This window comes from Pusillimonas sp. MFBS29 (assembly GCF_020687695.1).
In the GTDB taxonomy this organism is placed as follows: domain Bacteria; phylum Pseudomonadota; class Gammaproteobacteria; order Burkholderiales; family Burkholderiaceae_B; genus Pusillimonas_C.
The window spans coordinates 56,304-113,974 of the sequence record NZ_JAJEWL010000001.1; the positions used below are offsets into that span (position 1 = coordinate 56,304).

Annotated in this window: 47 protein-coding genes, 1 tRNA gene, 1 pseudogene and 2 riboswitches (2 of these 51 cut by a window edge); of the genes and pseudogenes, 36 read left to right on the forward strand and 13 right to left on the reverse strand. The window is 58.8% G+C overall.

What is annotated here, in order from left to right; all coding sequences use genetic code 11:
* The 8 genes from LKR43_RS00290 to gcvP all read left to right on the forward strand — a co-directional run.
* Window positions 1–1,386, forward strand: partial view of an autotransporter assembly complex family protein gene (locus LKR43_RS00290; RefSeq protein ID WP_227681797.1) — the 3' portion only. Its footprint begins 387 nt before the window's first position; only the last 1,386 of its 1,773 coding nucleotides appear in the window; its start codon lies off the left edge, out of view; its stop codon occupies window positions 1,384–1,386.
* A complete protein-coding gene (locus LKR43_RS00295; protein WP_227681799.1) occupies window positions 1,383–4,982 on the forward strand; it encodes a translocation/assembly module TamB domain-containing protein in 3,600 nt (1,199 codons plus the stop codon). Before LKR43_RS00290 ends, LKR43_RS00295 begins: the two co-directional genes overlap by 4 nt.
* A gap of 74 nt (window positions 4,983–5,056) precedes the next feature.
* Window positions 5,057–5,620: a dCTP deaminase gene (gene dcd, locus LKR43_RS00300; protein ID WP_227681801.1), complete on the forward strand. Its 564-nt coding sequence runs from the start codon at window positions 5,057–5,059 to the stop codon at window positions 5,618–5,620.
* 25 nt (window positions 5,621–5,645) lie between these two features.
* Window positions 5,646–7,907: an arginine/lysine/ornithine decarboxylase gene (locus LKR43_RS00305; RefSeq protein WP_227681803.1), complete on the forward strand. Its 2,262-nt coding sequence runs from the start codon at window positions 5,646–5,648 to the stop codon at window positions 7,905–7,907.
* Between the two features lie 16 nt (window positions 7,908–7,923).
* Entirely contained in the window at window positions 7,924–9,195 is a 1,272-nt protein-coding gene (locus LKR43_RS00310; protein WP_227681805.1) for an NAD(P)/FAD-dependent oxidoreductase, read from the forward strand.
* Window positions 9,196–9,288: 93 nt separating this feature from the next.
* Window positions 9,289–9,376: riboswitch (glycine riboswitch) on the forward strand.
* A 23-nt stretch (window positions 9,377–9,399) separates the two neighbouring features.
* A riboswitch (glycine riboswitch) is annotated at window positions 9,400–9,510 on the forward strand.
* 56 nt (window positions 9,511–9,566) lie between these two features.
* A complete protein-coding gene (gene gcvT, locus LKR43_RS00315) occupies window positions 9,567–10,661 on the forward strand; it encodes a glycine cleavage system aminomethyltransferase GcvT (RefSeq protein ID WP_227681807.1) in 1,095 nt (364 codons plus the stop codon).
* Window positions 10,662–10,723: 62 nt separating this feature from the next.
* Window positions 10,724–11,104, forward strand: coding sequence for a glycine cleavage system protein GcvH (gene gcvH, locus LKR43_RS00320; RefSeq protein WP_227681809.1), 381 nt, complete (start codon window positions 10,724–10,726; stop codon window positions 11,102–11,104).
* A 3-nt stretch (window positions 11,105–11,107) separates the two neighbouring features.
* Window positions 11,108–14,008, forward strand: a complete 2,901-nt coding sequence (gene gcvP / locus LKR43_RS00325) for an aminomethyl-transferring glycine dehydrogenase (protein ID WP_227681811.1) — start codon at window positions 11,108–11,110, stop codon at window positions 14,006–14,008.
* Window positions 14,009–14,108: 100 nt separating this feature from the next.
* On the opposite strand, the gene LKR43_RS00330 is transcribed toward gcvP, so the two are convergent.
* Window positions 14,109–15,434, reverse strand: a complete 1,326-nt coding sequence (locus LKR43_RS00330; protein WP_227681812.1) for an aspartate aminotransferase family protein — start codon at window positions 15,432–15,434, stop codon at window positions 14,109–14,111.
* A 150-nt stretch (window positions 15,435–15,584) separates the two neighbouring features.
* On the opposite strand from LKR43_RS00330, the gene LKR43_RS00335 reads away from it, so the two are divergent.
* Entirely contained in the window at window positions 15,585–17,015 is a 1,431-nt protein-coding gene (locus LKR43_RS00335) for a PLP-dependent aminotransferase family protein (RefSeq protein ID WP_227681814.1), read from the forward strand.
* 28 nt (window positions 17,016–17,043) lie between these two features.
* Here the strand turns inward: LKR43_RS00335 and LKR43_RS00340 are convergent, their stop codons facing one another.
* From LKR43_RS00340 to LKR43_RS00350, 3 genes are read right to left on the reverse strand one after another with little or no spacing between them, the layout of a single operon-like run.
* Window positions 17,044–17,538: a dihydrofolate reductase gene (locus tag LKR43_RS00340; protein WP_370632041.1), complete on the reverse strand. Its 495-nt coding sequence runs from the start codon at window positions 17,536–17,538 to the stop codon at window positions 17,044–17,046.
* A gap of 18 nt (window positions 17,539–17,556) precedes the next feature.
* On the reverse strand, window positions 17,557–18,351 hold the full coding sequence (locus LKR43_RS00345; protein ID WP_227681816.1) for a thymidylate synthase: 795 nt from the start codon (window positions 18,349–18,351) through the stop codon (window positions 17,557–17,559).
* 11 nt (window positions 18,352–18,362) lie between these two features.
* On the reverse strand, window positions 18,363–18,785 hold the full coding sequence (locus LKR43_RS00350) for an OsmC family protein (RefSeq protein WP_227681818.1): 423 nt from the start codon (window positions 18,783–18,785) through the stop codon (window positions 18,363–18,365).
* 186 nt (window positions 18,786–18,971) lie between these two features.
* Here LKR43_RS00350 and LKR43_RS00355 point away from each other — a divergent pair, with 186 nt between their 5' ends.
* The 15 genes and pseudogenes from LKR43_RS00355 to LKR43_RS16255 all read left to right on the forward strand — a co-directional run bounded on the left by LKR43_RS00355 (window position 18,972) and on the right by LKR43_RS16255 (window position 35,744).
* Window positions 18,972–20,642 carry a cbb3-type cytochrome c oxidase subunit I gene (locus LKR43_RS00355; protein ID WP_227681820.1) on the forward strand — a complete coding sequence of 557 codons (1,671 nt, stop codon included), beginning with the start codon at window positions 18,972–18,974 and terminating at the stop codon, window positions 20,640–20,642.
* Window positions 20,643–20,644: 2 nt separating this feature from the next.
* Window positions 20,645–21,238, forward strand: coding sequence for a cbb3-type cytochrome c oxidase subunit II (locus tag LKR43_RS00360; protein WP_227681822.1), 594 nt, complete (start codon window positions 20,645–20,647; stop codon window positions 21,236–21,238).
* A 62-nt stretch (window positions 21,239–21,300) separates the two neighbouring features.
* Window positions 21,301–21,897: a cytochrome c gene (locus LKR43_RS00365; RefSeq protein WP_227681824.1), complete on the forward strand. Its 597-nt coding sequence runs from the start codon at window positions 21,301–21,303 to the stop codon at window positions 21,895–21,897.
* 20 nt (window positions 21,898–21,917) lie between these two features.
* Entirely contained in the window at window positions 21,918–22,529 is a 612-nt protein-coding gene (locus tag LKR43_RS00370; RefSeq protein WP_227681826.1) for an SCO family protein, read from the forward strand.
* Window positions 22,526–23,137 (forward strand): hypothetical protein, encoded by a 612-nt coding sequence (locus tag LKR43_RS00375; RefSeq protein ID WP_227681828.1) that lies wholly within the window; start codon window positions 22,526–22,528, stop codon window positions 23,135–23,137. Before LKR43_RS00370 ends, LKR43_RS00375 begins: the two co-directional genes overlap by 4 nt.
* Before the next feature lie 31 nt (window positions 23,138–23,168).
* The gene (coq7, locus tag LKR43_RS00380; RefSeq protein ID WP_227681830.1) at window positions 23,169–23,858 is read left to right on the forward strand and encodes a 2-polyprenyl-3-methyl-6-methoxy-1,4-benzoquinone monooxygenase; all 690 of its coding nucleotides are present in this window, start codon (window positions 23,169–23,171) and stop codon (window positions 23,856–23,858) included.
* A gap of 542 nt (window positions 23,859–24,400) precedes the next feature.
* Complete coding sequence (locus tag LKR43_RS00385) at window positions 24,401–25,480, forward strand: glycosyltransferase (protein ID WP_227682284.1); 1,080 nt, start codon at window positions 24,401–24,403, stop codon at window positions 25,478–25,480.
* Window positions 25,481–25,525: 45 nt separating this feature from the next.
* On the forward strand, window positions 25,526–26,800 hold the full coding sequence (gene tviB, locus LKR43_RS00390) for a Vi polysaccharide biosynthesis UDP-N-acetylglucosamine C-6 dehydrogenase TviB (RefSeq protein WP_227681832.1): 1,275 nt from the start codon (window positions 25,526–25,528) through the stop codon (window positions 26,798–26,800).
* A gap of 40 nt (window positions 26,801–26,840) precedes the next feature.
* The gene (locus LKR43_RS00395; protein ID WP_227681833.1) at window positions 26,841–27,866 is read left to right on the forward strand and encodes an SDR family oxidoreductase; all 1,026 of its coding nucleotides are present in this window, start codon (window positions 26,841–26,843) and stop codon (window positions 27,864–27,866) included.
* 1 nt (window position 27,867) lies between these two features.
* Window positions 27,868–29,217: a murein biosynthesis integral membrane protein MurJ gene (gene murJ, locus LKR43_RS00400; protein WP_227681834.1), complete on the forward strand. Its 1,350-nt coding sequence runs from the start codon at window positions 27,868–27,870 to the stop codon at window positions 29,215–29,217.
* Between the two features lie 10 nt (window positions 29,218–29,227).
* The gene (locus LKR43_RS00405) at window positions 29,228–30,352 is read left to right on the forward strand and encodes a glycosyltransferase family 4 protein (RefSeq protein WP_227681835.1); all 1,125 of its coding nucleotides are present in this window, start codon (window positions 29,228–29,230) and stop codon (window positions 30,350–30,352) included.
* 36 nt (window positions 30,353–30,388) lie between these two features.
* Window positions 30,389–32,308, forward strand: a complete 1,920-nt coding sequence (gene asnB, locus LKR43_RS00410; protein WP_227681836.1) for an asparagine synthase (glutamine-hydrolyzing) — start codon at window positions 30,389–30,391, stop codon at window positions 32,306–32,308.
* Window positions 32,305–33,435, forward strand: coding sequence for a glycosyltransferase family 4 protein (locus tag LKR43_RS00415; protein WP_227681837.1), 1,131 nt, complete (start codon window positions 32,305–32,307; stop codon window positions 33,433–33,435). The genes asnB and LKR43_RS00415 overlap by 4 nt, the downstream gene beginning before the upstream one ends.
* A pseudogene (locus tag LKR43_RS16250) lies at window positions 33,432–34,406 on the forward strand (glycosyltransferase); the annotation flags it as partial. The gene LKR43_RS00415 and the pseudogene LKR43_RS16250, both read left to right, overlap by 4 nt.
* A gap of 177 nt (window positions 34,407–34,583) precedes the next feature.
* Entirely contained in the window at window positions 34,584–35,744 is a 1,161-nt protein-coding gene (locus LKR43_RS16255; protein WP_370632053.1) for a glycosyltransferase family 4 protein, read from the forward strand.
* Window positions 35,745–35,772: 28 nt separating this feature from the next.
* On the opposite strand, the gene LKR43_RS00425 is transcribed toward LKR43_RS16255, so the two are convergent.
* Window positions 35,773–37,164: a phosphomannomutase/phosphoglucomutase gene (locus tag LKR43_RS00425; RefSeq protein WP_227681839.1), complete on the reverse strand. Its 1,392-nt coding sequence runs from the start codon at window positions 37,162–37,164 to the stop codon at window positions 35,773–35,775.
* Window positions 37,165–37,406: 242 nt separating this feature from the next.
* On the opposite strand from LKR43_RS00425, the gene LKR43_RS00430 reads away from it, so the two are divergent.
* Window positions 37,407–38,837, forward strand: a complete 1,431-nt coding sequence (locus LKR43_RS00430) for an FAD-binding oxidoreductase (RefSeq protein ID WP_227681840.1) — start codon at window positions 37,407–37,409, stop codon at window positions 38,835–38,837.
* Here the strand turns inward: LKR43_RS00430 and fahA are convergent.
* The 6 genes from fahA to mutM form a co-directional block, all read right to left on the reverse strand.
* A complete protein-coding gene (gene fahA, locus LKR43_RS00435) occupies window positions 38,820–40,136 on the reverse strand; it encodes a fumarylacetoacetase (protein ID WP_227681841.1) in 1,317 nt (438 codons plus the stop codon). The genes LKR43_RS00430 and fahA overlap by 18 nt on opposite strands.
* A gap of 20 nt (window positions 40,137–40,156) precedes the next feature.
* On the reverse strand, window positions 40,157–41,458 hold the full coding sequence (gene hmgA, locus LKR43_RS00440; protein ID WP_227681843.1) for a homogentisate 1,2-dioxygenase: 1,302 nt from the start codon (window positions 41,456–41,458) through the stop codon (window positions 40,157–40,159).
* Between the two features lie 21 nt (window positions 41,459–41,479).
* On the reverse strand, window positions 41,480–41,680 hold the full coding sequence (locus LKR43_RS00445) for a DUF2783 domain-containing protein (protein ID WP_227681845.1): 201 nt from the start codon (window positions 41,678–41,680) through the stop codon (window positions 41,480–41,482).
* Window positions 41,677–43,347, reverse strand: a complete 1,671-nt coding sequence (locus LKR43_RS00450; protein WP_227681847.1) for an FAD-dependent oxidoreductase — start codon at window positions 43,345–43,347, stop codon at window positions 41,677–41,679. The genes LKR43_RS00445 and LKR43_RS00450 overlap by 4 nt, the downstream gene beginning before the upstream one ends.
* Window positions 43,348–43,373: 26 nt before the next feature.
* Window positions 43,374–44,327, reverse strand: a complete 954-nt coding sequence (locus LKR43_RS00455; protein WP_227681848.1) for an MBL fold metallo-hydrolase — start codon at window positions 44,325–44,327, stop codon at window positions 43,374–43,376.
* A gap of 92 nt (window positions 44,328–44,419) precedes the next feature.
* On the reverse strand, window positions 44,420–45,247 hold the full coding sequence (gene mutM, locus LKR43_RS00460) for a bifunctional DNA-formamidopyrimidine glycosylase/DNA-(apurinic or apyrimidinic site) lyase (RefSeq protein ID WP_227681851.1): 828 nt from the start codon (window positions 45,245–45,247) through the stop codon (window positions 44,420–44,422).
* A gap of 84 nt (window positions 45,248–45,331) precedes the next feature.
* Here mutM and LKR43_RS00465 point away from each other — a divergent pair, with 84 nt between their 5' ends.
* The 9 genes from LKR43_RS00465 to ychF all read left to right on the forward strand — a co-directional run bounded on the left by LKR43_RS00465 (window position 45,332) and on the right by ychF (window position 53,136).
* Window positions 45,332–47,110, forward strand: coding sequence for a tetratricopeptide repeat protein (locus LKR43_RS00465; RefSeq protein ID WP_227681853.1), 1,779 nt, complete (start codon window positions 45,332–45,334; stop codon window positions 47,108–47,110).
* Entirely contained in the window at window positions 47,107–47,688 is a 582-nt protein-coding gene (gene lolB, locus LKR43_RS00470) for a lipoprotein insertase outer membrane protein LolB (RefSeq protein WP_227681855.1), read from the forward strand. The genes LKR43_RS00465 and lolB overlap by 4 nt, the downstream gene beginning before the upstream one ends.
* Before the next feature lie 29 nt (window positions 47,689–47,717).
* The gene (ispE, locus tag LKR43_RS00475) at window positions 47,718–48,641 is read left to right on the forward strand and encodes a 4-(cytidine 5'-diphospho)-2-C-methyl-D-erythritol kinase (RefSeq protein WP_227681857.1); all 924 of its coding nucleotides are present in this window, start codon (window positions 47,718–47,720) and stop codon (window positions 48,639–48,641) included.
* 2 nt (window positions 48,642–48,643) lie between these two features.
* Window positions 48,644–48,720: transfer RNA gene (locus LKR43_RS00480), tRNA-Gln, on the forward strand.
* Between the two features lie 113 nt (window positions 48,721–48,833).
* Window positions 48,834–49,784 (forward strand): ribose-phosphate pyrophosphokinase, encoded by a 951-nt coding sequence (locus tag LKR43_RS00485; RefSeq protein WP_227681859.1) that lies wholly within the window; start codon window positions 48,834–48,836, stop codon window positions 49,782–49,784.
* 126 nt (window positions 49,785–49,910) lie between these two features.
* The gene (locus tag LKR43_RS00490) at window positions 49,911–50,534 is read left to right on the forward strand and encodes a 50S ribosomal protein L25/general stress protein Ctc (RefSeq protein ID WP_227681861.1); all 624 of its coding nucleotides are present in this window, start codon (window positions 49,911–49,913) and stop codon (window positions 50,532–50,534) included.
* A 75-nt stretch (window positions 50,535–50,609) separates the two neighbouring features.
* On the forward strand, window positions 50,610–51,206 hold the full coding sequence (gene pth, locus LKR43_RS00495) for an aminoacyl-tRNA hydrolase (protein WP_227681863.1): 597 nt from the start codon (window positions 50,610–50,612) through the stop codon (window positions 51,204–51,206).
* A gap of 16 nt (window positions 51,207–51,222) precedes the next feature.
* Window positions 51,223–51,975 (forward strand): type II CAAX prenyl endopeptidase Rce1 family protein, encoded by a 753-nt coding sequence (locus LKR43_RS00500; protein WP_227682285.1) that lies wholly within the window; start codon window positions 51,223–51,225, stop codon window positions 51,973–51,975.
* 69 nt (window positions 51,976–52,044) lie between these two features.
* Window positions 52,045–53,136: a redox-regulated ATPase YchF gene (gene ychF, locus LKR43_RS00505; protein ID WP_227681864.1), complete on the forward strand. Its 1,092-nt coding sequence runs from the start codon at window positions 52,045–52,047 to the stop codon at window positions 53,134–53,136.
* 24 nt (window positions 53,137–53,160) lie between these two features.
* Here the strand turns inward: ychF and LKR43_RS00510 are convergent, their stop codons facing one another.
* Both LKR43_RS00510 and LKR43_RS00515 read right to left on the reverse strand, forming a co-directional pair.
* The gene (locus LKR43_RS00510; RefSeq protein ID WP_370632042.1) at window positions 53,161–54,441 is read right to left on the reverse strand and encodes an MFS transporter; all 1,281 of its coding nucleotides are present in this window, start codon (window positions 54,439–54,441) and stop codon (window positions 53,161–53,163) included.
* Window positions 54,442–54,483: 42 nt separating this feature from the next.
* A complete protein-coding gene (locus tag LKR43_RS00515) occupies window positions 54,484–55,365 on the reverse strand; it encodes a LysR family transcriptional regulator (protein ID WP_227681867.1) in 882 nt (293 codons plus the stop codon).
* Between the two features lie 100 nt (window positions 55,366–55,465).
* Between LKR43_RS00515 and LKR43_RS00520 the strand changes: the two genes are divergently transcribed.
* Both LKR43_RS00520 and serA read left to right on the forward strand, forming a co-directional pair.
* The gene (locus tag LKR43_RS00520; protein WP_227681869.1) at window positions 55,466–57,094 is read left to right on the forward strand and encodes a gamma-glutamyltransferase family protein; all 1,629 of its coding nucleotides are present in this window, start codon (window positions 55,466–55,468) and stop codon (window positions 57,092–57,094) included.
* A 93-nt stretch (window positions 57,095–57,187) separates the two neighbouring features.
* Window positions 57,188–57,671 carry the 5' portion of a phosphoglycerate dehydrogenase gene (gene serA / locus LKR43_RS00525; RefSeq protein WP_227681871.1) on the forward strand. Its footprint extends 716 nt past the window's final position, so 484 of the gene's 1,200 nt are visible here — the first part of the coding sequence; its start codon is at window positions 57,188–57,190; the stop codon falls past the right edge of the window.

The following is a 57,671-nucleotide window of genomic DNA, read 5'->3' on the forward strand; positions in this document are numbered from 1 at the left end:
CAAACGCTGAAGGATCAATGGCCTTTGAAAGAGGGCATGATTTTCATCAACGAGTCATGGCACGACGCCAAAGTCAGCCTGCTGGATGAAGTCAGTCGCAAGGATTTTTATTTCGCCAGATTGATCAATACCCAGGCCACTATTGATGCGGAAAAGGCCAGCGCGTCTTTGTTTGCCGAGGTGGCCAGCGGTCCCAGGGTGCGCTTGGGGCCCATGTCGGTCAGTGGCCTGAAGCGGGTGCCGTCCAGCCTGATTGAACGCTACGTGCAATATTCGCCGGGTGATCCCTATGATCAGGACCTGCTGGACGAGTGGCAGCAGGCCTTGCAGTCCACCTCTTTCTTTCGCGGCGCGTTCGTGACGCTGGACCAGGATGAGTCCACCCATCGTGTGCTGGCCGACGACGAGCTTGAGTTGCCCGTACACGTGCGAGTCTCCGAGGCGCCGGCCCGGCGGGTAACGACTTCTATAGGTGCCGACAGCGATCACGGGATCCGGGTGGAAGGCCTGTATCGGCAGAATGTTGTCTTTGGCAAGCCGGTCTGGATAGAAACCGGTGCAGGCGTAGACAAAGACAATCAGCGTGCTTTCTTCGATGTGCATCTGCCCCCCACGTCCAACGGCTACAAGGACAGTGTGGGCGTGTTGTTTGAGCACTCTGATGTGGAAGGCGTGGACAACCGCCGGGTGGCTGCAGCCTGGAAGCGTCGCCAGGAGCGCAAGGCCGCAGGTGACAGCCGCGTCGAGTACGAAACGCAGTGGGCGCTGGGCGTTGCCCACGACACGACCAAGATCGATGGCTATGACGATTACGAAGTGCCCTCGGCAGTGGCCACCTGGCAGTGGCTGCGTCGTGATGTTGACAAGAAATATGACCCGCGGGAAGGCAATCTGATTGATTTTGGCGTTGGTGCCGGCATGACGCTGGACCGGGGCGAGCCCTTTTATCGGTCCAGTCTGAGGCTGCAGAAATGGTGGCCGATAGGGCGTCGTGATGTGCTGACTGTGCGCGGCGAGATCGGCAAGGTCTGGGCCGACACCGAGCGTTTGCCGCAAGATTTCAGCTATCGCACAGGTGGCGCCAGAACCATACGGGGATATCGCTATCAAACCATAGGGCTGGATCGTGGCGATGCAGTGGTCGGTGCGCCGGCCTTGGCGGTGGCCAGTGTTCAGTACACCCATTATTTCACCGAGATGCTGGGGATGAACTACTTTATCGATATAGGTGATGCCGCCGAATCGTTCGGCGATATGGATCCGGCGCTGGGCATAGGCGTAGGCCTGGCCGTTCGTACGCCGGCAGGACCCTTTTTTGTCGATGTGGCCTACGGAGAGCGTGACAAGCGCCTGAGGTTGCACTTTTCGCTGGGTATTGCATTTTGAGTCGGCTGTTGAAATGGCTGCGCAGCATTTTCATCTGGACCGGCCCGCTGGCTGTCCTGCTGCTTGCGGTGGCCAGCGGATTTGGCTATTGGGTTCTGGGTACCCCGGCCGGAACGCGTTGGGCCCTGATTACCGTGGCAGAGCAGTTCGAGGGCCAGGCCAGTGGTATTTCGGGCTCGGTGCTGGACGGTTTCCGCGTAGGCCACTATTCATTGGTCTTGCCGGGCACGAACGTCAGGCTCGAGGATTTTCACCTGCAGGCGCTCTGGCACGAGTTGGTGGATGGCAGTCTGCATATCGCCGACCTGTCTGCGGGTTCACTGCAACTGGATTTGCAGAGCTCGGGGGAAGAAACTCCTGGCGAACCATTCAGCATGCCGCCGCTGCCCGTTCGCCTGGCGATTGACAGCCTGGCTGTCGATGAGCTCGAGGTAACGCTCGATGGCGAGCCTCTGCCGGTTCAGGTCGGCAAACTGTCGACTTCGCTTGCGCTGAATCAGTCGGGAGCACAACTGGTGATTCGAAGTCTGGATGTCGGGCACGAACAGTTGAAGGCCGCCCTTTCGGGCGAGGTCAAGTTGCTGGACCTCAGTGACCCCTGGCCCTTGCAGGCGCAGCTTACCGCCAATATAGAGGGGCAGGGCAATGATTCGCCCTTGTGTGCCCATCGCTATCTGCCTGCACTGGGCGAGGGTGACGAGCCGCAGTCCGTGGCCTGCACGCTGGACATCGACACGACACTGGATGGCAGCCTGGAAGCCATGCATGTGGTGCTGAACGGTAACGGGCAGGGTATGAAGGTGGACGTCGATGCGAACCTGACGCCACGCGGCGTGTTTCCCCTGAAAGACGCGGTCGCTGCACTGAAGCTGGCTGACGGCTCGGGCCTGCAGGCGAAGGTGAACTGGGCCACAAGTACCGAAGACGCAGGTATTCGCGACCGATTGACGGGCACAGTCAGTACCGACAAGTTGAATGTGGGGCAACTGGTGGGGGACGTCATTCCAGATTTGTTGCTGACTATGGCGGCCGATTTTGATGTCGAACTGCTGGATCACACCGATTTCCAGCAGGGGCGCGTGGATCTGGATATTCGGGAAGGGTCACGCTGGAACAAGCAAGCCCTGGCGGGACACCTGAAGTCGCAGATCGTGAACAGCGGGCAGTCGGCTCGTACTCCTGTGGCAGAGGTCGAGGATCCCGCCGCGCAGGCCAAAGCGGGGATTGAGCCCGTTCCTGACGTGGCCCAGGATCCGCTCTGGAAGGGGCTGCGACTGGCCGAAGTCGACATGGATCTGCGACTGGGCAAGAACCGGCTTAAGGCCGATGGCGCGCTGGGCATGACGGACAGCCGCATCAATCTGGATTTGTCGGCGCCCGATCTGGATGCCTTCTGGCCTGATTTGCCTGGTGGTGCCGAGCTCAAGGGTGTGGTGGCCGGAGAGCTGGCCAGGCACGAAGCCAATCTGAGGGGGCAGTACACGCCGGAGCAGAGCCGGGAGGGCGGGCTGGGCAAGGCGCCTATGCGCGCCCATATTGCGCTTGAGGGAAGCTGGGGTCGTGCCGACAATTCGCCCGACAGTCCTGAAGGATGGCGCGGCACGCTCACAACACTGGAGGCCGAGCACGCCAGTCTTGGACTCAAGGCAGGTGAGCAGGTACCCATCAGTTTCTTTCCGGGCGTGTTGGCGCCAGCCTGGCAATGGCAGGTCGGAAGTACCCGTCTGGAGCTCCTGATGTCTTCGCGCAATGTGCTGACGCTTCAGCACCAGGCTTCGCGCGGTGGGGAGGGGCGCTGGGAGACACAGGGCGCCATTGATCGCTTGCAGGTGTCGCAGCGCCTGATCGACGATATCCAGAAGTTGCTTGAAATACCGGACCAGGAAAAGCTGGACAGGGGCGGTGTCAAACTCAGAAATGCCAAGGCCAATGCGGGGACGGAAATTGTGCTGGCAGCAGACTGGAACTTGCGGTTTGCAGGTGCCTTGGCCGGACAGGCAAATATCAAGCGCGTTTCAGGCGATGTGATGGTCCCTGCCGAGCCGCCATTCCCGCTGGGCCTGGAAACCATGGAGCTTGCCATCAACGCGCAGCCCACTCAGGGCGCGACCAGTCGCATCACTGCCGATTTGTTGTTGCGCACGAAAAAGATGGGCCGCATCAAGGCCAACGCGACAACGCTCCTGCATTCGCCCGACGGACAGTTCAGTATTAATCCCAAAGACACCAAGGTTGTGAATGTTGATGCCGACATCGGGGATCTGGGCTGGACCAGTCTGTTTCTGGATGACAGCATGGAACTGGGCGGGGCCGTGCAGGCCAGGCTGCAGCTGCAAAGCCAGGCAGACGGCAGCTGGCGCAGCAGTGGCACCATTAACGGTCAGAAGATCAGGGTGGTGCGTATTGATGATGGCATCCGGTTGCTTGATGGCACCTTGTCGGCGCGCCTTGAGGAGGATCGCCTGATCCTGGAAGAGTTGAGCTTTCCGGCGCTGCTGCGCGTGGAGCCCAAGGAGTGGCGCACCGCAGAATGGGTAAGCACCAACCCCGAGGCCAAAGACGGCAAGCTGGTGCTGACAGGTGAATGGTATCTGTTCGAATCAAGAGGCGTGGTCGACATCAACCTGCATCGCTATCCGATTCTGCAGCGCTCCGACCGCTATGCAATGATCAGTGGGAAGTTGCGCCTGTCGGCACAGCTGCCATCCATCGCCATCAGCGGATCGATCACGGCGGATGCGGGGTGGTTTGGCCTGGACATGCTGGGCGGCATACCTACCCTGGACGGCGATGTCGTCGTGCTGCGCCCGGGGCAGGAGCAGGTGCAGCCCAGTGTGCCGATGGACATCTCCATGGATCTGGAAGTGGACCTGGGCAAACGCTTCTATCTGACTGGCTATGGCGTGAACTCGGGCCTGGTCGGGAATCTGCGGATTTCCATGATAGGTGACAAGCTGACGGGCGTGGGCGCCCTGCGAACCCGTGGTGGCGCGATCGAAGCCTACGGGCAGCGCCTGCAGCTACGCCGGGGAACCATCACTTTCCAGGGAGATATCACGAGTCCCACGCTGGATATCGAGGCCTTGCGTACCGGACTGGCGGTCGAGGCGGGCGTACGGGTGGCAGGCACCGCAAGGCGGCCGCGCATAGATCTGGTGTCTTACCCTGCGGTCAGCGAAATCGAAAAGTTGTCCTGGCTGTTGCTGGGGCACGGGCCGGATGACTCAGGAGGCGATGTGGCGCTGCTGTTTTCCGTGGGTACATCGTTTTTGGGTGACGGCGAACCTTTCTATCGAAAGTTTGGTATTGACGAGCTCAGCATGCGTTCGGGCGAGCTGGGCGCTGCGGGCAGCATTCTGCCGGCTGAAAGCGTGGTCAGTGGTCTGGATAGCGGCACCAGCGACATTGAGCGCAAGTTCATACAAGTCAGCAAGGCGGTGGGCGGTGGTGTTACCTTGAGCATAAGGCAGGCTTTGTCCGACACCGGTACGGTCGGCCGGGCCAGCTATCGATTGGCCAGGGGGCTTACGGCTGAAATCAGTGCGGGAACAGTGAATGGGCTGGCACTGATCTACCGCTGGTTTTCCAGGGATTAAGCGGCGTTGAGGCTTGTCATACGCCTTTGGTACGGAAGCGATAAAATACGCGCCATTGTTATAAGGTTAGGGCTATGAGCATAAAAAATGATCGCTGGATACGCAGCGCGGCAGGCAATGGAATGATAGAGCCGTTCGAGCCTGGTCAGGTGCGCACCGTCAATGGCCGGCGTATTGTCAGCTATGGCACCAGCAGCTATGGTTACGATGTGCGGTGTGCCGACGAGTTCAAGATATTCACCAATATCAACTCGACCATCGTCGATCCCAAGGCTTTCGACGAAAAGTCATTTGTTGATTTCAAGGGCGACGTCTGCATTATTCCGCCCAACTCCTTTGCCCTGGCGCGTACGGTGGAATACTTCCGCATTCCGCGCAGCGTGCTGACGGTTTGCCTGGGCAAAAGCACTTACGCCCGTTGCGGCATCATCGTGAATGTGACGCCGCTCGAGCCTGAATGGGAAGGCCATGTAACGCTGGAGTTTTCCAATACCACTCCGCTGCCCGCCAAGATCTATGCGGGCGAGGGGTGCGCGCAAATGCTGTTTTTCGAAAGCGATGAAGTTTGCGAAACCTCTTACCGTGACCGCGGCGGCAAATATCAAGGGCAGCGCGGTGTAACGCTGCCTCGCACTTAGTCTGGGCCAGGCCTGGGAGCCATTAATGAAATTTCGTTTTCCCATCGTTATTATCGATGAAGACTACCGTTCCGAAAATGCTTCGGGATTCGGCATACGTGCGCTGGCAGCGGCCATCGAGAAGGAAGGTGTCGAGGTGCTGGGGGTTACCAGCTACGGTGACCTGAGTTCCTTTGCTCAACAGCAAAGCCGTGCCAGTGCGTTCATTTTGTCGATCGACGATGAGGAATTCGACGTTGATTCGCCAGAAGACGTGGCCAACGCCATCAAGAATCTGCGCTCGTTTATCGGCGAGCTGCGTTTCCGGAATGAAGAAATTCCGATCTATCTGTATGGCGAAACCCGTACGTCGCAACATATCCCGAACGACATCCTGCGCGAATTGCATGGCTTCATTCATATGTTTGAAGATACGCCGGAGTTCGTGGCCAGGCATATTATTCGCGAGGCGCGCTCCTACCTGGATGGCCTGGCACCGCCCTTTTTTCGCGAGCTCGTGAACTATGCTTCCGATGGTTCATACTCCTGGCATTGCCCCGGGCACTCGGGCGGTGTGGCTTTCCTGAAAAGTCCGGTGGGGCAGATGTTCCACCAGTTTTTTGGTGAGAACATGCTGCGCGCCGACGTGTGCAATGCGGTCGACGAACTCGGTCAGCTGCTGGATCACACCGGGCCGGTCGCCGAGTCTGAGTTGAACGCCGCCCGCATTTTCCATGCGGATCACTGCTTTTTCGTGACCAACGGCACGTCTACCTCGAACAAGATCGTATGGCATGCCAATGTGGCGTCGGATGACGTGGTGGTGGTTGATCGCAACTGTCACAAATCAATATTGCACGCCATCACCATGACGGGCGCCATTCCGGTGTTCCTGCGGCCCACGCGCAATCACCTGGGCATCATCGGGCCCATCCCCCTCGAGGAATTCGAACCCGGGAACATACAAAAGAAGATAGAGGCCAATCCGTTTGCGCGTAACGCCAAAGACAAAAAGCCACGCATTCTCACCCTGACCCAAAGTACATACGATGGCGTTATCTACAACGTCGAGATGATCAAGGACACGCTGGGTTCCGAGATCGACACCCTGCACTTTGACGAAGCCTGGCTGCCGCATGCCGCGTTCCACGAGTTCTATCATGGAATGCATGCCATCGGCGCAGGGCGTCCGCGCAGCAAAGATGCCATGGTGTTTGCGACGCACTCCACGCACAAGCTGCTGGCCGGGTTGTCCCAGGCATCCCAGATCACCGTGCAGGACTCCGAAACACGCAAGCTGGATCGCAACGTGTTCAACGAAGCCTATCTGATGCATACGTCGACCTCGCCGCAGTACGCCATCATTGCTTCCTGCGATGTGGCTGCTGCCATGATGGAGCCTCCGGGCGGAACGGCGCTGGTCGAGGAAAGCATTGCCGAAGCGATGGATTTTCGGCGCGCCATGCGCAAGGTTGAGTCCGAGTTCGGCAAGAACGACTGGTGGTTCAAGGTCTGGGGTCCGAATCGCCTGGTATCCGACGGTATAGGCCATCGCGACGACTGGCTGCTGGAATCAGGCGACGAATGGCACGGGTTTGGTGATCTGGCCGAAAACTTCAACATGCTGGACCCGATCAAGGCAACCATCGTGACACCGGGGCTGGATATTTCGGGTACGTTTGCCGAGACCGGCATTCCGGCCGCGCTGGTATCGAAGTACCTGGCCGAGCATGGTGTCGTCATCGAAAAGACGGGTCTTTATTCCTTTTTTATCCTGTTCACCATAGGTATTACCAAAGGACGCTGGAATACCTTGCTGACGGCCTTGCAGCAGTTCAAGGACGATTACGATCGCAACCAGCCCATGTGGCGTATCTTGCCCGACTACTGCAAAGAGCACCGCCGCTACGAAAAAATGGGTCTGCGCGATTTGTGCCAGCAGATTCACGAAGCCTACCGCAAGTACGACCTGGCCCGTCTGACCACCGAGGTCTACCTCAGTGATATGGTGCCGGCCATGAAGCCCTCTGACGCATACGCCAAGATGGCTCACCGTGAAGCCGAGCGCGTTGAGATCGACGCGCTGGAAGGGCGCGTCACCGGTGTATTGCTGACGCCATATCCTCCGGGCATTCCGCTGTTGATTCCGGGCGAACGGTTCAATCAGCGTATCGTGAATTACCTGAAGTTTGCGCGCGAATTCAATGCCAAGTTCCCCGGTTTCGAGACCGATGTGCACGGTCTGGCCCGTGATATCGGACCCGATGGCAAAGAGCGGTATTACGTCGATTGCCTGAAAGAAGACTAAAGGCTTTCGGCAACTTATGAGTCGACCGGCAGAAGCCAGTTTTGATGTGGCCGTCATCGGCGCCGGTGCAGCCGGCATGATGGCGGCTGCCGTGGCCGGCCAGCGCGGTCTTCGTGTGGTCCTGATTGATCATGCGCAACGGCTGGCCGAGAAAATCCGCATATCGGGCGGCGGGCGCTGCAATTTCACCAATATAGGTACCGGGCCAGCCAATTTCCTGTCCCAGAATCCGGATTTTTGCCGCTCGGCCCTGGCGGCCTATACCCCACGGGACTTTATCGAACTGGTCGAAAGGCATGGCATTGCCTGGCATGAAAAGCACAAGGGCCAGCTGTTCTGCGATGACTCCAGTGCAGACATCGTCAACATGCTCAAGAAGGAGTGTGATGCTGGTGGCGTGGCGTGGCGCATGCCGTGCAAAGTCGAGAGCATCGATCTAGGTGGCGGCGGATTCAGCTTGAAAACCAGCCAGGGCACGCTGCAGGCCGGGCAGGTGGTACTGGCAACCGGAGGCATGGCCATCCCCCAGTTGGGAGCGACCGACTACGCCTTGAACATCGCACGACAATTTGGCCTGAAAGTGGTGGAGCCGCGTCCGGCGCTGGTGCCCCTGACTTTCGATGCCCCGTCCTGGCAGGACTTCGCGGTCTTGAGTGGTGTTGCCCTTGAGGTGCAGGTAAAGGTCTCCGTCCCGGCCGGAGCAGGGTCTGCCAAGGGTGGCAAGCGTGGCGGCAAGCCCCGTGAGCAGGCCTTTCTGGAAGACCTGCTGTTTACGCACAGAGGCTTGTCGGGGCCGGCGATATTGCAGATATCCAGTTACTGGAATCCGGGCGAGGCCATACGACTCGACCTGGCCCCCCAGCAAGATCTGGCGCAGGCGCTGCTGCAGGCCAAGCAGGGCGGTCGCCAGCAGCTGGGTACGGTGCTGGCTGGCCTGTGGCCCAAGCGCCTGGCCGAGCAATGGCTGGCTCACGAAGATTTTTCCGCCTCCGACCTGGGGTCACACAGGCTCGCCGACGTTCCCGACCGCGTGCTGCGACTATTGGCCGAACGCATACATGACTGGTCGTTGGTTCCCAGCGGTACCGCCGGCTATAAAAAGGCCGAGGTCATGCGTGGCGGTGTGGACACACGCGGAATAGACCAGAAGACTATGCAGGCGAAGTCGGTGCCCGGCCTGTATTTTGTCGGAGAAGCCGTGGATGTGACGGGCTGGCTGGGCGGTTACAACTTTCAATGGGCCTGGGCTTCAGGAGTTGCCTGTGGCCGGGCCTTGTCCGCAGGGTAGCGGGCGCTCCGGATCCCGACGCAGGATGGGCTTTTTGGCCCACTTTCACTTGGCGAGCCCGGGTTTTCGGGTTATTCTTTGCGGTTGCTGTCATTACACAGAGTGGGAGAGTGCCGGTTTTCGGCCACCGAAGGCGCAATTCGCCCAGAATCGCTCAGGTTCCCCGTACCGCTCGTGTATTGTTGTTTCGTTCCTGAAATTGCAGGGCAGCACTCTGGAGAGACCCGCAATACCTGACAGCATGGTTGGCGGGCGCCGAAGGTGAACACCCGCAAGCTCGGGCTAACTCTCAGGCAAAAGGACAGAAGGGCGGTGCTGGCCAGCAATCAATGGCATGCGTCGTCCTTTTTAATTCCCGTTTTGGAGTCCCCATGTCTAGTGCCTTGAAACACACCCGCCTGCATCCCATACACCTTGAATCCGGTGCCAAAATGGTCGATTTTGGCGGCTGGGATATGCCGGTTGCCTACGGTTCACAACTTGAAGAACACCACGCCGTTCGCCAGGATGCCGGCATGTTTGATGTATCGCACATGCTTAATATCGATATCCAGGGCGAGGGTGCCGAAGATTTCCTCAAGCACCTGCTGGCCAATGATGTTGCCAAGCTTTCCACACCAGGCAAGGCGCTCTATTCATGCATGCTGAACGACGAAGGCGGCGTCATTGACGACCTGATCGTCTATTTTTTCAGCTCCGACGAATGGCGGCTGATCGTCAATGCAGGTACCGCCGACAAAGACCTTGAATGGATCCAGAACGTTGCCCGCTCCGGCAATTTCGATGTCACGATCACCCCGCGGCGCGATCTGGCCATGGTGGCTGTGCAAGGGCCCAGCGCCCGCAACAAGTTCTGGGAGGTGCGCCCTGATTGGGAAGCCGCCACTCATGCATTGTCTGCCTTTACCGGTGCCATGGTCGATGACGACATTCTGGTGGCGCGTACCGGGTATACCGGCGAAGATGGTTTTGAAGTCGTCCTGCCCGGCGATCAGGTCGAAGCCCTGTGGCGCGATCTGTCCGCCAATGGTGTCCGTGCTTGCGGCCTGGGTGCGCGCGATACCTTGCGCCTGGAAGCCGGTATGAATCTGTACGGTCAGGAAATGAACGAGCAGGTCAATCCTCTGGTGTCCGGGCTGGCCTGGACGGTATCGCTGAAAGACACCGAGCGTGATTTCATCGGGCGCAAGGCCCTGGAAAACCTGACCGTTGACAGCACACTGGTGGGCGTCAAACTGCTCGAGCGCGGCGTTATGCGCGGACACATGAAGGTACGCACCGCGCAAGGCGAGGGCGAGCTCACCAGCGGTTCCATGTCGCCAACCATGGGCGTATCCATAGGCATGGCCCGCGTGCCCAAGGGTGCGCAACCCGGCGACCGCATCGAAGTCGAAATTCGCAGTAAATGGGTGCCAGCCGAAGTGGTGAAAATGCCATTCGTGCGCAATGGCAAGGTGATGGCCTGATTCCGGTTGCCGGACTCAGCCATGCATCAACAAACAATCACTATTCAATTACAGGGGTAATCATGAGTATTCCTAGCGACCGTAAATATACGACTTCACACGAATGGGTAAAGGCCGAAGGCGACGTCCTGCTGGTTGGCATTACCGACACTGCCCAGGATCAGCTGGGCGACCTGGTTTTTGTAGGCGATGTCAATCCAGGCGCCGCGCTGGCTGCCGGTGAAACCGCCGGTGTGGTCGAATCCGTGAAGGCGGCATCCGATATCTACGCACCGGTCGACGGCGAGATCGTTGCCTTTAACGAAGCGCTGAACGACAACCCCGACCTGATCAATCAGGCGGCTTTCGATACCTGGATCTTCAAGATCAAGCCCAACAACATGTCGGATATCGACGGCCTGCTGGACGCTGCCGGCTACGAGGCACAGGCAGACGCGAGCTGATTTATGTTACGTGATCTTGACCCTCATTCCGACTTCATAGCCCGGCATGTCGGCCCCTCGCAGGCTGATCAGGCGGCCATGTTGGCCGCCATCGGCGCGCCCGACATACAAAGCCTCATCAATGAAGTCGTGCCGGCCAGCATTCTGAAGCGCGGTGCGCTGAATCTGCCGGCTTCGCGCAGCGAAGCCGATGCGCTGGACGACCTGAAAATGGTTGCGTCACGCAACCAGGTGTTCCGTAATTACATAGGCCAGGGCTACTACGGTACCCATGTCCCCAATGTCATCTTGCGCAACATTCTTGAAAATCCCGCCTGGTATACGGCCTATACGCCGTATCAACCCGAGATTTCCCAGGGGCGTCTGGAAGCATTGCTGAATTACCAGACCATGGTTGCCGACCTGACCGGGCTGGACATCGCCAATGCCTCTTTGCTGGACGAAGGCACGGCAGCCGCCGAAGCCATGACGCTGGCGCGTCGCGGTTCGCGCGCCAAGAGCAAGGTTTTCTTTGCGTCCGTGCACTGTCATCCGCAAACGCTGGAAGTGCTGCGTACAAGGGCCAGCGGCCTGGATATCGAAGTGGTGGTGGGCGACGAGTCGCAAGGTCTGCCCGAATGCTTCGGCGTATTGCTGCAATATCCTCATAGCCTGGGCGGTGTCAGCGACTATCGCGCGTTGACCGAGGCCGCTCATGCGCAAGGTGCCGTGGTGGCTGTCGCCACCGACTTGCTTGCGCTGGCTGTGCTGGCTGCGCCAGGCGAGTGGGGTGCCGATATCGCCGTCGGGTCAGCCCAGCGCTTTGGTGTGCCCATGGGCTTTGGCGGCCCGCATGCCGGGTTCATGGCATGCAAAGATGCCTTCAAACGCAATATGCCGGGTCGTCTTGTGGGCGTGTCCAAAGACAGCCAGGGCGCGCCTGCGCTGCGTCTGGCGCTGCAAACGCGCGAACAGCATATCCGTCGCGAGAAAGCCACGTCGAATATTTGTACGGCCCAGGTGCTGCTGGCAGTTATGGCCGGCATGTATGCGGTATGGCATGGCCCTGCCGGCATCAAGCGCATAGCCGAACGCGTGGCTTATCTGACCGCCTTCCTGGCCAACTCGCTGGAAGACCTGGGTTACACCGTTGCCAGCAAGGATTTCTTCGATACACTGTTGCTTGATACCGGTGATCAAACCCATGCAGTCATCCAGGCTGCACAGGCGGCGGCCATCAACCTGCGCCAGGTCAATGCCGGTCAGGTGGCAGTGTCGCTCGACGAAACGGTTACCGAGACCGACCTTCACAGCTTGCTGACTGTGTTTGCCAAGGCTGCCGGCAAATCGTGGGATGCCTCGGCACAGCATGTCTTGCCGGCCCGTCATGGCATACCCGAAAGCGTGCAGCGTCAGTCGGCCATCCTGACTCATCCGGTTTTCTCGCGCATCCAGTCCGAAACCGACATGCTGCGCTATCTGCGCGCATTGTCCGACAAGGATCTGGCGCTGGATCGAACCATGATTCCGCTGGGTTCGTGCACCATGAAGCTGAACGCCACGGCCGAGATGATTCCGATCACCTGGCCCGAGTTCGGCCAGATTCATCCGTTTGCACCCACTGCTCAAACCCGGGGCTACCAGGAACTGGTCGAGCGGCTGTCGGCGGCGCTGTGTGAAATCACCGGCTACGATTCGGTCAGCCTGCAGCCCAATTCGGGCGCCCAGGGTGAGTATGCCGGCTTGCTGGCGATACGTGGCTATCATCGTGCCAATGGTCAGCATCAGCGTAATGTTTGTCTGATTCCGGCTTCGGCGCATGGCACCAATCCTGCGTCTGCCCAGCTGGCCGGCATGGAAGTGGTTGTGGTGGCCTCCGACAACAACGGTAACGTCGATGTCGAGGATCTGAAAGCCAAGATCGCCAAAGCGGGTGACAGGCTCGCTGCCCTGATGATCACCTATCCATCCACGCATGGTGTGTTTGAAACGGCGGTCACCGAAATCTGCGAGCTGGTTCATGCCGCAGGCGGTCAGGTGTACCTTGATGGCGCCAACATGAATGCCATGGTTGGTCTGGCACAGCCCGGCAAGTTCGGCTCCGATGTGTCGCACCTGAACCTGCACAAGACCTTCTGCATTCCGCACGGCGGTGGCGGACCCGGCGTGGGCCCGGTGGCAGTGCGCTCGCATCTGGCACCCTATCTGCCAGCCGTGCTCGACCCCTCGGGCAAGCTGCCTGACCAGGCACAGGTTGGCCCGGTTTCGGCTGCCCCCTATGGCTCGGCCAGCATTCTGCCCATCTCGTACATGTATATTGTGCTCATGGGTGCCGAAGGTCTGCTGGAAGCAACCGAAACGGCCATCCTTAACGCCAATTACATCGCGGCCCGTCTGCGCGACCACTATCCCATCCTGTATGCGGGTCCCAATGGCCGGGTGGCGCACGAGTGCATACTCGACATCCGTCCCATCAAAGACGCTTGCGGCATCTCCAACGAAGATATTGCCAAGCGTCTGGTCGATTATGGGTTCCACGCCCCAACCATGAGTTTCCCGGTCGCGGGCACGCTTATGGTTGAACCGACGGAATCGGAAGGCCTGGCCGAACTCGATCGCTTTATCGATGCCATGATTTCGATACGCGCCGAGATTGCCCAGGTCGAACGGGGCGAGGTCGATGCCCAGGACAACGTCCTGTGCAATGCGCCACACACGGCGCAAATGCTGCTGGCGGCTGAATGGCATCACGATTACACGCGTGAGGCCGCCGCTTATCCCCTGGCCAGTTTGCGTGATGGCAAGTACTGGCCGCCGGTGGCGCGGGTTGACAATGCCTGGGGCGACCGCAATCTGGTGTGCTCCTGCCCGCCCATGGAAGCCTATGCATCTGAAGGCGAAGTAGCAGAGTCGTCTGCGGTCTGACCGGAATAACGCCGGCCTGAAGCAATGTCGGGTGTCCTTTGCAGGACACCCGGCATTTTCTTTGCAGATCCGGCAGGCGCAGGCCTGACCGGACGCAGTATCAATCGACCGTTTTCAGGACATCTTCGATTTTCTGGAAGATCTCGTGGATCTGGCCTTCTTCGATGATGAGCGGTGGCGAAATGGCAATGATGTCGCCGGTGTAGCGTACCAGCAGGCCCTGATCAAAGCATTTGGCAAAGACTTCGGCGGCGCGGGCACCCGGGGCGCCTTCACGCGGTTGCAGCTCGATGCCTGCGACCAGTCCCAGGTTGCGTACGTCGATGACGTGGCGTGCGCCCTGTAGTTTGTGGGCCGCGTTCTCGAAGGTGGGCGACAAGTCTTTGGCGCGCTCGAACAGGCGATCTTTTTCGTAAATGCCAAGGGTAGCCAGAATGGCTGCCGTGGCCATGGGGTGGGCCGAGTAGGTATAGCCATGGAAGAACTCGATGCCGCTGGCCGCAGCACTGACAATGGTGTCGTGAATGTTGCGACGGACCGCCACGGCACCTGCGGGTATGGCGGCGTTGCTGATGCCCTTGGCCATGGTGATCAGGTCGGGCGTTACGCCGAAGAACTCACTGGCCGTCGAGGCACCCAGGCGACCGAAACCGGTTATGACTTCATCGAAAATCAGCAAGATGCCATGCTTTTCAGTAATGGCCCGCAGCTGTTCCAGGTAACCCTTGGGAGGAATAAGCACGCCGGTGGAGCCAGCCATGGGCTCGACGATGACGGCAGCGATGGTCGAGGCATCGTGCAGGGCAATAATGCGTTCGAGTTCGTCGGCAAAGTGCTTGCCCCAGGCGGGTTGGCCACGCGAGTAGGCATTTTTGGAAAGGTCGTGCGTATGTGGCAGATGATCGACGCCCGGCAGCAACGCGCCGGAGAATGTCTTGCGGTTGGGCGATATGCCGCCTACCGAAATGCCACCGAAACCCACACCATGGTAGCCGCGTTCGCGACCGATCAGTCGTGTGCGTTGCCCTTCGCCGCGTGCGCGGTGGTAGGCGAGCGCGATCTTGAGCGAGGTGTCGACGGATTCGGAACCGGAATTGGTAAAGAAGATGCGGTCCATGCCTTCGGGCATGAGCTTGGCAATGGCCGACGCTGCGCGGAAGGAATCCACATGCCCCAGCTGGAAGCTGGGCGCATAATCAAGCTCGGCCGCCTGCTGTGAAATCGCATCGACAATTTCCTGGCGTCCGTGTCCGGCATTGACGCACCACAGGCCAGAGGTGGCATCCAGTACCTGCTGGCCGGTACTGGAGGTGTAATACATGCCTTTGGCCTTGGTCAGCAAACGGGGTTGTTCCTTGAACTGACGATTGGCAGTGAAAGGCATCCACAGGTTTGAAAGGTCAGGGATGTTGGCTTGGCTGGTCATGATGTAGGCCTCAGGGCAATAAAGTATCGATAAGACAACGGTTTTTCGAGTATTCTCGTCCGGCTGCCAGGCTAAATACATATACAGTTGAATGAATAATGTAAAACTGTAGTGGTAAAATTAGAGTAATCGTATAGATTTTGGTGTCACATGCAGTTATTCTTCGAACCCGTGCGTGACCGCAAACAGGCCGTATCCCTGGTGGATCAAACGGTAGAGGCCATAGAGCTGGCCATACGCCAGGGTTTGTTGCGACCCGGCATGCCCGTGCCGTCCATACGTCAGTTTGCCAAGAGCCATGGCCTCAGCACCTTTACTGTATCGGCCGCTTATAGCCGGCTGGTGGCAGGCAACCTGCTGACCGCCCGCCCCGGATCCGGATATCGTGTTGCGCGAACCGCGCGCAACGAGGCGCCTGTGGTGGCCCCCGCAAGCTGGGTTCCGCCGCGCATAGGCGCTTCGTGGTTATTGGCCGACATCTTTGCTGATCACTCTATTCCCATCAAGTCGGGCTGTGGCTGGTTGCCTGCCGAATGGCTGAACGAAGCCGGCCTGCAGCAGTCGCTGAAACAGGTGGCCAGGACACCGGTCAACCAGGTTGCAGGCTACGGTCATCCTTACGGTTATCATCCCCTGCGCGAGTATATACAGCTGCGTCTTGATCAGCATGGTCTGCCGCTGTCCAGCGATGAGATCCTGCTGACGCAAGGCGCATCGCAAGGTCTGGACATTGTCATCCGTACCTTGCTCAGGCCCGGCGATGTCATTGCAGTCGAACAGCCTTGTTATGCCAACTTCCTGCAGTTATTGCGTCAGGCCGGACTCAAGGTGCTCAGTGTGCCGCGCGACGGTAATGGTCTGTGCCTGGATACGCTGGACCGTCTTGCGCGCCAGCACAACATCAAGGCGATGTTCGTCAATACGGTCCTGCAGAATCCTACTGGCACTAGCCTTGGCATGAGCAATGCCTTCAGGCTGCTGCAACTGGCCGAGCAATATGATTTCCGGGTCATCGAAGACGATGTCTCACGCGATCTGATGCCGGGGCTCGGGCCCATGCTGGTAGCGCTGGCGGGCACAGGTCGGGTGGTCTATGTATCGGGTTTCTCGAAAAGCATCATGCCGTCCATGAGGGTGGGCTATGTCGTGGCCAATGCCACGCTGCTCAAGGAGTTTGCAAAAACCAAAATGGCCATGGGGCTTACCAGCCCCGAGATGATGGAACGCATGGTGCATCAGGTGCTCAGCCAGGGGCGGCATCGGGCCCATTTGCAGCGAGTGCAAGAGCGGCTGCGGCAGGCGCATGATGAATTGGGCCTGCTGATGGACAAACACGGTTTCGAAGTGCTTGATCGTCCACAGGCCGGATTGTTCCTGTGGGCCCGACCGGGCGGCGGGCAGTGGCGTGAGCAGGGTGCCAGCCGGTTGGCCGAATTGGCGCTCAAGGATGGCATCTGGCTCGCTCCGGGTTCCTATTTCGATCCCGAGCAAGCCGATACGGGTTGGATACGCTTTAACGTGGCTTACTCGCTGCATCCCGCGCTATGGCGGTTCATGCGCAAGGCAGGCGCGGCGGCCTGACGCCGGATCAGGTCCGGCCCGCTCCGTGTCAGGCGCGCCGATAAGTCACGAAATCAAAAGCCAGGCCATTTTCTTCCGGCTGAGGCAGCCTTTCAATTTCCTGCCAGGTATTCGCGTCGAGCGCGGGGAAGTAGGTGTCGCCTTCGATGTCAGACTTGATCTCGGTAGCAATGATTTCATCTGCCACATCCAGCGCGTGGCGAAACACCTGCTCGCCGCCGATGATGCATATCTTTTCGGCGTTTGTGTTCGCGCAGGCAGCCAGTGCAGCGTTCAGTGATGGATGCACCGAGGCGCCGTCCGCCCGATATTCGGGGTTGCGGCTGATGACCAGGTTGGGGCGCCCCGGCAGGGGGCGGCCCAACGACAGCCAGGTGTTGCGTCCCATCACGATGGGATGTCCCAGAGTCACACGCTTGAAATGCGCCAGATCGGATGGCAGGCGCCAGGGCAGGGTGTTGTCGCGCCCGATGACGCGATTTTTCGAGTAGGCGACGACTAGCTGGACAATAGGAGAGGTCATGGGCAGCGTGATGAAAACCTAGACGGCAACAGGAGCCTTGATATGAGGGTGTGATTCGTAGCCCACAATTTCAAAGTCTTCGTAGCGGTAATCGAAAATGGAATCCGGCTTGCGTTTGATGTTCAGCCTGGGGTAGGGATAAGGCTTGCGCGAGAGCTGCAGTTCGACCTGTTCCATGTGGTTGCTGTACAGGTGGCAATCACCACCCGTCCAGATGAAGTCACCGACCTCAAGATTGCATTGCTGGGCCATCATATGGGTAAGCAAGGCATAGCTGGCAATATTGAAAGGCACGCCCAGGAATATATCGGCGCTGCGCTGGTACAGCTGGCACGACAGCTTGCCGTCGGCCACATAAAACTGAAAGAACGCATGGCACGGAGGCAGCGCCATATTCGGTATTTCGGCCACATTCCAGGCGGAAACGATCAGGCGGCGCGAATCCGGGTTGTCCTGGATTTGCTGCATCACTTGCGCGATCTGATCTATGTGCCGGCCGTCGGGTGTAGGCCAGGAGCGCCACTGAACGCCGTAGACCGGCCCAAGGTCGCCGTTCGGAGCCGCCCATTCGTCCCAGATCGAGACGCCTTGCTCTTGCAGCCAGCGCACATTCGAGTCGCCGCGCAAAAACCACAGCAGCTCGATGAAGATGCTTTTTGTGTGGAGCTTCTTGCTGGTGACCAGGGGAAACCCGGCTGACAGGTCAAAGCGCATCTGGTGGCCGAAAACAGAGCGGGTGCCAGTGCCGGTTCTATCGGTTTTTTCTGTGCCGTGCTCGTAGACATGGCGCATGAAATCTTCGTATTGATGCATGTTGGCGAGCCTTAGGCTTCCACTACCGTAACGGAATGAGTGATTTCGGCAGTCTTGGCCAGCATGGCCGATGCCGAGCAGTATTTTTCGTGCGAGAGCTGGACGGCACGCTCGACGGCGGCAACGGGCAGGTCCTTGCCAGTCACGGTGAACGAGAAATGAATCCTGGTAAAGACTTTGGGGTCGGTCTCGGCGCGCGTGCTTTCCAGTTTGACCTGGCAGCCGCTTACCTTGTGACGGCCGCGCTTGAGTATCAGCACCACGTCGTAGGCTGCGCAGCCACCTGTACCGGCCAGCAGCATTTCCATTGGGCGTGGTGCCAGATTGTTTCCGCCACCGTCGGGGGCGCCATCCATGGCTGTGACATGGCCGCTGCCTGTGCGGGCCACGAACAGCATGCCATCCGGGCCGCCCCAATCTATTGTGCATTTCATTATCGCGTTCCTGCATTTTTCGCTGAAGGCTCAATCATAACCATAAACGGGATTACCAATGTTTGAAGTAGGGACATGCTGAAGGCTCGCCCGCCTGATCGCATAGAATATGGCATTTATATCGTTCAACGATATAATTACGGTTTTAGCCCAGGCCATTTTGCGGTTTGTTTCAAGCAGGAAATCATGAATACCATCACGATACTGTTGCTGACATTCATACTTTCGGTCACCGGATTGTTTGTTTTTATCTGGTCATTGCGAAAGAAGCTCTTTGACGATAATCCGGCAGCTGCCAACGTTATCTTCACGGAAGGTGAAATAGGCAAGGTGGAAGAGCCCGCCGCGACGCGGGACCAGCACCAGGCCTTGCAGCAGGTGGTTGACGACAGTTACACCGGTACGGTCGATCCCGAGCGTGATGCCCGTATGAAGGCTGAGCTTGAAGACCGTCTGCGCGCCGATGGGTCGACCAAATATGTCACCTTTGTGTTTCTGTCCTGTGCGGTGGTGTGGTTGATCTTTGCGTCGACCGCCGGGCTGATCAGTTCCATCAAGCTGCACGAGCCAGACTTCCTTTCCGGATATGCCTGGCTTACCTTTGGGCGCATCCGCACCTTGCATCTGAATGCGGTGGCCTACGGTTGGGCTCCCATGGCGGCGTTTGGCATTGCCATCTGGACACTGCCGCGATTGCTCAAGACCGAACTCATGGGCGGGCGTTTTGCCTTGCTGGGTGCGATGCTGTGGAATGCTGCATTGATCGCCGGTCTGGGCAGTGTTGCGGCGGGATTCAACGACGGGCTTGAGTGGCTGGAGATTCCCTGGCAGATTGATATTCTGTTTGTTGTAGGCGGCGCTTTGATAGGCCTGCCGCTGGTCTTTACCCTGCAAAACCGCAAGGTCGAGCACTTATATGTGTCGATCTGGTACATGGGTGCTGCGCTTTTCTGGTTTCCGGTGCTGTTCCTTATTGGCAATTTGCCGGGCGTGCACTTCGGCGTCGAGGCCGCCACCATGAACTGGTGGTTCGGGCACAACGTACTGGGCCTGTTCTACACGCCCGTAGCCCTGGCGTCGGTCTATTACTTCTTGCCCAAGATCATAGGTCGCCCGATACAGTCGTATAACCTGTCGTTGCTGGGTTTCTGGGCGCTTGCATTCTTTTACGGGCAGGTTGGTGGCCATCATCTGGTCGGAGGGCCGATACCGGGCTGGCTGGTTACTTTGTCTATCGTGCAAAGCATGATGATGATCGTGCCGGTGCTGGCGTTCTCGGTCAATCAGCATCTGACCATGCGTCATCATTTCAAAACCTTGATCTACTCGCCGACGCTCAGGTTCATAGTGCTGGGCGGCATGATGTACACGCTGAGTTCTGTACAAGGCTCTTTCGAAGCCTTGCGCAGCATCAATACCATCACCCACTTCACACATTTCACCGTTGCGCATGCACACCTGGGCCTGTATGGCTTCTTTTCACTGGTCATGTTTGGTGCCATCTATTTTGTGATGCCCAGGGTGATGTCCTGGGAGTGGCCGTATCCGAAGCTCATCGCCCTGCATTTCTGGCTGGTGGTGCTGGGCTTTGGTATTTATTTCGTGGGTTTGTCCATAGGTGGCTGGCTGCAGGGTGTGGCCATGCTGGATGCATCTGTGCCGTTCATGGAGTCTGTGCGGGTGACGATTCCTTATCTTGAAAGCCGTTCGATTGGCGGCGCGCTGATGACATTGGGTCACATTGTGTTCGCCATCCACTTTGCAAGCATGACCTTGCGATATGGACGCAAGCGTGTCGGCCCGGCCCTGTTTCATGGGCGCCGTACCCAGGTGGGCACCGCGAGCGTGGAGGCCTGAGTATGGAAAACGAATACAAGTTGTTGGGCGGGGCCATGGTCACGCTGGCATTGGCTACTTCGACGCTGGTGATCGTGCCTTATCTGCAGTTGTCGGACGTTCAGCCGTCTGAAGGTCTGCAGCCTTACACCTCGGCACAGCTGCGCGGTCGACAGCACTATATAGAAAACGGTTGCGTGTATTGCCATTCCCAGCAACCCAGGGCTCAGTCACAGGCGCCTGATTTCAAGCGCGGCTGGGGGCGTGCGCCGGTTGCCGGCGACTATTACTACGACAATCCGCATCTGTTGGGCACCATGCGCACGGGTCCCGACCTGCTGAACGTCGGCGCCCGTCAGCCCAGCGTTGACTGGAATCTGGGGCATCTGTACCAGCCACGCGCTTATGTGCCGGGCAGCATCATGCCTTCCTATCCGTACATGTTCGAGATCAAGGACAAGGCGCAAGAGGGTGACAAGGTCGTCAATCTGCCGCCTGGTTACGCGCCGGTGGGGCAAGTGGTTGTGGCGCGACCCGAGGCGCTGGACCTGGTTGAGTACTTGCTGGCCCTGGATCGCACTTATCCGGTCAAGCCGCCTCCTGAAGAGGCCCGCTAGTGTCATGTTGAACAGGAAGGTCTTGAAACCTGAGGCCGGAATAGGCACCGCCGGAGAACACTATGTCTGATCGCAGCAAGCAAAATCAAGCGCAGCAAAGAGAGCAGCCCGAGCCCTACGAGGGCAATCGGCCTGTTCCCTGGCTGGTAATACTTATTGTCAGTGCCCTGTTTATCTGGGCTGTGGGCTATATCTGGACGACCCATCAAAGCAATCCGCCTGCATACGGTGATCGCCGTACAGCCCAGGATTTCAAGGTGGCAGCAGCCAGCACCGGGGGCGCGGTTGATGGTGCCCAGATTTACGCAGCCCAGTGCGTGGCCTGTCACCAGGCCAGTGGCCAGGGCTTGCCCGGCGTGTTTCCGCCGCTGGCCGGATCCGAGTGGGTAAACGGCAAGGCAGCCTTGGCAATCCGGATCGTGCTGCATGGCGTGACCGGTACGCTTACCGTGAAGGGCACGCAGTACAACGGAATGATGCCTATGTTCAAGGACAAGCTTAACGATGCCCAGATGGCTGCGCTGATCAGTCATATCCGCACTAATTTTGGAAATAGTGCAGGGCCGGTGGATGAGGCAACCGTCGCTGCAGAGCGCGAGGCAACGGCTGATCAGGCTGCTCCCTGGAATGGCGATGCAGATCTGGCTGCCATGAAATAGCCGCTGCAGGGCTGCCAGACATGCGTATGCTCTTGATGGCGTTATTGGTGGCATGTGCGGGCACGGGGGCGATTTATCTGCAGACCGATGGCTTTACCGTGCTGACCACCGAGGCGGCTCGTCGGGCAGATGTCCTGCGTGAGCCGCGCAACCTGCCTGATGCGGTGCTGCAGACAGCAGATGGCGGCGCGACGACATTTCTGCAGGGGCTGCGCAATGATGGCCGCGTGGCGGTTGTCAATTTCATGTACACGCGTTGCTTTACCGTCTGCCTGGCCATGGGTTCCGAGTTCCAGCAGCTGCAGGCGTCCATCGTGCGGCGCGGGCTGCAGGACAAGGTGTATTTGTTAAGTATCAGCTTTGATCCGTTAGACGGGCCGGCGCAGCTGGCGCGTTATGCCGCAAGCATGAGTGCCGAGCCATCGGTATGGAAATTTGCTGCCACGCCCGATGCCGCCCGCCGTTCGGCATTGCTGGACGCTTTCGGTATCGTGGTCGTGCCGGCCCCCATGAAGCAGTTCGTGCATAACGCTGCTTATCATCTGGTGACACCTGATGGCCGTTTGCGGCGAATTGTGGACCTAGGCAGTGCCGATCTGCTTCTGGAACGCGCAGTGGAGCTTTCCCAATGAGCGGGCCATTGCGTCATTTGCGCGGAAGCCGGGCGTATGCAGGCATGAGCGCCGTCCTGATGGTGCTGGCGTTGGTGTTCGATGTCGCCCTGACACGCAGCATGGCCACCCATATGCTTCTGCATATTCCCATGATCCTTTTTGCCGGACTGGCGGCAGGGGCGGCCTGGTGCAGCAGCCGCCAGGCCAGGAGCTGGAAACGAGCGGGGCGGGTCTGGGCCAGATATAACGAGCAAGGTGTTCCGGGCTTATTGCTGGCAGCACTGGTTTCTGCCTATTGGATGATTCCGAAGTCGCTGGACGACGTCATGCTGTTCCCGATGGTCGCAATGGTGAAGTATGTCGGGCTATTTATTACCGGCGTGGTTTTGTTTGATGCCCTGCGTCGCGCCAACAGCGTCATTACGCTGTTTTTCCTTGGCAATCTTTCCTGGATGATGGCGGTTGTGGGGCTGATCTACCAGGAAGACAACAGCCGCTTGTGCAATGCGTATTTGCTGAGTGACCAGGAAATGGCAGGGCGGGGCCTGGTGGTGCTGGCCGTGGTGGTGCCGGTGGTCTGGCTATGGACCGAGCGGAACCGGCTGCGGCGTTTAATGTCAAAATAGACCCTGAACGTGCAATATTCAAGGAAGACTTATGAGCAGCCCGAATTCAACTCCGCAAGCGCCACGATTCACCCGTCGCATGAGCATGCTTGACCGAGCGCTCGCCGAGGCCGGTCGTGCCGTACGGGTGCTCGAAGGTTCGGTGCAGGCCGGCCGCGCCAATCCGGCAGGCGCCCGTAAGTCACTCACTGACAACGCTGAAGAGCTGACGCCTGCCGAGCAAAAACACGTCGCCGGCCTGATGCGGGTCAATCATGTGGGTGAAATCTGCGCGCAGGCTTTATACCGCGGGCAGGCCTTGTTTTGTCGCGATGCATCAATCGAGGCTGTGCTGCATCAGGCCGCGGCCGAAGAGGTCGATCACCTGGTCTGGTGCCGTGACCGCCTGACCGAGTTGAACAGCCGGCCCAGCCTGCTTAACCCGCTCTGGTATGCCGGCTCCTTCTCGCTGGGGGTGCTGGCCAGTCGTGCCGGGGTCGGCAGAAATCTGGGGTTCATGGCCGAAACGGAAAGGCAGGTCGAGCAGCATCTGGACAAGCATCTTGCCGAACTGCCCAATGCTGATGCGCGTTCGCGCAGCATTGTCACGCAAATGCGAGATGACGAAATCACTCATCGCAATACTGCAGAAACCCACGGAGCGGAAACGCTGGCCAGGCCTGTGCAGCTTGCCATGCGATTCATGTCCAAAATCATGACGACTACCGCCTACCGCATCTGATCGCAGGGCAGGAAGTTGTAACAATATGAGGCGCTAGGGTTAACGATTAAATACGCCGGAGCACTTTTGTGATTGGTAAAGTGCTAAAAAAACGACAAAACATGCTTGGTTACAGTTTTCTTCGACAATTATCTTGCAACGCACCATCTGTTTATATACAATTTAGTTATCGGATGTCGAGACGTGATTGCAAAGGGAAAACCCTTGATCACCCAGGCTCAAGCTTAATCAGCTTTCGTAGCCCGACATGCCAAGGTTGTCTCCTCCACCCTCCTCCTTTGGTGGATTTAACCCGAGATCTCACGATCTCGGGTTTTTTTTTGCCTTTTTCAGCCTTTCTATCCTACAGTTGCACATGTGTCGTACGAGTAATTGCTGCGTAGCAAAAAGATACGTCTGACGCAATTGCTTACCGTTATTGGAGCAGTCTGCTTACAGGCACGGCACATAATATCAATGCATTCATTGTTCATAGGGATCGTGTGTTTTCTTCTCCTCTCTGGGAATCGTTTACCTGGTTTTATATTTGTGTCGTAGCGTTCATGGTGGGCGGGCTGATCGTTGCCTCCGAACGCTGGCACGGGGTATTTACAGGCGACTCTGATTTAAGCAAACCGCAGGCCTCTCACTCGCGGGCAACGCCACGCGTGGGTGGGCTGGCTGTTGTGGCCGGCAGCCTTGCCGGGCTGCTGGTGCTCGGGCCCAGCAACATGACCCTGACCTGGCTGTGGCCCGTATTGTTCATTGCGGCCATGCCGGTATTCGTGGCGGGTTTGCTTGAAGACATCACCAAGGACGTAGGCGCGGGCAAGCGTCTGCTGGCCGCCTTCCTTTCGGCAGCGATTGCCTGGTGGCTGCTGGGTGGCGTATCGCGTGTGGGTTTGTCGTGGGCCGACACCATCCTGGCATTCTGGCCGGTATCCCTGCTGTTCACCATGATCGCAGTGGGTGGCTGTACGCACGCACTGAATATTGTGGACGGCATGAATGGCCTGGCGGGCATGATAGCCACGCTCATGGCCTTGTCCCTGGCGCTGGTCGCCCTGCAGGTTCAGGATATTCCCATTTTCCTCATTTCAGCGGCATTGGCGTCTGCCACGCTGGGCTTCCTGGTCTGGAATTTCCCCTTCGGACGTGTTTTTCTGGGTGATGGCGGCGCCTATTTCCTGGGTTTCATGCTGGCTGAGCTTGCGGTGCAGCTGGTGGTGCGCAACCCCAGTGTTTCGCCGTTCTATGCGCTGGCTGTCTTGTTTTACCCGGTCTTCGAGACTTTGTTTTCCATCTGGCGTCGCCGTTTCAAGCGGGGCACGCCAGTCGACCAACCCGATGCGCTGCATTTGCATCAACTGGTTTTCCGGCGTCTGGTCCGTGTGACCTTCAGTCGTGACCGACGCCATGCGGTGCCGGCATTGTGTAATGCCATGACTTCACCCTATCTTTGGGTATTGGCATTGATAGGCCTGGTTCCGGCAACCATCTGGTGGGATAACGCCTGGATACTGTGCGCGAGCCTGGTGGCTTTTTCGTCTGCCTACCTTTGGCTGTATTCCCGCCTGGTTTCCTGGCGCCGTCCGTCGTGGTTATTGTTGCCCTCGTTAGGGCGAAACGACCACCGCAAATAGTAAAATTAACTTAATCTTAATAGCGCCTCGCGCGGGAGATTCAACTTGCAGATTCAGGATGTGAAACTTGCAGTAGTCGGCTTGGGCTACGTGGGCCTGCCATTGGCAGTCGAGTTCGGTAAAAAGCGTACTGTGCTGGGGTTCGACATCAACCCCAGGCGTGTGGCCGAACTAAAAGAAGGGCGTGACCATACGCTCGAGGTAGATGAGGCCGAGCTTGCTGAAGCAAAGCAACTCAGCTTCAGCAACGAGGCCGAGCACCTGGCCCAGGCCAACGTGTTCATCGTGACCGTGCCTACGCCTATCGATCAGTACAAGCAGCCCGACCTGACCCCTCTGGTACGCGCCAGCGAAACCATAGGCAAGGTGCTCAAGCGTGGCGATATCGTGATCTATGAGTCCACGGTTTATCCCGGTGCCACCGAAGAAGATTGCGTGCCTGTACTTGAGCGCGTTTCCGGCCTGCGGTTCAACGAAGACTTTTTCGCCGGCTACAGCCCCGAGCGCATCAATCCCGGTGACAAGGCGCACCGGGTATCGACCATCAAGAAGGTTACGTCGGGATCCACTCCTGAAATTGCTGACCTGGTCGACGCGCTTTACGGCGAGATCATCGTGGCCGGTACCCATAAGGCACCGTCCATACGGGTGGCCGAAGCAGCCAAGGTTATTGAAAACACCCAGCGTGACGTCAATATCGCGCTCATCAACGAGCTGGCACTGATTTTCAACAAGATGGGTATCGACACCCAGGCTGTCCTTGAGGCGGCAGGAACCAAATGGAATTTTCTGCCGTTCCGTCCAGGTCTGGTCGGAGGCCACTGCATAGGCGTGGATCCCTACTATCTGACTCACAAGGCGCAATCCATCGGCTATCACCCCGAAATCATTCTGGCCGGTCGCAGGCTGAACGATTCCATGGGCGGCTATGTGGTGTCGCAGCTGGTCAAGGGCATGACGCAGCGCTGCATACAGGTGCAGGGCTCGCGAGTACTGCTCATGGGTCTGGCCTTCAAGGAAAACTGCCCCGACCTGCGCAATACGCGTATTGTCGATATCGTCCGGGAATTGGGCGAATACAGCATAGCGGTCGATGTGTACGACCCATGGGTCGATCCCCAGGAAGCACAGCATGAGTACGGCATAGAGCTGGTTTCCAGCCCGGCACAGGGCGCATACGATGCCATTATCCTGGCCGTCGCACACGAGCAGTTTGTCGCCATGGGCAGTCAGGCCATTCATGCGCTGGGCAAGCCAGAGCACGTGTTGTACGACCTTAAGTATGTACTGAAAGCCGACGAGGCTGACTTGCGCCTGTAAGGCGCCGCACATACTGGTTTTTGAATTACGAGGGGTACATATGAGCACACGATATCAGGAAATCACGGCAGGTCTGCAATCCGAGCCCAAGGTGTGGCTGGTTACCGGATGCGCGGGTTTCATTGGGTCCAACCTGCTTGAGGCACTTTTGATGCTGGGGCAGAAGGTAGTGGGCCTGGATAACTTCGCCACGGGCCATCGCTATAACCTCGAGGAAGTCCAGAAAACGGTCAGCGCTGAACAATGGAGCAACTTCACGCTTATCGAAGGCGATATTCGCGATGCCGAAGTTTGCCGCCAGGTCACCGAAGGGGTGGATTACGTCCTGCATCAGGCTGCATTGGGCTCGGTTCCCCGTTCGCTCAAAGACCCTGTCACCACCAACAGCGTGAATATTGGTGGTTTTCTGAACATGCTGGTGGCTGCGCGTGATGCCGGAGTCAAGTCCTTTGTCTATGCTGCGTCCAGCTCTACTTATGGCGATCACGAGGCCTTGCCCAAGGTCGAGGACCGCATCGGACGGCCATTGTCGCCGTATGCCGTGACCAAGTACGTGAACGAGCTGTATGCCGATGTATTCCAGCGTTCCTATGGTTTTGGCAGTGTCGGCCTGCGCTACTTCAACGTATTCGGCAAGCGTCAGGATCCCAACGGAGCTTATGCCGCCGTTATTCCAAAGTGGATCGCTGCCATGATCCGTGGCGACGATGTGGTGGTGAACGGAGACGGCGAAACCAGTCGCGATTTCTGCTTTATCGAAAACGTGGTGCAGGCAAATATTCTTGCTGCACTGGCGCAGCCCGAAGGTGTCAATCAGGTCTACAACGTGGCCGTCAATGCCCGTACCAGCCTGAACGAGCTGTTCGAGTACCTGGCGCAAGCATTGGGCAACAACGGTATCGTGTACGACAAGCAGCCGGTCTATGCCGACTTCCGGGCGGGCGACGTGCGTCACTCCCAGGCCGACATCAGCAAGGCCAGGCAACTGCTGGGCTACGAGCCGATGCATACCATCGTGCAGGGGCTGGAAGTCTCCATGCCTTGGTATACGCAGTTCCTGCGTTAATTTGAAAACGTTCAGGCAGCGTCTGGCCGGGCTGCACTCTGACCACAAGCGCATCGCCCAGGGGGCGATGCGTGTTGCTTTCTTCCTGTTGCTGGGCAAGGCTGCGGGTGCGTTCAAGGAAATGGCGGTGGCCTACCGCTATGGCGTCAGCGATGCGGTCGATGCCTACCAGTTCACCATGGTCATGGCGAACTGGCTGCCGGTCACTATCGTGGGGGCACTGTCGGTAGTCCTCATTCCGGTGCTGGTCCGTACACGCAGGGAAGACCGTGCGGCGCGCAGGCTTTTCATGGGTGAGCTGCAAGCCTGGCTGATTGCCGGCGGAACGGTGCTGGCCGTCGGTACCTATGTTGCATGGCCCTGGGTACTGGAATGGGCTGGAATGGGTTTGCCCGAACAAGCACGGCGTATGAGCGGCGAGCTGATGTTCGCATTTGCGCCGGCAGCCCTGCTCACACTTATGACTGGTCTGAGCGCAGCACGCTTGCGTGCCCATGAGCGCCATATCAACACTTTGCTGGACAGCGTGCCGGCCATTGTCATACTGATTTGGGTGCTGCTGGCAGCGACGGTCAATGACGTCGGCCCGTTGATGTGGGGCACATTGGTCGGCTACATGATTCAGTCGGCATGGCTGTTGTGGCTGGCTGCCAGAGCCGACGGCATGTGGGGCAGGCCACGCTGGAGCCTGAATGCGCATCAGTGGCCTGACCTGGTCAAGGCTGCAGGCATCATGCTCGTGGGGCAGGTGGCCATGAGCTTTGTCGGCCCTATCGATCAATACACGGCTGCGGGACTGGATGGCAATGCCAACGCCACGCTGGGCTACGCCAGCCGTCTGCTATCGTTGTTGCTGGGTGTGGGCGCGGCGTCGGTGGGACGTGCAGCCCTGCCTGTTCTGGCGGATATCCAGGCACGGGGGGATCAGCACAGGGCGCGCGCCACGGCGTTGAAATGGTCGGCGCTGATGCTGTTGGCAGGTATCGGCGTGGTTCTGGCAGGCTGGGTGCTGGCCCCATGGGGGGTGGCGCTGCTGTTCGAACGAGGCGAGTTCACTGCAGAAAATACACTGCAAGTAGCCCATGTGTTGCGTTGGGGGCTGCTGCAAATGCCTTTTTATTTTGGCGTGCTGATACTGGTGCAATTGCTGGCCAGCCAGAACCGCTATCGCATCATGGCAGCCATTGCGGTGGCCAATTTCCTGATGAAGGCCCTGATGAATTATCTGTGGGCTCCCGTCATGGGACCTGCGGGCATCATGCTGGCGACCAGCATCATGTACGCTTCTTCTTACGTTTGTTATGTGATGGTGGCGCTGCGGCCCGTTGCCGGCAATGCGCCATCCCGCTAGAAGGTTTGTTTTGAGTCAATCATCCGTTCAACCGCATTTGCTGATAGTTATTCACTCACTGGGCGGAGGTGGGGCAGAGCGGGTTGCAGCCGATCTGAGCGCCTACTGGGTGCAGCGTGGCTACCGCGTCACCGTTGTCACGCAGGCCGATGCCGGCACCGATGCTTATGCGCTGCATCCCAAGGTCCGGCGGCACGCGCTGGGCACCGCTTCGGCCAGCACGGGCAAGCTGGGTGCCGTATTGCTTAACATTCGCCGTGTCTGGAGCCTGCGTCGCATTATCCGGCGCGAGCGGCCGACCGTGGTGCTGGGCATGATGACGACCTCTTCCATACTGGCCGTGATTGCCGCCCGGGGCGTGCCTTGTCGTGTGATTGCTACCGAGCATACCCATCCGCCTTCCCAAACGCTGTCGAATATGTGGTTGCGCTTGCGACGCTGGGCTTATCCGCAAGCGGCGGCGGTGGTGGCGTTGACCTCGGGCACGGCGCAATGGCTGGAGGAGCATGTGCCGGGGTCGCGCCTGACCGTCATCCCCAATGCGGTGCGCTGGCCTCTGGAAAGCATAGAGCCCGTCATCGAGCCACCTCCGCGGCAAGGACGCTATCGTATTCTGGCGGTTGGGCGCCTGCACCCGCACAAAGGTTTTGATTTGCTGATACGGGCGTTCGAGGAGATTGCGGGTCACTTCCCGGACTGGGATCTGGTCATACTGGGCGAGGGTGACTGTCGCGAAGCATTGCAGGCTCAGATAGATGAGGCCGGGCTCTCGGAGCGCATCAGCATGCCGGGCAGGGTGGGCAATGTGGCCGACTGGTATGTGCAGTCTGATCTTTATGCGCTCAGCTCAAGAGTCGAGGGCTTGTCCAACACACTGCTGGAATCCATGGCCAGCGGCCTGACGCCGGTTGCCTACGACTGCGAGACAGGGCCGCGCGAAATCGTACGCAACGGCATAGATGGTGTGCTGGTCAGCCCGGCCGACGATACCGAGGCGCTGGCTGCGCACCTGTCCGACATGATGGCGCATCCTGAACAGCGCGAAGCCTATGCACGTCGTGCCGTCGATGTGCGTGACCGGTTTTCCACGACCCGGGTCATGGCATTGTGGAGCAACCTATTTGAAGCGCGCTGACGCACCTTGAGGTGCGTGCGCGAAGGTGAGCAGACTATGTGTGGAATTGTTGGAATCTGGGGCGGTCTTGCCGACAAGCGTACGGCAATCGAAGTGGGCTGCCGCCGCATGCGTCATCGTGGTCCCGATAGCCATGGCTATTGGTCAGACGATGCTGCCGGCCTGGCGCTGGGGCATGTCAGGCTGGCTATCCAGGATCTGACCGAAGCCGGCCATCAGCCCATGATCTCTGCATGTGGTCGCTATGTGCTGGTACTGAACGGCGAAATATACAATCATCCGGACATGCGTGCGCGACTTGAGGCGCAAGCAAAGGCGCCCGCCTGGCGAGGGCATTCGGATACCGAGACGATACTGGCTTGTCTGGTTGCCTGGGGTATTCAGGCAACGCTGCAGGCAGCTACCGGTATGTTTGCCCTGGCATTGTGGGACAGGCAGACGGGCAGGCTGGCACTAGCTCGCGATCGTATGGGTGAAAAGCCTTTGTACATGGGCTACGCTGGCGGAAACTTTGTTTTCGCTTCGGAGCTCAAGGCCATTGCAGGCATACCCGGATTCGACAAGCAGATAGATCGCAGGGCTTTGTCCTTGCTCATGCGGCATAACTATATCCCGGCGCCGTTCAGCATCTACCAGGGCATAGGCAAGCTGTTGCCCGGCACCTGGCTGGAGCTGTCGGCGCAAGACCTGCAACAGGCCAGCTTGCCGGCGGCTCAAACTTATTGGTCGGCACAGCTGGTAAGCCGGCAGGCGCAGGACCATCCCTTGTCGTTTGAGTCTGACCTTCAAGCCGTCGATGCGCTGGAAGCCTTGCTGGGCCAGGCGGTTAAGGGGCAGATGATTTCCGATGTGGCCCTGGGTGCTTTCTTATCCGGAGGCGTGGACTCGTCGATGGTGGTGGCCTTGATGCAGAACCAGAGCGCCCGGCCCGTCCAGACGTTCTCCATAGGGTTTGATGATCCCGCTTTCAACGAGGCCGAATATGCCAGGGCAGTGGCGGCGCATCTGGGCACCACGCATACCGAGCTGTATGTCAGTGCCGCCGATGCGCTGAACGTGGTGCCCGACTTGCCGGATCTTTATGACGAGCCATTTGCAGACTCGTCGCAGATTCCTACTACGCTGGTTGCGCGCATGACACGTCAGCACGTAACCGTGGCCTTGTCGGGTGACGGTGGTGATGAACTGTTTGGTGGCTACTCGCGCTACGTTCGGGCCCAGCGATGGTGGGACAGAAGGCAGGCCGTACCGGCTGTCTTGCGCGCGCCTTTGGGTGCGCTGGCCCGTGCGGGAGCCGGTTTGCTGCCGGCCGGACACCAGCGTGAGCAGTTCGAGAAGCTTGCCGATGTGCTGGGCGCCGCGCACGAAGGGGCCTTCTACCGGCAGTTCGTGTCGTACTGGAAAGATCCCGCACTAGCGGTGATCGGAGCCGAGTTGCCTGCCACGCCCTTTGATGAGCCTTCCGACTCCGGCTTGTTTGAGCGGATGATGTTGCTTGATGCACTCACCTATCTGCCTGACGATATCCTGGTCAAGGTCGATCGTGCAGCCATGGCGTCCAGCCTGGAAACCCGTGTGCCCATGCTGGACCACCGGATATTCGAGTTCGCGCAGCGCCTGCCTTCGTCCTATAAAAGACGGGACGGACAGGGCAAGTGGCTGCTGCGCCAGGTTCTGTATCGCCATGTGCCGCGTGAAATGATGGATCGTCCCAAGAAGGGATTTTCGGTTCCCATGGCGGCATGGCTGCGAGGCCCCCTGAAAGACTGGGGAGCAGCGCTGCTGGACCCTGCAAGGCTGAAAAGCGATGGCTTGTTCCATGCAGGCTCCATCAGGCAGAAATGGCTCGAGCATCAGTCTGGCAAACGCGACTGGAGTACCCATTTGTGGAGTGTGCTCATGACGCAGGCCTGGCTTGACAAGGCCGATACCAATACGGATACAGGCTCGCCATGAAGATACTTTTTTTTGTCAGTTCCATGCATGCAGGAGGAGCAGAACGTGTAGCGGCCACTTTGGCCAGCGCCTGGGCCAAACGGGGCGATACCGTTACCCTGGTGCCGACTTATACCGGCAAGGGCAGCTGTTTCTATCCGCTGGACCCGGCCGTGCGCCTGGAGTGGCTGGCTGATCGCATGGGTGGCTTCGGCCGCAAGGCCTTGCCGCCACTCGGCAAACCAGGCGCCATTCGCAATCTTGTGCGCGAGGTTCAGCCGGATGTCATCGTTTCGTTTCTGACCAATGTCAATGTCATGGTGCTGCTGGCGACCAAGGGCATGGGTGTGCCGGTAATCGTCTGCGAGCGCACCAATCCGGCTTTCAGCAGCAGCGCGGGCAAGGTATTGCAGTTCCTTAGACGCAAGACTTATCCGTGGGCTGCCAAAGTGCTCATGCAGTCACAGGATGGCGTGCAGGCTCTGAAGAAGATGGTGCCGGGGGTAGAGCAACTTGGCGTCATTCCCAATCCGCTGCCACCTGATCTCGAGGTGTGGCCCGGTAAGGCAAGGGCACTGACAGAACGCAAGCAAATAATGGCCATGGGGCGTATGGTTCCGTTCAAGCGTTTTGATGCGTTGATTGCCGCGTTTGCTGCGCTGGCTCACGACTACCCGGACTGGGATCTGACCATCTGGGGAGACGGCCCGCTGCGCAGTGAACTCGAACAACAGGTGCGCGATACCGGCCTGGAGTCGCGTATAACGCTGCCCGGACGAACCAGCCAGCCCTGGCAGGAGCTGGCCAGGGCCGATGTTTTTGCGCTCACTTCTCAGGTCGAAGGCTTTCCCAACGTGTTGCTTGAGGCGATGGCACTGGGCTGCGCCTGCGTCACGGTGGATTGTCCCAGCGGGCCTAGGGAAATGAGTCAGGACGGCAGAGATGCCGTGCTGATTCCGCTGGATGATCACGGCGCGCTGGTTGCCGGGCTGCGGCAACTGATTGATGATGACGTGCTGCGCGGCACGCTCGGCCAGCGTGCTGCCGCCAGCGTGAGGGCACGCTATGGCCTGGAGCAAGTCCTGGCCTTATGGGATGCTGTATTTGCCTCGACAGGAGTGCCTGCCAGGCAGGATGGACGCGTATGAAACAGGTTACCGATACTGCGCCGCTGCATGTTGTCCACATTATCTCGGGGTTAGGCCAGGGCGGGGCGGAAACGGTGTTGTTCCGCCTGGCAACGGCGCCCGGGCAGGCCGGCGTCCGGCATAGCGTCATCTCTATGGGTGACGCCGGCGTGTTTGGCCCACGCCTGGTTCAGGCCGGCATTCCGGTTCACACCCTGGACATGAAGACTCCGGTTGGCTTGCTCAAGGGCGCCTGGCGCATGCATGGCTTGTTGCGTTCCTTGCAGCCCGACGTGGTTCAGACCTGGATGTACCATGCCGACCTGCTGGGCGGTTTGATTGCGCGTATGGCGGGTATCCGCCCGGTTTGCTGGGGGATACGCAATTCCGGCGCCGACTTGCACAAAAGCAGTTTGTCGGCGCGTGCGTTTTCTTGGCTTTGCGCACGCAGTTCTGCGTTGATACCGGCAGTCATTGTTTCTTGCGCCGAAAGTGCGGCGCTACGCCATCAGTCATGGGGTTATCGTGCCGACCGCATGCAGGTCATTCCCAATGGTTATGACCTGTCGCGCTGGCAGGCCGATGCGCAGGCACGGCAGCAGGTGCGTGCGCAGTGGGGTGTGACCGATGATACGCCGGTGATAGGCAGTGTGGCACGCTGGAACCCGCTGAAGGATCACGACAATCTGCTGGCTGCGCTGGCGCTCAGCTTGCGTACCCATCCCGCCGTACGATGTGTGCTGATCGGGCACGGAATGGAAGCCTCCAATCCCGAATTGGCGGCGTTGCTGAACCGCTACGGCGTTGCGGAGCAGGTTATTTTGCTGGGTCGTCGCGATGACGTGCCCGTACTGATGAATGGGCTGGACATCCATGTGTTGTCCAGCCGTGCCGAAGGCTTCCCCAACGTGGTGGCCGAGGCGATGGCCAGCGGTGTGGCCTGCGTGGTTACCGACGTGGGTGATGCGGCAATGATGGTCGATGATCCGCGCGTGGTGGCACCCGCGCAAAACCCTCAGGCATTAGCTGTCGCGATTGATGGCGTGGTAAGCCTGCTCGGTACCCCCGAACACGATGAGCGAGTGCGGCGCGGGCGTGAGCGGGTGGGGCGGCTGTTCAGCCTGGATGCCATGGTGCATAACTATCATGAGGTTTGGCGCAGCGTGACTATCCCCAAAAAAGCCGGCAATCAGAAACGCCTGTTGTTCGTGGTGAACAATCCGGCCTTTTTCCTTTCGCACCGTTTGCCGTTGGCCATCGCGGCCAGAGATGCCGGCTTTGACGTGCATGTGGCGACCATGGACGGGCCTTCAGTGCCTGACATCGTGGCTCATGGCCTGGTGCATCATGTGGTTCCGATGTCGCGCAGCGGCAAGAACCCACTGGAAGAAATAAAAAGCATCCATGCCTTGTGGCAATTGTTTCGCCGGCTGCAGCCCGACGTCGTGCATGCCGCGACAATCAAACCTGTGCTGTACGGGGGAATAGCGGCAAGGCTGGCAGGTGTGCCTGGTTATCTTGCCGCCGTCTCGGGCCTGGGTTTCATTTTTACCCGGCCTGCGCAGCGGTTTGATTTTTTGCGCTTGGCCGCGACGACGCTCTACCGGCTGGCACTGGGCCATCGCAACAGCCGCGTAATTTTTCAGAACGGCAATGATCGTGATGTCTTGCGCAAGGCTGGTGTGGTGCGGTCGGAGCAAGTGGTGATGATACGAGGCTCGGGTGCTGATCTGGATGTGTTCCGGTTTATGCCCGAGCCCGACGGGCCGCCCATTGCCATTATGGCAGCACGTTTGTTGACCGACAAAGGTGTGCTGGAGTTTGTCGAGGCCGCGCGCATGACTGCAAATGACCCGAGCGGGCTGCGCTGGCAGCTGGTGGGCAGCCCCGATCCGGGCAATCCGGCCAGCATTACGTCAGATCAGCTCGAGCAGTGGAAGAGGGATGGCCTGGTGAAGTGTCTGGGGGAACGCACGGATGTGGCCAGGCTTTATCAGCAAGCCCATATCGTGGTGCTGCCGTCTTATCGCGAAGGCTTGCCGAAGTCACTGGTCGAGGCGGCCGCTTGCGGGCGTGCCGTGATCACGACCGATGTGCCTGGTTGCCGCGATGCCATTACGCCTGACGTTACGGGTCTGCTTGTACCGGTGCGCGATGCGCGTGCATTGGCCGACGCGGTGGTCTCCCTGGCGCACGATGATGCCCGCCGTCAGGCCATGGGCCGCGCCGGTCGCGAGCTGGCTGAAAGCGAGTTCGATATCAACAAGGTTGCCCAGATGCATCTGGACCTCTATGTTCAGCTTTCGGGGCAGGGCAGGCAGCCGGCATAAAGCCGGCCCCTTCTGAAATCGACCTGGCTTAAAACGGCAGTGAAAGGTCGGGGTCGAGCGCGATGAGTGCCTGACGAAACTCTTCCTTGATGCGTTCGATGTCTTGCTCTGTGTCGCCTTCGAAGCGCAGCACAACAACCGGTGTGGTATTGGAGGCACGTGCCAGGCCGAAGCCGTCGGCATACTCGGCGCGTACGCCGTCTATGGTGCTGATGCTGGTTGCCGTGGGGAATTTGCCGTCTTGCTGCAAGCGGGCGACCAGGGCATGGGGCTGCCCTTCCGCCATGTTCAGCTTGATTTCCGGTGTGGAGATGTCTTTGGGCAGCTCTTCAAGTATTGCCGAGGCGTCTTCGTGTGCGGACACTATTTCAAGCAACCGTGCGCCGGCATACAGGCCGTCGTCAAAGCCGTACCAGCGCTCTTTGAAGAATATGTGCCCGCTCATTTCTCCGGCGAGCGGTGCGCCTGTTTCAGCCAGTTTTGCCTTGATCAAAGAGTGTCCTGTTTGCCACATCTGTGGCTTGCCGCCCGCATGCTTGATGGCTCGGGCCACATGGCGGCTGCACTTGACGTCAAAGATGATGGTGGAGCCGGGTACACGCTGCAGTACATCCTGGGCGAACAGGATGAGCTGGCGATCGGGCCAGATAATTTCACCCGATTTGGTGACGACACCGAGGCGGTCGGCATCGCCGTCGAATGCCAGACCCAGTTCGCAATCGCTGGTCTGGACGTGATGGATGAGATCCTGAAGGTTGGCCGGATCAGCCGGATCGGGATGATGATTCGGAAAGCTGCCATCTACCTGGCAATACAATTCGTCGACCGAGCAGCCCAGGGCCTGGTACAGCTTCGAGGCCACCACGCCACCCACGCCATTGCCGCAGTCGATGGCAATTTTCATGGGGCGCTGCGGCAGGACTGTGCTGCTGATTTCGTTTACATAAGCGTCGAGCAGGTCGAGCCTGGTGCTGCTGCCTTGCTCGATGCCGTCTGTGGGATCGAGTGCAGTCATCATCTGGCCCAGCTTCTGAATGTCGGCACCGTGCAGTGTGCGACCGGCCATCATGATCTTGAAGCCGTTGTAGTTCGACGGGTTGTGGCTGCCGGTAATGGCAACAGCCGAACCGGTGTGCTGGGTGTAAGCGCCGTAGTAGACGACCGGTGTTGGAACCATGCCCAGGTCTATGGTGTTGATGCCGCCCTGATTAAGCCCATGTTGCAGGGCCTGTGCCAGCTCGGGGCTGCTCAGTCGGCCATCGTAGCCCACGACCAGTGTGTTGACGGATTCGGCACGGGCTTGCTGGGCAAGGGCCAGGCCCAGCAGGCGGGCAAATTCGGCATTGAGCTGCTCGGGTACGGTACCGCGGATATCGTAGGCTTTGAAAACGTCTGCAGGCAGGTTAACGGTGTTCGTCACAAGACTTCCTTAACTTGGTGTGGGCACAGAAGGGAGGCTGGGCACCATGAGCACGCCGTGCAATGGCGGGTTTTCAGCAATCCTCCAACCGTGATTATCCCGATTCCCGGGGGGATCGTCCAATGGGCGGATTCAGCTCGTTTGCAGGCGCTTCAGAGTGTATCCGCATGCTTGGCTGGCTGCTCGCCAATTGCCTTAAAATATCCCCCGAGTATGTTTATTTTGCATAAAAGAAGGCAAGCATGAATCGTATTGAGGAACTGGTCCAGATAGTAGGTCAACAGCATGTCCTGACAGGTGCGGATACCGAGTCCTATACGCTAGATTGGCGTGGCCGCTACAGCGGCTCGGCTCTGGCTGTCGTACGGCCGGGTTCGGTCGACGAAGTTGCTCAAATCATGCGCTGGTGCAACAGCAATCGGGTTCCCGTCGTGCCGCAAGGCGGCAATACCGGCCTGTGTGGTGGCGCAACCCCTGATAACAGCGGCAGTGCCATCGTGTTGTCGCTGACCCGTCTGAATGCGGTGCGCAGTATCGATACCGATAACGACACCATGGTCGTGGAAGCGGGCTGCATACTGCAGGCCGTGCAGCAGGCGGCGCGCGACGCTGATCGCTTGTTTCCCCTTAGCCTGGCCGCAGAAGGCAGCTGCACGTTGGGCGGTAACCTGGCAACCAATGCGGGCGGCACACAAGTGCTGCGTTATGGCAATGCCCGCGACCTGGTGCTGGGTCTTGAGGTCGTGACGCCGCAAGGCGAGATCTGGCACGGGCTGCGAGGCTTGCGCAAAGACAACACCGGCTACGATCTGCGCAATCTGTACATGGGCAGCGAGGGTACGCTGGGCATCATTACGGCTGCCACGCTCAAGCTTTTTCCTTTGCCGGTCGCTCAGTGCACCGCCTTGCTGGCGCTGGAATCGGTCGATGATGCGGTCAAGGTTCTGTCGGCGGCACGCAAGGGCTTTGGCGCGGCACTGACGGGGTTCGAGCTGATCGCCGGTAATTGCCTGCAGGGTGTTGTGACGTGTTATCCGCAGCAGCGTATTCCGTTTGAAGGCCCGTCAGCTGATATGCCCTGGTATGCCTTGCTGGAGCTGTCTGACAGTGAAAGTGCAGAGCATGCCCGCGAACGCTTCGAAACGGTGGTGGGCGAAACCATAGAGGACGGGCTTGTGGCTGATGCCGTCATTGCCGAGAACATTACGCAAAGCAAGGCGTTGTGGCACTTGCGTGAAAGCATACCGCTGGCCGAAAAAGCATTCGGTAAAAGCATCAAGCACGATGTTTCGATACCGGTTTCCCTGATTGCCGAGTTCGTAAATACCACGAACGTGGCGCTGCAGGCCAGTTTCCCTGGCATCGAGAACGTTACCTTCGGGCACCTGGGTGATGGCAACCTGCATTACAACGTGGCCCGCGGGCAGGCATTTACCGAAGAAGAGTTGCTGGCGCGGCAGGCTGATATTTACGAACTGGTGCATGAAAGCGTGCACAAGTTCCACGGATCCATCAGTGCCGAGCATGGTGTGGGGCAGCTTAAGCGCGATGTTCTGCCCCGTTATAAAGACCCCGTCGAGATTGCCTTGATGCACAGCATCAAGCAGGCGCTTGATCCGCTGGGCATCATGAATCCTGGCAAGGTATTGGTTGCGTCAAACCCTGGCGGGTAGCACAGTGCCTGAGGCTTGCCCCAGGCTGATGGTTGGATAGCCATCTTTGTGGCATGCCGCAAGCAGGATGACTTCATCGTAATCCTGCAGGAACAGGCGTTCTTCGCCCCAGGGCAGTTTTACGGCCTGTTTGCCGCCCTGGTTCAATTCCAGCAAAGAGCCTTCCTGACCCTGATCGGGGCCGGATAGCGTGCCGGTACCCAGCAGGTCGCCGGCCTGGAGGTTGCAGCCGTTAACCGTGTGATGGGCCAGCAACTGGGCAATATTCCAGTAAGCTTCCTTGAAATTCGACGTCGAGAGCAATGCGGGTTCGGCCTGAGCCGCGCGCGAAGTCTGCGTGCTCAGGAAAACCTGCAAGTCTATGTCGAAGGCGCCGTATTCCTGGTTTTGCGCCGAACTGAGATAAGGCAGCGGCTGCGGGTCGTTCGCGTCGCGTTCGAAGGGGATGCGGAACGGCGCCAGTGCTTCCAGTGTGACGATCCAGGGTGAAATGGTGCTGGCAAAGTTCTTGGCCAGAAAAGGGCCCAGGGGCTGGTATTCCCAGGCCTGCAGGTCTCGGGCCGACCAGTCATTCAAAATACACAGACCGAACACGTGTGCATCGGCGTCGTCGAGCGCAATGCGCTCACCTTGCGCGTTGCCCTGGCCCACGAATATGCCCAGCTCGAGTTCGTAATCAAGGCGCTGGCAGGGGCCGAAGCCGGGCGTACCGCCTTCGGATGCAGGCCGGGTCTGGCCTACAGGGCGGGGGAAGGAATGGCCTGTTGCCTGGATGCTGGAAGCGCGTCCGTGATAGCCGATGGGTATCCACTTGTAGTTGGGCAGCAGCGGATTGTCGGGGCGAAATTGCTTGCCCACGGCAGTTGCATGATGGGCCGAGATGTAGAAGTCGGTGTAGTCGCCTATGCGGGCCGGCAAGCCCATTTCGACCTGGTCGGCACCGACAAGCAGAGGTTCGAGCACGGCCTGCTGTGCTGACCCTTGACGCAATGCCCGTGACAGCGCCAGACGCAAGGCGGACCAGTGTGGCTGGCCCAGGCCCATCAGGGCGTTCAGGGAGTCGCCCTGGCAGGCCTCCAGGGCTTGCGCAGCCTGACCGGTGAAGGGCTGTACCCCTGCCAGGGCAGCCAGATCGAGTACCTGGTTGCCGATGGCGATACCGGGGCGGAAGTTCGGGCTGCCTTGTGGACGAAACACCCCGAAAGGCAGGTTCTGTATGGGGAAACCGTTATCGGGCACGTTGGCCGAAACCACCCAGCTTTGCATTGAGGGATCGTGGGTTTCGTTAAGGTAAGACATCGTTGGTTTTGGTCCTTGCTTTAAGGTTTGTTCGGATCGAAGTGCTTTTTCAGGCCTGCCCAGGCATCGTCGTAACCGCTTTGCAGTGTGGCCGACGACATGGCGGCATCGGTGGGCCGAATGATGCGCCGGGTTTCAAACATGAAGGCCATGGTGTCACGAATATAGTCTGGCTGGCTCAGATCGGCGACCGATGCTTTTTCAAAGGTTTGTGCGTCGGGCCCATGCGGCGTCATGCAATTGTGCAAACTGGAACCGCCCGGCGAAAACCCGTCTGCCTTGGCATCGTACACCCCCTGGATCAAACCCATGAACTCGCCGGCGATGTTGCGGTGGAACCAGGGTGGGCGGAAGGTGTCTTGCATGGCCAGGATGCGCGGCGGGAAAATGGCGAAATCGAGGTTTGCCGCACCCGGGGTATCGGATGGTGAAGTCAGAACCGTGAAGATGCAAGGGTCCGGGTGGTCGTAGCTGATGGAGCCTATGGTATTGAAGCGGCGCAGGTCATATTTGTATGGCGCGTTGGTGCCTTGCCAGGCCACGACATCCAGCGGCGAGTGAGACAGCATGGTGCGCCACATGCCGCCCGTGAATTTGGCAATCAGCTCGAATTCGCCTTCAATGTCTTCATACCAGGCGACGGGTATCTGAAAGTCGCGTGCATTGGCCAGACCGTTCGAACCGATGGGCCCCAGCTCGGGCAGCCGCAAGGCGGCACCGTAGTTTTCCAGCATGTAGCCGCGTGCCGTTCCATCAGGCAGCTCTGCGCGAAACCGTACACCCCGCGGAATAACGGCTATTTCGCAAGGCTCCAGGTCAATCAGGCCAAGTTCCGTGGCCAGGCGCAGGCGGCCTTCCTGGGGCACGATGAGCATTTCGCCGTCGGCGTTATAGAAGACACGGTTTTGCATGGACTGGTTGGCGACATACAAATTGATGCTGACGCCGCTTAGGTCATCACTGTGACCGTTGCCGGCCCATGTGTGCATGCCGTCGATGAAGTCGGTGGCGGCCTCGGGCATGGGCAGCGGGTTCCAGCGCAGGCGATTGGGGCTGACGGGCCCTTGTCCGAACTGGCTGGACCAGCCCTTTGCGCCCTGATAGGGCTCAAAGGCCTTTTGCACGGCGGCCGGGCGTATACGGTATAGCCACGAGCGGCGATTTTCGGCGCGTGGCACGGTGAAGGCGGTACCGGAAAGCTGTTCGGCATACAGGCCATACGGGCAGACCTGTGGCGAGTTGCGCCCGACGGGCAGGGCGCCGGGCAGCGCTTCGGTGGCGCAGCTGTTGCCAAAGCCCGATTGGTAGGTGAGCGTGGTCATGTTGCGGATTTCCTGAAGTAGTTAGGGCTCGACGGTGGCGCGAGCCTGGGAAAAGGCCTGGCTTACGACTTCGAGATCGCCAATATGATTCGACAGCAGCAGTACCAGCGCTGCATTCATGGCGTGGCTCTGCTCAAGACTGAGGTCGCGATGCGCCTCGATCAGACGTTCGTAAAAGTCGTCGGGTGACGGGAATTGTGATTGGGTGTTCAAGTGACTCATGGTGTCTCCTGGCCGCAGGCGCGTCGCAGGGCGGCTGCAATGCGTGTTGCATCGGGTTTGCGCCAGCGGGCGGCGATATGCTGGTCGGGCCGGATGAGGTAGCAGGCGCCCTCGAGCGCGTCATAGCGGCGCGCAAGCGTCATTTGGTGGTCTTGTACCCAGGCGGTATTGGCCGGTGCCCTGAGCGCCAGTCCGGGCGCAAGCACGAGTATCACCTTGAGCCGGGGTTCCTTTTCCTGCAACCGCGCCAGGTCTTGCAGCACGCTGTCGTCGGGCAGCTTGTCGTTGCAGAACACGGCCGCAGTGAACTCGTTGGCAAGCCGGCCCAGCCACCAGTCTTTTTGTCCGTCTACTGTAACGGGGCCGTCCGGAGCGACCGAACCGGGCAGCAGGTCTGTGGTGAAAGCATCGCTGTCTGCGGTGTTCAGGCTGGATCCGACGTAGGCAGTGGGGGTCGACAGGCGCCCGCTATTGACCAGCTTGCGGGCGAAATCGTGATGCTTGGCCAGCTTCAGGACCGTGTTGCGGAACAACAGGCTCATCTCGCTTTTGGGTGTGATGAAATCAGTGGAGCGCGACGAGTTCAGAATGTTTTCGTCTGCGGCCAGTTCGCGTTCGACTGCGTAGCTGTCGAGCAGCGCTTCGGGCGCGCTCCCTTGAGCCACCAGGGCCAGCTTCCAGCCCAGGTTGTCTATGTCCTGAACACCGCTGTTGGCGCCGCGTGCACCGAAAGGCGATACCCGATGCGCCGCATCGCCGGCAAAGAGTATGCGTTGATGCCGGAATTGGTCCATGCGTTCGCAGGCAAAGGTATAGATGCTGACCCATTCGAGTTCGAACTCTGCCTTGGGACCCAGCAGTGCACGTATGCGCGGTATGACATTTTCGGGTTTGACCTCTTCGACCGGATCGGCATCCCAGCCCAGCTGAAAGTCTATGCGCCATACGTTGTCGGGCTGGCTGTGCAACAGAACCGATAGTCCCGGATGAAACGGCGGATCGAACCAGAACCAGCGCTCTGTGGGATAGTCGGCCTGCATGCGCACGTCGGCAATAAGGAAGCGGTCGCGAAAGCTGCGCCCGTGACTTTCCTGGCCCAGCATTTTTCGCAGGGGTGAACGGGCGCCGTCGCAAGCGACCAGCCAGTCGGCCGTGAGCGTATAAGAGCCGTTCGGGGACTCGACCGTGACGTTTACGCCGTTGGGCAGTGACTCGATAGCGGCGGCCTTGTGTTTCCAGCGCAGCTCAATATCGGGGTGGCCGGCCACCTGCTCGTACAGGAAGCCTTCGCAATAATATTGCTGCAGATTGATGAAGGCCGGCCGCCTGTGACCCTGTTCGGGCAGCAGGTCGAAGCGCCAGACTTCTTCATCCTGAAAGTAAACCCGCCCGACGTTCCAGGAAATGCCCTTTTTGACCATGCGTTCGCCTATGCCCAGCCTGTCCCAGATATCCAGGGTACGCTTGGCGAAGCAGATGGCGCGCGATCCGGTGGACAGGCGGTAATCGTCGTCGATGATCAGGACCTTCAGGCCACGCTGCGCCAGGTCCAGCGCCATGGACAGGCCCACGGGCCCGGCGCCGACGACCAGAACAGGGTGATGCTTGTGGCTTTGCTCTGCCGGCTGATGGTCGAACTCCAGAGCTTGATAATTGATGTCTCCCACACCTGTGCTCCTTGTTTGTTCTGACCTTAGCCTTCGAGCTGCTTCCACATTTCGATGTCGCGTTCGGCGGTCCAGATACGGGGATCGTCGTAGCCCGTGGCTTCATCGTAGGCCCGCGATACATCGAACGGCATGCAATGATCGAAAATCACCCAGTCGGCATAGCGCGGCTTCATGAAATCATAGGTTTCGCGATAGATGGTTTTCAGGTCTTTGCCATCGGCCACACCGTTGTTCACGCAGGTGTACAGGTCTGTCAGGAAGGCGCGAGTACCGGCCAGGCCTTTGCGCACTTCATTGGCGGATTTCAAGGCCGGCCCGCGGCCGGGCACCATTTTTTCGGCGTCGAATTCGGCCAGGGTGTCCAGCGTGTGCGGCCATTCGCGGAAGTAGCAGTCACCGGCATAGGGGGTGGACTGATACTCGACCAGGTCGCCTGCAAAGAGAATGCGTTGTTCAGGCAGCCAGGCAATGGTGTCGCCTTTGGTGTGGCCGCGGCCGACCTGAAGGATCTGTACCTCGAGATTGCCCAGGTTGACCGTCATTTCGCCATCAAAGGTGATGGTGGGCCAGGTCAGGCCGGGTGGTACTGATTCGACGTTGCGGAACAGTCGGGGAAAGCGGCCGATTTCGCTGGCCTTGTCTTCTTCGCCGCGTTCGACTATCAGGTCGTAAGTGTCGCGGCTGGCGATGATTTCCTGGGCGTTATAGGCTGAGGCGCCCAGAACCCGAACGGCGTGATAGTGCGACAGCAGGATGTATTTGATGGGTTTGTCGGTGACTTCCCTGACGCGCCGGATAACGTCTTGTGCCATGACCGGGGTGGCCTGGGTATCGATGACCATGACGGCGTCGTCGCCGATGATGATGCCGGTGTTGGGATCGCCTTCGGCCGTATAGGCATAGGCGTTATCTGACAGCTTCTCGAATGAAACGACCTTGTCTTCCAGGTCGGCGTGTGATGCGAATTGTTTGCTCATCAGGGTGTGTCTCCGGTTGGTCTTTCAAACATAGATCAAATATAGAAGATAATTCGTCTATATGCAATGTATTTGATATAAACGAATATCAACTAGCGGCGTTGGCATTTCGGGCAAAAGTAAGTGGCGCGCTGGCCCTGGACGATGCGTCTTATGGGCGTACTGCATATCGAGCAGGGTTTGCCGGATTTTTCATACACCGACGAGTGCAGGGCAAAATAAGCGCCGGGCTCGCCGGTGGCATTGACATAGTCGCGCAATGTGCTGCCGCCCGATTCCAGGGCGTGGCCCAGAGTGGTCAGGATGGCTTGCACCAGCGTATGGCAGCGCGCCCGGGACAGGCTGCCTGCCGCAGTTTTTGGATTGATGCGGGCCAGAAACAAGGCTTCCGATGCATAGATGTTGCCCACTCCAACCACGATGTCACCTGCCAGCAGTGCCTGTTTGATGGCTTGTGACTTGCCGCGCAGACGCTGGTACAGATAGTCAGCTGTGAATAGCGGGTCGAAGGGCTCGATACCCAGTTTGGCCAGCAGTGGATGATCGGCAACCGGACCTGCGGCGGCATCGTGCCACAGGACGGCACCGAACCGGCGTGGATCGTGCAGCAGGAAGCGTGCGTCGTCGAACAGCCACTCGGCATGATCGTGTTTGCGTCGTTCCTCGGACATCGGTGCGCGTCGCAAGGAACCCGACATGCCCAGGTGGACGATCTGCGTGCCGTGTCTGAAATTGATCAGCAGGTATTTGCCACGACGCTCGCAGGACAGCACGGTGTGTCCGCTGATGGTTGCGGGCAGCTCAGCCGGTATGGGCCAGCGCATACGAGGCTCGTAAACAACGAAGCGTTCAAGCACCTTGCCGGTCATAATCGTCGCAATTCCGCGACGTGTGGTCTCGACTTCTGGTAGTTCGGGCATAAGGGGGTGATAACATCCTAGATCTGATTATGTAATTTTGCCACCTGACGCTGCACGTAGGCGCAGCGGCGCTGGTTCTCCTGAATGAAATTCTCCATTCCTTTGCTGCTTGCGGTGTTTGCTTCGGTTTGCGCAGCCTGGTCCTCCCCTTCAATGGCGGCCAAGGACGATAACGGGCGAGAACAGGCCGAACAAATCCGCTTGAGGGCGGGCGAACTGCCGGCGGTCAAGCTTACCGCCGATATTCTGTACCGATTGGTGGCTGCCGAGTTATCGGCTACTCGTGGTGGCTACGATATGGCCAGCCAGACCTTGCTCGAACTGGCGCGTGAAACCTCCGATCCGCGTCTGGCCAAGCGGGCCTTCCAGTTTTCCATGGTCGCGCGCGACTTGTCGCGGGCGCTGGCTTCTGCGCGGCTATGGGCGATGCTCTCTCCTCAGGATCCGGAAGCGGTTGCATCGTCGCTCGCCTTGTCTGCCTCGAATGGCCAGACAGCCGGGCTGGCCGCGGCGCTGAACGCCCGCATAGAAAAGGCCGACAACAAAGAGCAGGCAATCGCACAGGCCTCGGCCATCGTCAACAAGATGTCCGACAAGCGTCTGGCGCTCGAGGTCATGGAGCAGGCCCTGCCCGCGGCACAACGCAAGCTGCCGGTGGCGCACCTGGCCTTGTCCGATGCTGCCTGGGCCGCCATGGATGCGGGGCGTGCGCTGAGCGAGGCCCAGCAGGCGCAGCGTCTGGATCCCGAGTCTGAAGATGCCGCCCAGCGCGTGCTTGAGTATGGCCTCAAGGTTGATCCCGAGGCAGCCATTAGCCAGACCCGAGCGTATCTGGCCAAAAATCCCGAGCGTCGGCGCTTGCAGATGATGCTGATCAACCGGCTGGTCGAGCGGCGCGAATACGATGCTGCGCTGGAGCAGGTTGCAGCCATGCGCCGCTACGCTCCGGAAGATTTTGATCTGATTTACTCCGAGGCCGAGGTTAATATTCGTGCCGGCAATTACGACAAGGCACAAGTGCTGCTGTACGACTATATCAACGTGCAGACTCAGCGCAGGCAGTCCATCAACGACAAGGCCAGTAGTGCCGTGGCCGATGCCTCTGACGCGCGCCTGTTGCTGGTGCAGATAGCAGAAAAGCAGAACAGGCTGGACGACGCGATCAAGCAGCTGGATCTGATAGACGATAGCTCACTGCGTTTTCAGGCGCAGATACACAAGGCTGTCCTGCAGGCGCGTCAGGGAGACCTGGTCAAGGCCAAGGCGACTATCGATTCCCTGAAGCCCCAGGATGTGCACGAGCGTACGGTGTCAGCCCTGACGATGGCATCCATTTATCGTGAGGCCGGTCGCACGGATACCGCTGTCGAGATACTGGAAAGGGCTGACAAAAACATCCCCGACTCAGCCGAGATCAAGTACGACCTGGCCATGCTGCAGGAACGTCAGGGCAACATCGAGGGATTCGAGACCCTGATGAAACGGGTGATAGAAATCGACCCTGAAAATGCCAATGCCTACAATGCACTGGGCTATACCTATGCCGATCAGGATCGCTTGCTGGACGAAGCTGAAGACTTGCTGGAACGTGCCCTCGATCTGGATCCTGACAATCCGTATATCCTGGATAGTGTTGGCTGGTATCTGTTCCGGGTTGGCGATAATGAAGCGGCCGTAGAGTATCTGCAGCGCTCCTATCGACAACTGCCGTCGGCCGACGTGGCCGCCCACCTTGGCGAAGTGCTGTGGGTCAGCGAGCGTCAGGATGAAGCCAGGAAAGTCTGGAAAGAGGGGGTGGGACTTGATCCCCAGAATGAAACGCTGCTCAAGACCCTGAAAAGATTAGGAGTGACCCTGAAATGACGGGTATGTGGCTGAAACGCTGTCGCCTGTGGTGGTGCGCAGCCTTTGTCGGGTTCCTGCTGACAGCCTGTGCCACGCCGCAGCGCATAGGTGGCGTCAATGCAGATACCTTTGAGCGCACCGGACGGTTTGCGCTGAATGTCCTGTATATCGATGGCAAGCGAGACGCGGTTCAGGGCGGGTTTGCCTGGCAAGACGACGGCAACAATCTCAGGCTCGATCTGGCCAATCCGCTGGGCAGCACCTTGGCGCGTGTCGATGTGTCGCCTGGCCAGGCCGTGCTGACGCACAGTGATGGCCACCAAGAGCGGGCGCGGCATGCAGATGATCTGGTCGAACTGGTGCTGGGCAGCCCCATGCCGGTGGCGGGCTTGCGGGATTGGCTGCAAGGCGAAACGGGTCGTGATCAGACCGATGGCCTGCAGAGGAATGAATCCGGTCAGATCACCGAGTTCAGCCAGAATGGCTGGCGTGTGCGGCTTTCGCGTTACGACAGCCACGGTCCGCGCCTGCTGCAGTTGAATCGCAAAGACAGCAATCGCGACATCAGTCTGAGGCTGGTTGTCGACGGCGACTGACGCAGCCTTTGATACAAAGGAAAGCATAAGTGGCTTTGTACGATGTGCCCGCGCCGGCCAAAATCAATCTTTTTCTGCACGTTACCGGTCGACGAGCCGACGGCTACCACACGCTGGAAACTGTCTTCAGATTCATTGACCTGTGTGACAGCCTGAGTTTTGACTTGCGTCGTGACGGGCAAATCGAACGTGATGAAGATGCCGGGTTGCCCGGACTGGCGCCGCAGGATGATCTGGTACTGCGCGCCGCGCACGCTCTTCAGAAAGCGACCGGCACCAGGCAGGGTGTCCAGATACGCTACGAGAAGCACATTCCTGCCGGAGGAGGGCTGGGTGGAGGATCCAGTGATGCCGCCACGACGCTGATTGCGCTGAACCGGCTCTGGCAGACTGGCTTAAGCCGCGATGAGCTGATGGCTCTGGCACGACCGCTGGGCGCCGACGTGCCGGTCTTTATCTTCGGCCGCCCGGCATTTGCCCGGGGCATAGGCGACGTCCTTGAGCCGGTGGAATTGCCCGAGCGGTCCTATCTTGTTGTGCATCCGCCGCAGCATGTGCCAACTGCAGCTGTTTTTTCCGCCCCTGATTTGACAAGAAATACAGAATCAGTCAGAATAACGGTCTTTGCTGATTGGCAAAAAATCAATGCACCAAAGAACGGCCTTATTGAAGGTGGTTTATTTGGAAGCAACGATCTTGAGCCAGTTGTTTTTGCGAAGTACCCTAAGGTTGAGCAGGCTGCCAAGTGGCTGTACGATCGAGGGTTCAGCGCAAGAATGAGCGGGTCGGGCGCTTGTATTTTTGTTGAGTTTGTAACTTTGCAACAGGCCCGGATGTCGCAGCAGCAAATTATTAGTAAAATATCTGGTGTACACGGTAATGCGTTTATTCAAGAAAGCTGGGCTTGTCCGGGCTTGATTGATCATCCGCTTCTGCACTGGGTAAGCAGTTAAATTGGGGAATCGCCAAGCTGGTTAAGGCACTGGATTTTGATTCCAGCATGCGAAGGTTCGAATCCTTCTTCCCCAGCCACTTCTTTTCAAGCCGCAAGGCTTGTGCAGTTAACGTAAAGCTGTTGAGTCGGCCCCTAACGGCGGTGCTGGTCAACAGCTTTGTTGTTTAACGCTACGCATACTATCTCCGCCATGGCAAACGACAGATTCATGATTTTTACCGGCACGGCTAACACTCGTTTAGCGGTCGATGTTGCAAATCACTTAGACATGTCGCTTGGGAAAATGACCGTTGGCCGTTTCTCCGACGGCGAAGTCATGGTGGAAATCAACGAGAACGTGCGCGGCAAAGATGTTTTCGTCCTGCAGCCAACCTGTGCACCCACGAACGATAATCTCATGGAAATCATGGTGATGGTCGATGCGTTGCGCCGTGCCTCGGCAGGGAAAATCACCGCCGCCATTCCGTATTTTGGCTACGCCCGCCAGGATCGACGCCCACGCTCCGCCCGTGTGTCCATATCGGCCAAGGTCGTTGCCAACATGCTGCAGGTAGTGGGTGTTGATCGCGTCATGACCATGGACCTGCATGCCGATCAAATCCAGGGCTTCTTTGATATCCCTGTCGATAACATCTATGCAGGCCCGATTTTGCTGGGCGATATCTGGCGTCGCAACTATCAGAACCTGGTCGTGGTGTCACCCGACATCGGTGGTGTGGTGCGGGCCCGTGCGCTGGCCAAACAACTTGAAGCCGACCTGGCCATCATCGACAAGCGTCGACCGCGTGCCAATGTGTCGGAAGTCATGAATATCATCGGCGAAGTCGATGGCCGTACCTGCATCATCATGGATGACATGGTCGATACGGCCGGTACGCTTTGCAAGGCTGCGCAAGCGCTCAAGGAACGCGGCGCAACCACGGTTTATGCCTATTGCACCCATCCGGTATTGTCGGGTGGCGCGGTGCAACGCATTATGGAATCAGAGCTCGACGAGCTGGTCGTGACTGATACGATTCCCTTGTCGGAATCCGCACGTGACTGCAAGAAGATTCGTCAGCTTTCTTGCGCTTCGCTGTTGGGCGAAACCATGCTGCGAATTTCGAACGCCGAATCGGTCAGTTCCCTTTTCGTCGATTAGTACACTCGTTGCCTGCTGGTCGCGGCAGGCAACAGTCGTTCGCGGCGCAATATCGCGCCGCGTTTACCAACTGGGTCTGCGCCGTCTTTACAGACTGTGCAGACTTAAATGCAACTGGAGTTCTTCATGAAATTCAACGCCACTTCGCGTAGCGATAAGGGTACGAGTGCGAGCCGCCGCCTGCGCCACGCTGGCCGTGTTCCCGCCATCGTTTACGGCGGCAAAGCCGATCCCCTGAGCATCGAGCTTGACCACAACGAAATTTTCCATGCCCTGCGCAAGGAAGCCTTCCACGCATCCATTCTCGACATGGAACTGGACGGCAAGAGCCAGCAAGTATTGCTGCGCGCCGTTCAATGGCACCCCTACAAGCAGCAGGTCCTGCACGTTGACTTCCAGCGCGTTGACGCCAAGCAGACCATCACCACCAAGGTGCCCCTGCACTACGTCAACGGTGAAGCTTCGCCCGCAGTCAAGATCCATGGCCAGATCATCAGCCACGTCATGACCGAACTCGAAGTGACCTGCCTGCCTGCAGACCTGCCCCAAGCCATTGAGGTTGACCTCAGCGAGCTGGAAGGCGGTGCCAACATCTACCTGTCCAACATCACTCTGCCCGCAGGCGTGGTGCACACCGTACACGGCGCTGAAGGCGACCTGGTACTGGCAGCTGCCCTGGCCAAGCGTGGCGGTGACACCGCTGAAGAAGCCGGTGACGATGCCGAAGGCACTCAGGAAGCCGCTGAATAAGGGCTTATCCCATCAGCCTTCCAGCCCCTGCCTGGCTTTATGCCGGCGGGGGTTTTTCTTGTGTAGACTCTGCTCATGACTCTTCCTATACGCCTGATCATCGGCCTGGGTAACCCCGGCCCTGAATACGAGACTACCCGCCACAATGCCGGTTTCTGGCTCGCAGACCATTTGGCTGACGACCTGAAGACGTCCTTCAGCATGGAAAAGGGCTTTTCGGCATGGGTGGCCAAGGGCCGTCACGACGGCGAGGCAGTCATCCTTGCCAAGCCCGCCACGTTCATGAATCGCTCGGGTCAGGCTGCAGGGGCTTTGCTGCGCTTTTACAAGCTGGTTCCCGAGCAGGTGCTGGTTCTGCACGACGAACTCGACCTTATGCCTGGTCAGGTCAAGCTCAAGCAAGGCGGCGGACATGCCGGCCATAACGGTCTGAAGGACATACAGAGTGCGTTTTCGAATCCGGGGTTCTGGCGTCTGCGCCTGGGCATAGGGCATCCGCGCACATTGGGACTGGCCCAGCAGGTTGCCGCGTTTGTCCTGAACCCTCCGCGTCGGGAAGAATTAACGCAGATAGAAGGTGTGATAGATCGTTGCCGGGCCATCTTTCCAGCGCTGTTGCGCGGCGAATTCACACAAGCCACGAACCAGCTGCACGAGGCCAATCGTGGCTGACGGCCGCCCGGCGGATATGCGGTTTCGTGATGAGCTGCGTGATTTCTTCCGCTTTATAGTGCGCCCCCGTCTGGGGCCGCGCCTGCCTGGCCGTCATGCCACCCGTGGATGGTGGGAAGACTGGTTCCCTGCATTGTCGGTAGGGCGGCTGCTGAAGTGGGCTTTGTTTCTCTGGAGCATAAATCTGGTGTTCCTCGGGCCAATTGCCGTGGCGGCCGCGACGGCAGGGGGCGCTACGCACAGGCTGAATATTCACGATATACCCTGGATGGCCGCACTCCTGTGGGCACCGATAGTGGAAGAGCTGCTGTTCCGCTACAGCATGCGTCGGCCAGGTGGCTTGTGGTGGCTGGTGCCGGCAGCGGTAGCCGCCCTGCTGATGGGGCCGGGATGGAGTGGCGCCTTGCTGGTTGCCGCTATTTTGCTGATTTGCTGGCTGCCCCACCTGGTGGGTCCGTCGTGTGCCAGCCGGCCATTGCCGTGGCGCTATCGCCTGGCGTTTCGCCGTGCCTTCCCCTGGGTTTTCCACGCGGCTTCGTTATTGTTTGCGGCTGTGCATTTGTATAACTTCCAGCTGCACAACACGCCGTGGTGGTTGTTGCCGCTGCTGGTGCTGCCCCAATGGCTGACGGGTCTGGTCCTGGGCTGGCTGCGGGTCAAGCGAGGCATAGGTGCGTCCATGCTGCTGCACGGCATCTTCAACGGCGGGCCGCTGGTGGTGGTCTGGATGTTGATGCAGTGGGCGCCCGACATGGTCAATGCCTTGTAGCGGGCGCTGGCGTCATCATCGCCTACAATACGTTTACTTTCGATTTCATCTTTAAATTTCAGGATTCTCATGGCTTTGCAATGTGGCATTGTTGGTTTACCCAACGTCGGAAAATCAACCCTTTTCAATGCGTTGACCAAGGCGGGTATCGCAGCAGAAAATTACCCCTTTTGCACCATAGAGCCCAACGTTGGGGTCGTCGAGGTGCCCGACGAGCGCCTGAATGCGCTGGCTGACATCGTCAAGCCCGAACGCGTGTTGCCGGCTGTGGTCGAATTCGTCGATATCGCAGGCCTGGTCGCGGGTGCGTCCAAGGGCGAGGGTCTGGGCAACCAGTTCCTGGCCAATATCCGTGAAACCGACGCCATCGTGCATGTTGTGCGCTGCTTTGAAGACGAGAACGTGGTTCACGTTGCCGGCCGCATTGATCCCATTTCCGATATTGAAGTCATCAATACCGAACTGGCCCTGGCCGACCTGGCGTCAGCCGAAAAAGCCCTGCAGCGCAACCAGAAAACGGCCCGGGCGGGTGACAAGGAAGCCATCAAAATGGTGGCGCTGCTGGAAAAAATCATTCCTGTGCTGAACGAGGCCCGCCCGATACGCTCCATGGGTCTGGATGAAGACGACCTGGCACTGATCAAGTCGTTCTGCTTCATCACCGCCAAGCGTTGCATGTATGTGGCCAACGTCAAGGAAGACGGTTTCGAGAACAACGAATATCTGGCTGCGGTTCAGGAGTATGCCAAAGCCGAAAACGCGCCCGTCGTGGCTGTATGCGCGGCTGTCGAAGCTGAAATTGCCGAGCTCGATGACGAAGACAAGACCGAGTTCCTGGCCGATATGGGCATGACCGAACCCGGCCTTAACCGTGTGATTCGCGCCGCCTACACTCTGTTGGGCCTGCAGACTTATTTCACTGCCGGCGTAAAGGAAGTGCGCGCCTGGACCATACTGATAGGCGATACCGCTCCCCGTGCGGCCGGCGTCATTCACACCGACTTCGAACGCGGCTTCATCCGTGCGCAAACCATAGCCTACGATGATTTCGTCGCCTGCAAGGGCGAGCAGGGCGCCAAGGAAGCCGGCAAGATGCGCGCCGAGGGCAAGGAATATGTGGTGAAGGACGGAGACGTCTTGAATTTCTTGTTCAACGTGTGATCCGGCTATCGACCGCAATACGCACTAACGTCCGCCGGCAGCAGCCGGTGTGGCCAGGCTGTATCCCTGCCTGGGCAGCGTGATCGATATGAGGGCGGCAATCAGCAGCAGCACGCCGGCGCTGCCGAATGCCACCCAGTGGGTGCCGAAGGTTTCATAGCCCCATCCGCCCAGCCAGGAACTGATGGTGCCGCCTATCTGGTGGCCCAGGTAGGCCCAGCCGTAAAGTACACCCACCAGGCGCACGCCATAGACGTCGGCCAGTATGGCCGATGACAATGCCACGCTGCCGGCCCACACTATGCCGCCTATGGTGGCGGCCAGGTACAGCTCCCATTGCGTACCCACCATGACCAGGGCAAAGAATCCCAGGCCGCGTATCAGGTAGATGGCGGTCAGTATGTTCTTGCGCGGGATGATATCTGACAGGCGCCCAAGCACCAGGGTGCTGAAGATGGCGGAAAAGCCTATCAGCCCGATGCCGAATGCGCCGGTCATGTGGTCGAAACCGTGGTCCACCAGCATGGGTACGCCGTGGGCACCCAGCAGGTTCATGCTGTAGCCACAGGCGAACAGACCGTACGCGACTTTCCAGAACGGAACCGAATGGAAGGCATCATGCGCCTTGATGTTGGCATAGGCCGGCGCGCCTGGCATTGCGCGTGCCGACCGTCCTGATGCCTGGTCGGTGTCGTCCGGAAGGACGTCGGTTTGAGGCGGGGCTTCGTCACGAATGACCAGGAATGCAAGCGGCAAGGTGACCAGCGTCAGAAATATGGCAAAGCCCAGCAAGGTTGTGCGCCACCCCATGGTGTCGATCAGGAAGCTCAGTACGGGTGTCAGGATGGCGATGCCTGCCATGGCGCCGGTGGACAGGAAGAACAGGGCCATGCCGCGCCGGCGCGTAAACCAGGCACTTAGCACGGGAGTCAGGGTGACCGGGCTGACAAAAGCCAGGCCTATTGATAGCAGGACGCCGAACGACAGCATGAAACTGATGGGGCCGGTTGCAACGGTGGCCCATGCTGATGACAGCAATACGAAGATCATGCCCAGCAGAAGTACGAAACGTGTGCTGCGCGCGGCAACCAGGTGCCCGGCCACCGGCATGGCCAGGCCGTAGAACAGCATGCCCACCGCCACGATGGTGGCCAACATGCTGCGACTGAAGTCGAGGTCGTCTGCGATGGGCAGAAAGAAGGGGCCTATGCTCATGCGCAGCCCAACCGTCAACATGGTCAGGAACGCGGCGCCGGCAACGATATTCCAGCCAAAATACCAACTGCCCATGCGATTTTGTGCCACTTCAACTGTCTCCGGTCGTATGCTTGCTTTTGAACCCTGATTCTACTTGAGTACCAAAGTCTTGTAGCGTGCGTACAGTTCCCGGGTAATGGCTTGTCTGGGGTTGTTGCGCTTTTCGATCAGGCCGATATCGCGAGTGGGCGCGCCCAGTTCGGCGGGCAGTGGCAGCACCCTGAGACCATCGAGCTCGGCATCCTGCAGGGAATGCAACAGCGGCAGCAGGGCTACTCCCACTTCGCGCCTTATCAGGCCCAGCAGCTGCTCCAGCGTGTTGAGTTCCAGAAAGTCCTCGGTTACCACGGCCATTTGCTGAAGCACGCGGTCTATCTGGTGGCCCGTGTGCTGGCTGCGGTCGAAGCGCAAGTAGGGGTGTTTGGCCAGAATGGCATAGGGGTCGTTGTCGGTAAGGGATGCATGCGTGACCAGGCAGATCGGTTCCTGATACAGCATGGTCCAGTGTGTGCCAGGGTGACGTCTGCCCGTTCCCACCACAAATGCGGCGTCAATCTCGCCATGCACCACCTTGTGCGTCAGTTCGCTGGACTTGCCCGATATCAGGCGGATGCCCAGCTGTTTGTGTTCTTTCTTCAGCTGTGACACGACTTTAGCCAGTATGCCCATGCTGGATACGATGGCGCCTACGGTCAGCTGCCCGATGAACTGGCCGGCCGGTGGCTTGGGCTGACGTAGTCGGTCGTAGTGCTCAAGCAGGGCCGTGATCTCGGGCAGCAACTCCTGGCCCGCTGTATTGAGCACCGCCAGACGACCACTGCGATCAAACAGAGCACGGCCAAACTCCTCTTCCAGCGAGCGCATTTGCAGGCTGACGGCGGCCTGGGTCAGGCCGACGGCTTCGGCTGCTTCGGAAAATGACCCCAGTCGTGCGATGGCCAGGAAGGTGCGCATGTAGCGGATATTACTCATAAGAAATTCTTGTGAGTTGATTAATAATCTAAATTGATTTAATGAAAGAATGATAGTAGCTTATGTGCTTTGATACTGCTTCTGTTCCTGGTGTTTACAAATGAAAAACTTCGACTGGGCCAACCCCTATCCTTCAATCCGCACGCCGTTGTTTGCACGCAATGTGGTGTCCACTTCGCATCCGCTGGCAGCGCAGGCCGGCTTGCGCATCATGCTCAAGGGCGGTAACGCAGTTGATGCGGCCATTGCTGCGGCGGCAACGATCACCCTGGTCGAGCCGGTGTCTTGCGGCCTGGGCGGCGATTGCTTTGCCATATTGTGGGACGGGCAAAAGCTGCACGGCCTAAACTCTTCCGGCCCGGCACCCGCTGCCTGGAATGTCGAGTATTTCAAACGCAAATACGGCACCGATGGCGCCGGCCTGGCAAAGCAGCCCAAGCGGGGCTGGGATACCGTTACGGTGCCGGGCGTGGTGGCCGGCTGGGCGGCATTGCATGAAAAGTTCGGCAAGCTGCCATTTGAAGATTTGTTTGAGCCTGCCCTTGAGGTTGCCGAGCGTGGCTATACCGTGCCGCCGGTTGTGGCGGGAAAATGGGCGCGTGCAGCCGAAGAACTGAAAGATCAGCCCGGCTATGCTGCTGCCTTTATGCCCAATGGTCGTGCGCCGACTACCGGCGAGCAGTTCCGCCTTGCAGGTGCTGCCGAAACACTCAGGCGTATCGCCCAGACCCGGGGGCGCGACATGTACGAAGGCGAGCTTGCTGAAAAGATCATTGCTTTCAGTCGGGAATGTGGCGGCGCCATGACGCTGGAAGACCTGCGCAACTACCGGCCCGAGTGGGTAGAGCCCATTGCAAAAGACTACCACGGGTACACGCTGCACGAGATTCCGCCCAATGGGCAGGGGATAGCGGCACTGATCGCGCTGGGTATTGCCGAGCGCTTTGATCTGCACAACATACCGGTCGACTCGGTACGTTCGCAGCACATACAAATAGAAGCCATGAAGCTGGCATTTGCCGATATCTACCGCTATGTATCGGATCCGTCCAGCATGCAGGTAACGCCCGGGCAGATGCTTGATGACAACTACCTGGACAGCCGCGCCAAGCTGATACGGCTCGACCGGGCGGTGCAGCACGAGGCGGGGCGCCCCCACGCGGGAGGCACCATTTACCTGTCGGCGGCCGACGAAAGCGGCATGATGATTTCCTTCATTCAGTCCAATTACATGGGTTTCGGTTCCGGTGTGGTGGTGCCCGATACAGGCATCAGTCTGCAGAACCGTGGCGTGGGCTTCAGCATGGATCCGGCGTCACCCAATGTGGTCCAGGGTGGAAAGCGTCCCTTCCATACCATCATTCCCGGTTTCGTTACCCGTCAGGGCAAGCCCGTGATGAGCTTTGGCGTGATGGGTGGCGACATGCAGCCGCAAGGACACCTGCAGACGCTGGTGCGTATGGTCGACTACGACCAGCAGCCGCAGGCAGCCTGCTGCGCACCGCGCTGGAAGGTCAATCGAGACTTCACACTCGATCTTGAGCACACCATGCCGGCTGCGGTCGCCGAAGGCCTGACTGCGTTGGGCCACAAGCTGCAGTCGGTGAATGATCCCTATATGGACTTTGGTGCCGGCCAGTTTATCTGGCGGCTCTCGGAAGACAACAACGAGCACGGCTATGTGGCGGCCAGCGATGCGCGGCGCGACGGGCAGGCGGTTGGATACTAAATAGTTGGGGTCGACTCGGGGTTTTCCCGGCATTCAGGCCTAAAATAGTCCACAATGATTATTTATGCCTTAATGTTCCGGAGCCCCTGATTCATGAGCCGTGTCGTCCTTTTTGAAAATATCCATCCCAGCGCCAAAGAAGTCTTTGTCAATGCAGGCATGGACGAAGTCATCACCCATGCCGCATCGTTGCCTCCCGGCGAACTGCAGGAAGCCCTGAGCGGTGCCCATTTTGTGGGCATACGTTCACGCACACATCTTGACGCCGCTTTGTTGTCCAACGCCCCCGACCTTCGGGCCGTAGGTTGTTTTTGTATAGGCACCAATCAGGTTGACCTGGACGCAGCCATGTTGCATGGCATACCGGTCTTCAATGCTCCCTTTTCCAATACCCGGTCGGTTGCCGAACTGGTCCTGGGTGAAGCCATTTTGCTGCTGCGGCGCATTCCTGAAAAGAATGCGCGTGTGCATCAAGGGCACTGGGATAAAACGGCTACCGGCGCCTTCGAGGCGCGTGGCAAGACGCTGGGCATCATAGGCTACGGCAATATTGGTTCCCAGGTAGGAACCCTGGCCG

What these genes read in the sequence shown, in the direction of transcription:
- ychF (WP_227681864.1), top strand. Translation starts at nt 52,045, where the DNA reads ATGGCTTTGCAATGTGGCATTGTTGGTTTACCCAACGTCGGAAAATCA.
- LKR43_RS00415 (WP_227681837.1), top strand. Translation starts at nt 32,305, where the DNA reads ATGAAGATACTTTTTTTTGTCAGTTCCATGCATGCAGGAGGAGCAGAA.
- LKR43_RS00330 (WP_227681812.1), bottom strand. Translation starts at nt 15,434, where the DNA reads ATGACCAGCCAAGCCAACATCCCTGACCTTTCAAACCTGTGGATGCCT.
- fahA (WP_227681841.1), bottom strand. Translation starts at nt 40,136, where the DNA reads ATGTCTTACCTTAACGAAACCCACGATCCCTCAATGCAAAGCTGGGTG.
- LKR43_RS00490 (WP_227681861.1), top strand. Translation starts at nt 49,911, where the DNA reads ATGAAATTCAACGCCACTTCGCGTAGCGATAAGGGTACGAGTGCGAGC.
- LKR43_RS00385 (WP_227682284.1), top strand. Translation starts at nt 24,401, where the DNA reads ATGGTGGGCGGGCTGATCGTTGCCTCCGAACGCTGGCACGGGGTATTT.
- gcvH (WP_227681809.1), top strand. Translation starts at nt 10,724, where the DNA reads ATGAGTATTCCTAGCGACCGTAAATATACGACTTCACACGAATGGGTA.
- LKR43_RS00340 (WP_370632041.1), bottom strand. Translation starts at nt 17,538, where the DNA reads ATGACCTCTCCTATTGTCCAGCTAGTCGTCGCCTACTCGAAAAATCGC.
- LKR43_RS00310 (WP_227681805.1), top strand. Translation starts at nt 7,924, where the DNA reads ATGAGTCGACCGGCAGAAGCCAGTTTTGATGTGGCCGTCATCGGCGCC.
- hmgA (WP_227681843.1), bottom strand. Translation starts at nt 41,458, where the DNA reads ATGACCACGCTCACCTACCAATCGGGCTTTGGCAACAGCTGCGCCACC.
- LKR43_RS00375 (WP_227681828.1), top strand. Translation starts at nt 22,526, where the DNA reads ATGAGCGGGCCATTGCGTCATTTGCGCGGAAGCCGGGCGTATGCAGGC.
- LKR43_RS00365 (WP_227681824.1), top strand. Translation starts at nt 21,301, where the DNA reads ATGTCTGATCGCAGCAAGCAAAATCAAGCGCAGCAAAGAGAGCAGCCC.
- LKR43_RS00345 (WP_227681816.1), bottom strand. Translation starts at nt 18,351, where the DNA reads ATGCATCAATACGAAGATTTCATGCGCCATGTCTACGAGCACGGCACA.
- mutM (WP_227681851.1), bottom strand. Translation starts at nt 45,247, where the DNA reads ATGCCCGAACTACCAGAAGTCGAGACCACACGTCGCGGAATTGCGACG.
- LKR43_RS00515 (WP_227681867.1), bottom strand. Translation starts at nt 55,365, where the DNA reads ATGAGTAATATCCGCTACATGCGCACCTTCCTGGCCATCGCACGACTG.
- LKR43_RS00455 (WP_227681848.1), bottom strand. Translation starts at nt 44,327, where the DNA reads ATGAGCAAACAATTCGCATCACACGCCGACCTGGAAGACAAGGTCGTT.
- LKR43_RS00445 (WP_227681845.1), bottom strand. Translation starts at nt 41,680, where the DNA reads ATGAGTCACTTGAACACCCAATCACAATTCCCGTCACCCGACGACTTT.
- LKR43_RS00395 (WP_227681833.1), top strand. Translation starts at nt 26,841, where the DNA reads ATGAGCACACGATATCAGGAAATCACGGCAGGTCTGCAATCCGAGCCC.
- LKR43_RS00520 (WP_227681869.1), top strand. Translation starts at nt 55,466, where the DNA reads ATGAAAAACTTCGACTGGGCCAACCCCTATCCTTCAATCCGCACGCCG.
- gcvP (WP_227681811.1), top strand. Translation starts at nt 11,108, where the DNA reads ATGTTACGTGATCTTGACCCTCATTCCGACTTCATAGCCCGGCATGTC.
- lolB (WP_227681855.1), top strand. Translation starts at nt 47,107, where the DNA reads ATGACGGGTATGTGGCTGAAACGCTGTCGCCTGTGGTGGTGCGCAGCC.
- gcvT (WP_227681807.1), top strand. Translation starts at nt 9,567, where the DNA reads ATGTCTAGTGCCTTGAAACACACCCGCCTGCATCCCATACACCTTGAA.
- LKR43_RS00360 (WP_227681822.1), top strand. Translation starts at nt 20,645, where the DNA reads ATGGAAAACGAATACAAGTTGTTGGGCGGGGCCATGGTCACGCTGGCA.
- pth (WP_227681863.1), top strand. Translation starts at nt 50,610, where the DNA reads ATGACTCTTCCTATACGCCTGATCATCGGCCTGGGTAACCCCGGCCCT.
- coq7 (WP_227681830.1), top strand. Translation starts at nt 23,169, where the DNA reads ATGAGCAGCCCGAATTCAACTCCGCAAGCGCCACGATTCACCCGTCGC.
- LKR43_RS00485 (WP_227681859.1), top strand. Translation starts at nt 48,834, where the DNA reads ATGGCAAACGACAGATTCATGATTTTTACCGGCACGGCTAACACTCGT.
- LKR43_RS00500 (WP_227682285.1), top strand. Translation starts at nt 51,223, where the DNA reads ATGCGGTTTCGTGATGAGCTGCGTGATTTCTTCCGCTTTATAGTGCGC.
- LKR43_RS00430 (WP_227681840.1), top strand. Translation starts at nt 37,407, where the DNA reads ATGAATCGTATTGAGGAACTGGTCCAGATAGTAGGTCAACAGCATGTC.
- LKR43_RS00355 (WP_227681820.1), top strand. Translation starts at nt 18,972, where the DNA reads ATGAATACCATCACGATACTGTTGCTGACATTCATACTTTCGGTCACC.
- dcd (WP_227681801.1), top strand. Translation starts at nt 5,057, where the DNA reads ATGAGCATAAAAAATGATCGCTGGATACGCAGCGCGGCAGGCAATGGA.
- asnB (WP_227681836.1), top strand. Translation starts at nt 30,389, where the DNA reads ATGTGTGGAATTGTTGGAATCTGGGGCGGTCTTGCCGACAAGCGTACG.
- LKR43_RS00465 (WP_227681853.1), top strand. Translation starts at nt 45,332, where the DNA reads ATGAAATTCTCCATTCCTTTGCTGCTTGCGGTGTTTGCTTCGGTTTGC.
- LKR43_RS00350 (WP_227681818.1), bottom strand. Translation starts at nt 18,785, where the DNA reads ATGAAATGCACAATAGATTGGGGCGGCCCGGATGGCATGCTGTTCGTG.
- LKR43_RS00305 (WP_227681803.1), top strand. Translation starts at nt 5,646, where the DNA reads ATGAAATTTCGTTTTCCCATCGTTATTATCGATGAAGACTACCGTTCC.
- LKR43_RS00370 (WP_227681826.1), top strand. Translation starts at nt 21,918, where the DNA reads ATGCGTATGCTCTTGATGGCGTTATTGGTGGCATGTGCGGGCACGGGG.
- LKR43_RS00335 (WP_227681814.1), top strand. Translation starts at nt 15,585, where the DNA reads ATGCAGTTATTCTTCGAACCCGTGCGTGACCGCAAACAGGCCGTATCC.